58 protein-coding genes and 5 pseudogenes (1 of these 63 cut by a window edge) are annotated in these 54,805 nt (G+C 70.2%); 27 read left to right on the top strand and 36 right to left on the bottom strand.

Going from position 1 to position 54,805, the window contains the following annotated elements; genetic code table 11:
• Positions 1-288 carry the 3' portion of a VOC family protein gene (locus AB0F91_RS34435; RefSeq protein ID WP_360604411.1) on the top strand. The gene continues 120 nt to the left of window position 1, outside the view, so the window shows 288 of its 408 coding nt (coding positions 121-408); its start codon lies off the left edge, out of view; it ends in the stop codon at positions 286-288.
• A 203-nt stretch (positions 289-491) separates the two neighbouring features.
• On the opposite strand, the gene AB0F91_RS34430 is transcribed toward AB0F91_RS34435, so the two are convergent.
• Positions 492-935 carry a nitroreductase family deazaflavin-dependent oxidoreductase gene (locus AB0F91_RS34430; protein ID WP_360604409.1) on the bottom strand — a complete coding sequence of 148 codons (444 nt, stop codon included), beginning with the start codon at positions 933-935 and terminating at the stop codon, positions 492-494.
• A 126-nt stretch (positions 936-1,061) separates the two neighbouring features.
• Here AB0F91_RS34430 and AB0F91_RS34425 point away from each other — a divergent pair, with 126 nt between their 5' ends.
• Positions 1,062-1,547, top strand: coding sequence for a MarR family transcriptional regulator (locus AB0F91_RS34425; RefSeq protein WP_360604407.1), 486 nt, complete (start codon positions 1,062-1,064; stop codon positions 1,545-1,547).
• Positions 1,548-1,780: 233 nt separating this feature from the next.
• Here AB0F91_RS34425 and AB0F91_RS34420 read toward each other — a convergent pair whose 3' ends face one another.
• Positions 1,781-2,914, bottom strand: a complete 1,134-nt coding sequence (locus AB0F91_RS34420) for a permease (protein WP_360604405.1) — start codon at positions 2,912-2,914, stop codon at positions 1,781-1,783.
• A gap of 86 nt (positions 2,915-3,000) precedes the next feature.
• Between AB0F91_RS34420 and AB0F91_RS34415 the strand changes: the two are divergent.
• Both AB0F91_RS34415 and rox read left to right on the top strand, forming a co-directional pair.
• A pseudogene (locus AB0F91_RS34415) lies at positions 3,001-3,164 on the top strand (DNA-binding response regulator); the annotation flags it as partial.
• Between the two features lie 224 nt (positions 3,165-3,388).
• Positions 3,389-4,804, top strand: coding sequence for a rifampin monooxygenase (gene rox, locus AB0F91_RS34410; RefSeq protein WP_360604403.1), 1,416 nt, complete (start codon positions 3,389-3,391; stop codon positions 4,802-4,804).
• Positions 4,805-4,863: 59 nt separating this feature from the next.
• Here rox and AB0F91_RS34405 read toward each other — a convergent pair whose 3' ends face one another.
• From AB0F91_RS34405 to AB0F91_RS34390, 4 genes and pseudogenes are all read right to left on the bottom strand, one after another.
• Positions 4,864-5,583 carry a hypothetical protein gene (locus tag AB0F91_RS34405; RefSeq protein ID WP_360604401.1) on the bottom strand — a complete coding sequence of 240 codons (720 nt, stop codon included), beginning with the start codon at positions 5,581-5,583 and terminating at the stop codon, positions 4,864-4,866.
• Between the two features lie 327 nt (positions 5,584-5,910).
• Positions 5,911-6,210, bottom strand: a pseudogene (locus AB0F91_RS34400) (SDR family oxidoreductase); the annotation flags it as partial.
• 202 nt (positions 6,211-6,412) lie between these two features.
• A complete protein-coding gene (locus tag AB0F91_RS34395; protein WP_360604399.1) occupies positions 6,413-6,676 on the bottom strand; it encodes a hypothetical protein in 264 nt (87 codons plus the stop codon).
• Between the two features lie 76 nt (positions 6,677-6,752).
• Positions 6,753-7,109: a hypothetical protein gene (locus AB0F91_RS34390; protein ID WP_360604397.1), complete on the bottom strand. Its 357-nt coding sequence runs from the start codon at positions 7,107-7,109 to the stop codon at positions 6,753-6,755.
• A 263-nt stretch (positions 7,110-7,372) separates the two neighbouring features.
• Between AB0F91_RS34390 and AB0F91_RS34385 the strand changes: the two genes are divergently transcribed.
• Together AB0F91_RS34385 and AB0F91_RS34380 are read left to right on the top strand one after the other, a co-directional pair.
• Complete coding sequence (locus AB0F91_RS34385; RefSeq protein WP_360604395.1) at positions 7,373-8,236, top strand: LysR family transcriptional regulator; 864 nt, start codon at positions 7,373-7,375, stop codon at positions 8,234-8,236.
• Positions 8,237-8,542: 306 nt separating this feature from the next.
• Positions 8,543-9,124: a dihydrofolate reductase family protein gene (locus AB0F91_RS34380; protein WP_360604393.1), complete on the top strand. Its 582-nt coding sequence runs from the start codon at positions 8,543-8,545 to the stop codon at positions 9,122-9,124.
• A gap of 30 nt (positions 9,125-9,154) precedes the next feature.
• Here the strand turns inward: AB0F91_RS34380 and AB0F91_RS34375 are convergent, their stop codons facing one another.
• Positions 9,155-10,303 (bottom strand): hypothetical protein, encoded by a 1,149-nt coding sequence (locus AB0F91_RS34375; protein ID WP_360604391.1) that lies wholly within the window; start codon positions 10,301-10,303, stop codon positions 9,155-9,157.
• Between the two features lie 309 nt (positions 10,304-10,612).
• On the opposite strand from AB0F91_RS34375, the gene AB0F91_RS34370 reads away from it, so the two are divergent.
• The gene (locus tag AB0F91_RS34370; RefSeq protein WP_360604472.1) at positions 10,613-10,915 is read left to right on the top strand and encodes a TetR/AcrR family transcriptional regulator C-terminal domain-containing protein; all 303 of its coding nucleotides are present in this window, start codon (positions 10,613-10,615) and stop codon (positions 10,913-10,915) included.
• 68 nt (positions 10,916-10,983) lie between these two features.
• Here AB0F91_RS34370 and AB0F91_RS34365 read toward each other — a convergent pair whose 3' ends face one another.
• Positions 10,984-11,349 carry a glyoxalase gene (locus tag AB0F91_RS34365; RefSeq protein WP_360604389.1) on the bottom strand — a complete coding sequence of 122 codons (366 nt, stop codon included), beginning with the start codon at positions 11,347-11,349 and terminating at the stop codon, positions 10,984-10,986.
• Between the two features lie 49 nt (positions 11,350-11,398).
• Here AB0F91_RS34365 and AB0F91_RS34360 point away from each other — a divergent pair, with 49 nt between their 5' ends.
• Entirely contained in the window at positions 11,399-12,469 is a 1,071-nt protein-coding gene (locus AB0F91_RS34360; RefSeq protein ID WP_360604387.1) for a YdcF family protein, read from the top strand.
• Positions 12,470-12,536: 67 nt separating this feature from the next.
• On the opposite strand, the gene AB0F91_RS34355 is transcribed toward AB0F91_RS34360, so the two are convergent.
• Both AB0F91_RS34355 and AB0F91_RS34350 read right to left on the bottom strand, forming a co-directional pair.
• On the bottom strand, positions 12,537-13,163 hold the full coding sequence (locus AB0F91_RS34355) for a 3-oxoacid CoA-transferase subunit B (protein ID WP_360604385.1): 627 nt from the start codon (positions 13,161-13,163) through the stop codon (positions 12,537-12,539).
• Entirely contained in the window at positions 13,160-13,870 is a 711-nt protein-coding gene (locus tag AB0F91_RS34350) for a CoA transferase subunit A (protein ID WP_360604383.1), read from the bottom strand. The genes AB0F91_RS34355 and AB0F91_RS34350 overlap by 4 nt, the downstream gene beginning before the upstream one ends.
• Positions 13,871-14,012: 142 nt before the next feature.
• Here AB0F91_RS34350 and AB0F91_RS34345 point away from each other — a divergent pair, with 142 nt between their 5' ends.
• The 3 genes and pseudogenes from AB0F91_RS34345 to AB0F91_RS34335 all read left to right on the top strand — a co-directional run.
• A complete protein-coding gene (locus AB0F91_RS34345) occupies positions 14,013-14,771 on the top strand; it encodes an IclR family transcriptional regulator (protein WP_360604381.1) in 759 nt (252 codons plus the stop codon).
• A 54-nt stretch (positions 14,772-14,825) separates the two neighbouring features.
• Positions 14,826-15,875, top strand: a complete 1,050-nt coding sequence (locus AB0F91_RS34340) for a class I SAM-dependent methyltransferase (protein WP_360604379.1) — start codon at positions 14,826-14,828, stop codon at positions 15,873-15,875.
• A gap of 107 nt (positions 15,876-15,982) precedes the next feature.
• A pseudogene (locus AB0F91_RS34335) lies at positions 15,983-16,564 on the top strand (MFS transporter); the annotation flags it as partial.
• A 16-nt stretch (positions 16,565-16,580) separates the two neighbouring features.
• Here the strand turns inward: AB0F91_RS34335 and wrbA are convergent.
• Complete coding sequence (gene wrbA, locus AB0F91_RS34330) at positions 16,581-17,231, bottom strand: NAD(P)H:quinone oxidoreductase (RefSeq protein ID WP_360604377.1); 651 nt, start codon at positions 17,229-17,231, stop codon at positions 16,581-16,583.
• Positions 17,232-17,446: 215 nt separating this feature from the next.
• On the opposite strand from wrbA, the gene AB0F91_RS34325 reads away from it, so the two are divergent.
• Complete coding sequence (locus tag AB0F91_RS34325) at positions 17,447-17,860, top strand: hypothetical protein (protein ID WP_360604468.1); 414 nt, start codon at positions 17,447-17,449, stop codon at positions 17,858-17,860.
• On the opposite strand, the gene AB0F91_RS34320 is transcribed toward AB0F91_RS34325, so the two are convergent.
• Positions 17,852-18,325 (bottom strand): nuclear transport factor 2 family protein, encoded by a 474-nt coding sequence (locus AB0F91_RS34320; protein WP_360604375.1) that lies wholly within the window; start codon positions 18,323-18,325, stop codon positions 17,852-17,854. The two genes, AB0F91_RS34325 and AB0F91_RS34320, sit on opposite strands and share 9 nt — an antisense overlap.
• A 64-nt stretch (positions 18,326-18,389) precedes the next feature.
• Here AB0F91_RS34320 and AB0F91_RS34315 point away from each other — a divergent pair, with 64 nt between their 5' ends.
• The gene (locus AB0F91_RS34315) at positions 18,390-19,247 is read left to right on the top strand and encodes a sigma-70 family RNA polymerase sigma factor (protein WP_360604466.1); all 858 of its coding nucleotides are present in this window, start codon (positions 18,390-18,392) and stop codon (positions 19,245-19,247) included.
• A 168-nt stretch (positions 19,248-19,415) separates the two neighbouring features.
• Here the strand turns inward: AB0F91_RS34315 and AB0F91_RS34310 are convergent.
• Both AB0F91_RS34310 and AB0F91_RS34305 read right to left on the bottom strand, forming a co-directional pair.
• Positions 19,416-19,670, bottom strand: a pseudogene (locus tag AB0F91_RS34310) (hypothetical protein); the annotation flags it as partial.
• A gap of 121 nt (positions 19,671-19,791) precedes the next feature.
• Positions 19,792-21,102 carry a Bcr/CflA family multidrug efflux MFS transporter gene (locus tag AB0F91_RS34305; protein ID WP_360604373.1) on the bottom strand — a complete coding sequence of 437 codons (1,311 nt, stop codon included), beginning with the start codon at positions 21,100-21,102 and terminating at the stop codon, positions 19,792-19,794.
• 393 nt (positions 21,103-21,495) lie between these two features.
• Between AB0F91_RS34305 and AB0F91_RS34300 the strand changes: the two genes are divergently transcribed.
• The 5 genes from AB0F91_RS34300 (at position 21,496) to AB0F91_RS34280 (ending at position 25,596) form a co-directional block, all read left to right on the top strand.
• Positions 21,496-22,413, top strand: coding sequence for a hypothetical protein (locus tag AB0F91_RS34300; protein ID WP_360604371.1), 918 nt, complete (start codon positions 21,496-21,498; stop codon positions 22,411-22,413).
• A gap of 253 nt (positions 22,414-22,666) precedes the next feature.
• On the top strand, positions 22,667-23,104 hold the full coding sequence (locus tag AB0F91_RS34295) for a VOC family protein (protein ID WP_360604369.1): 438 nt from the start codon (positions 22,667-22,669) through the stop codon (positions 23,102-23,104).
• Between the two features lie 113 nt (positions 23,105-23,217).
• The gene (locus AB0F91_RS34290) at positions 23,218-24,270 is read left to right on the top strand and encodes a zinc-binding dehydrogenase (protein WP_360604367.1); all 1,053 of its coding nucleotides are present in this window, start codon (positions 23,218-23,220) and stop codon (positions 24,268-24,270) included.
• Between the two features lie 34 nt (positions 24,271-24,304).
• Positions 24,305-24,793, top strand: a complete 489-nt coding sequence (locus AB0F91_RS34285; RefSeq protein ID WP_360604365.1) for a VOC family protein — start codon at positions 24,305-24,307, stop codon at positions 24,791-24,793.
• Positions 24,794-24,807: 14 nt separating this feature from the next.
• The gene (locus AB0F91_RS34280) at positions 24,808-25,596 is read left to right on the top strand and encodes a MerR family transcriptional regulator (RefSeq protein WP_360604363.1); all 789 of its coding nucleotides are present in this window, start codon (positions 24,808-24,810) and stop codon (positions 25,594-25,596) included.
• 57 nt (positions 25,597-25,653) lie between these two features.
• Here AB0F91_RS34280 and AB0F91_RS34275 read toward each other — a convergent pair whose 3' ends face one another.
• From AB0F91_RS34275 to AB0F91_RS34250, 6 genes are all read right to left on the bottom strand, one after another.
• A complete protein-coding gene (locus AB0F91_RS34275) occupies positions 25,654-26,628 on the bottom strand; it encodes an NmrA/HSCARG family protein (RefSeq protein WP_360604361.1) in 975 nt (324 codons plus the stop codon).
• Positions 26,629-26,732: 104 nt separating this feature from the next.
• A complete protein-coding gene (locus tag AB0F91_RS34270) occupies positions 26,733-27,341 on the bottom strand; it encodes a response regulator transcription factor (RefSeq protein ID WP_360604359.1) in 609 nt (202 codons plus the stop codon).
• Positions 27,338-28,444, bottom strand: a complete 1,107-nt coding sequence (locus AB0F91_RS34265; protein ID WP_360604357.1) for a histidine kinase — start codon at positions 28,442-28,444, stop codon at positions 27,338-27,340. The genes AB0F91_RS34270 and AB0F91_RS34265 overlap by 4 nt, the downstream gene beginning before the upstream one ends.
• Positions 28,445-28,469: 25 nt before the next feature.
• Positions 28,470-28,904, bottom strand: coding sequence for a hypothetical protein (locus AB0F91_RS34260; protein ID WP_360604355.1), 435 nt, complete (start codon positions 28,902-28,904; stop codon positions 28,470-28,472).
• A 108-nt stretch (positions 28,905-29,012) separates the two neighbouring features.
• Positions 29,013-30,632: an ABC-F family ATP-binding cassette domain-containing protein gene (locus tag AB0F91_RS34255; protein ID WP_360604353.1), complete on the bottom strand. Its 1,620-nt coding sequence runs from the start codon at positions 30,630-30,632 to the stop codon at positions 29,013-29,015.
• Positions 30,633-30,916: 284 nt separating this feature from the next.
• Positions 30,917-32,404 (bottom strand): alkaline phosphatase family protein, encoded by a 1,488-nt coding sequence (locus AB0F91_RS34250; protein WP_360604351.1) that lies wholly within the window; start codon positions 32,402-32,404, stop codon positions 30,917-30,919.
• A gap of 225 nt (positions 32,405-32,629) precedes the next feature.
• On the opposite strand from AB0F91_RS34250, the gene AB0F91_RS34245 reads away from it, so the two are divergent.
• A complete protein-coding gene (locus AB0F91_RS34245; RefSeq protein ID WP_360604349.1) occupies positions 32,630-32,986 on the top strand; it encodes a hypothetical protein in 357 nt (118 codons plus the stop codon).
• A 179-nt stretch (positions 32,987-33,165) separates the two neighbouring features.
• Here AB0F91_RS34245 and AB0F91_RS34240 read toward each other — a convergent pair.
• Positions 33,166-33,291 (bottom strand): annotated as a pseudogene (locus AB0F91_RS34240) (IclR family transcriptional regulator C-terminal domain-containing protein); the annotation flags it as partial.
• Between AB0F91_RS34240 and AB0F91_RS34235 the strand changes: the two are divergent.
• A complete protein-coding gene (locus AB0F91_RS34235; RefSeq protein ID WP_360604464.1) occupies positions 33,247-33,543 on the top strand; it encodes a DAK2 domain-containing protein in 297 nt (98 codons plus the stop codon). The pseudogene AB0F91_RS34240 and the gene AB0F91_RS34235 sit on opposite strands and share 45 nt — an antisense overlap.
• Before the next feature lie 21 nt (positions 33,544-33,564).
• On the opposite strand, the gene AB0F91_RS34230 is transcribed toward AB0F91_RS34235, so the two are convergent.
• Genes AB0F91_RS34230 through AB0F91_RS34215 form a run of 4 tightly spaced genes read right to left on the bottom strand, consistent with a single transcriptional unit; the run spans position 33,565 to position 37,414 of the window.
• Positions 33,565-34,413, bottom strand: a complete 849-nt coding sequence (locus AB0F91_RS34230; RefSeq protein ID WP_360604347.1) for a hypothetical protein — start codon at positions 34,411-34,413, stop codon at positions 33,565-33,567.
• 42 nt (positions 34,414-34,455) lie between these two features.
• On the bottom strand, positions 34,456-35,754 hold the full coding sequence (locus AB0F91_RS34225) for an aldehyde dehydrogenase family protein (RefSeq protein ID WP_360604345.1): 1,299 nt from the start codon (positions 35,752-35,754) through the stop codon (positions 34,456-34,458).
• Positions 35,755-35,756: 2 nt separating this feature from the next.
• Positions 35,757-37,262, bottom strand: a complete 1,506-nt coding sequence (locus AB0F91_RS34220; protein ID WP_360604343.1) for a CoA transferase — start codon at positions 37,260-37,262, stop codon at positions 35,757-35,759.
• Complete coding sequence (locus AB0F91_RS34215) at positions 37,259-37,414, bottom strand: hypothetical protein (RefSeq protein ID WP_360604341.1); 156 nt, start codon at positions 37,412-37,414, stop codon at positions 37,259-37,261. The genes AB0F91_RS34220 and AB0F91_RS34215 overlap by 4 nt, the downstream gene beginning before the upstream one ends.
• 83 nt (positions 37,415-37,497) lie before the next feature.
• Here AB0F91_RS34215 and AB0F91_RS34210 point away from each other — a divergent pair, with 83 nt between their 5' ends.
• Positions 37,498-38,262 carry a methyltransferase domain-containing protein gene (locus AB0F91_RS34210; protein WP_360604339.1) on the top strand — a complete coding sequence of 255 codons (765 nt, stop codon included), beginning with the start codon at positions 37,498-37,500 and terminating at the stop codon, positions 38,260-38,262.
• Here AB0F91_RS34210 and AB0F91_RS34205 read toward each other — a convergent pair.
• From AB0F91_RS34205 to AB0F91_RS34185, 5 genes are all read right to left on the bottom strand, one after another.
• A complete protein-coding gene (locus AB0F91_RS34205; protein WP_360604337.1) occupies positions 38,237-38,983 on the bottom strand; it encodes an alpha/beta hydrolase in 747 nt (248 codons plus the stop codon). The two genes, AB0F91_RS34210 and AB0F91_RS34205, sit on opposite strands and share 26 nt — an antisense overlap.
• Positions 38,984-39,000: 17 nt before the next feature.
• On the bottom strand, positions 39,001-39,297 hold the full coding sequence (locus AB0F91_RS34200; protein WP_360604335.1) for a hypothetical protein: 297 nt from the start codon (positions 39,295-39,297) through the stop codon (positions 39,001-39,003).
• 185 nt (positions 39,298-39,482) lie between these two features.
• Positions 39,483-40,937 (bottom strand): NAD(P)/FAD-dependent oxidoreductase, encoded by a 1,455-nt coding sequence (locus AB0F91_RS34195; RefSeq protein WP_360604333.1) that lies wholly within the window; start codon positions 40,935-40,937, stop codon positions 39,483-39,485.
• On the bottom strand, positions 40,927-42,393 hold the full coding sequence (locus AB0F91_RS34190; RefSeq protein WP_360604331.1) for an AMP-binding protein: 1,467 nt from the start codon (positions 42,391-42,393) through the stop codon (positions 40,927-40,929). Before AB0F91_RS34190 ends, AB0F91_RS34195 begins: the two co-directional genes overlap by 11 nt.
• 34 nt (positions 42,394-42,427) lie before the next feature.
• On the bottom strand, positions 42,428-43,171 hold the full coding sequence (locus tag AB0F91_RS34185; protein ID WP_360604329.1) for an SDR family NAD(P)-dependent oxidoreductase: 744 nt from the start codon (positions 43,169-43,171) through the stop codon (positions 42,428-42,430).
• A gap of 125 nt (positions 43,172-43,296) precedes the next feature.
• Between AB0F91_RS34185 and AB0F91_RS34180 the strand changes: the two genes are divergently transcribed.
• A complete protein-coding gene (locus AB0F91_RS34180; protein ID WP_360604327.1) occupies positions 43,297-43,893 on the top strand; it encodes a TetR/AcrR family transcriptional regulator in 597 nt (198 codons plus the stop codon).
• Positions 43,894-43,938: 45 nt separating this feature from the next.
• Here AB0F91_RS34180 and AB0F91_RS34175 read toward each other — a convergent pair whose 3' ends face one another.
• From AB0F91_RS34175 to AB0F91_RS34150, 6 genes are all read right to left on the bottom strand, one after another.
• A complete protein-coding gene (locus tag AB0F91_RS34175; RefSeq protein WP_360604325.1) occupies positions 43,939-44,769 on the bottom strand; it encodes an alpha/beta hydrolase in 831 nt (276 codons plus the stop codon).
• A gap of 264 nt (positions 44,770-45,033) precedes the next feature.
• Entirely contained in the window at positions 45,034-45,222 is a 189-nt protein-coding gene (locus tag AB0F91_RS34170; protein ID WP_360604323.1) for a hypothetical protein, read from the bottom strand.
• Positions 45,223-45,266: 44 nt separating this feature from the next.
• A complete protein-coding gene (locus tag AB0F91_RS34165) occupies positions 45,267-45,935 on the bottom strand; it encodes a response regulator transcription factor (RefSeq protein ID WP_360604321.1) in 669 nt (222 codons plus the stop codon).
• The gene (locus tag AB0F91_RS34160) at positions 45,932-46,564 is read right to left on the bottom strand and encodes a HAMP domain-containing sensor histidine kinase (protein WP_360604319.1); all 633 of its coding nucleotides are present in this window, start codon (positions 46,562-46,564) and stop codon (positions 45,932-45,934) included. The genes AB0F91_RS34165 and AB0F91_RS34160 overlap by 4 nt, the downstream gene beginning before the upstream one ends.
• Positions 46,565-46,668: 104 nt before the next feature.
• A complete protein-coding gene (locus AB0F91_RS34155; protein ID WP_360604317.1) occupies positions 46,669-47,511 on the bottom strand; it encodes a hypothetical protein in 843 nt (280 codons plus the stop codon).
• A complete protein-coding gene (locus AB0F91_RS34150) occupies positions 47,504-49,021 on the bottom strand; it encodes a polysaccharide deacetylase family protein (RefSeq protein ID WP_360604315.1) in 1,518 nt (505 codons plus the stop codon). The genes AB0F91_RS34155 and AB0F91_RS34150 overlap by 8 nt, the downstream gene beginning before the upstream one ends.
• Positions 49,022-49,201: 180 nt before the next feature.
• Here AB0F91_RS34150 and AB0F91_RS34145 point away from each other — a divergent pair, with 180 nt between their 5' ends.
• The 5 genes from AB0F91_RS34145 to AB0F91_RS34125 all read left to right on the top strand — a co-directional run.
• Positions 49,202-49,894 carry a response regulator transcription factor gene (locus tag AB0F91_RS34145; protein ID WP_360604313.1) on the top strand — a complete coding sequence of 231 codons (693 nt, stop codon included), beginning with the start codon at positions 49,202-49,204 and terminating at the stop codon, positions 49,892-49,894.
• A 5-nt stretch (positions 49,895-49,899) separates the two neighbouring features.
• A complete protein-coding gene (locus tag AB0F91_RS34140) occupies positions 49,900-51,183 on the top strand; it encodes a nucleotide sugar dehydrogenase (protein WP_360604311.1) in 1,284 nt (427 codons plus the stop codon).
• A 28-nt stretch (positions 51,184-51,211) separates the two neighbouring features.
• A complete protein-coding gene (locus AB0F91_RS34135) occupies positions 51,212-52,195 on the top strand; it encodes an NAD-dependent epimerase/dehydratase family protein (RefSeq protein WP_360604309.1) in 984 nt (327 codons plus the stop codon).
• Positions 52,196-52,302: 107 nt separating this feature from the next.
• A complete protein-coding gene (locus tag AB0F91_RS34130) occupies positions 52,303-53,268 on the top strand; it encodes a glycosyl hydrolase family 18 protein (RefSeq protein ID WP_360604307.1) in 966 nt (321 codons plus the stop codon).
• Positions 53,265-54,805 (top strand): glycosyltransferase (locus AB0F91_RS34125; RefSeq protein ID WP_360604305.1); only part of this gene is annotated, 1,541 nt, incomplete at its 3' end. The genes AB0F91_RS34130 and AB0F91_RS34125, both read left to right, overlap by 4 nt.

Genomic DNA, 54,805 nt, shown 5'->3' with positions numbered 1-54,805 from the left:
CCGTCGTGCACGTTGGCGATCGGGAGTACGCGCACGGTCGGGTTGTTCGGGGCCGGGTCGGCGGAGGCCGGGGTGAACCGGTCGGTGATCGTCGAGTTCATCGTGGGCGATGTGGACGCGCGCTACGCCGAGCTGAGCGAGTGGCTGGAGGAAGTGGTGACCCCGCCGACGACGATGCCGTGGGGGAATCGCGCCTTGCTGTTCCGCGATCCCGACGGGAATCTCGTCAACATTTTCACACCGGTCACTGAGGAGGCCCTCGCGAAGTTCGCTGCCGTGTCACGGTAGGCGCCGGCCACCTGACCGAGCGGAGCCGGCGGCGAGCTGCCCGGCCCGGTGAAGCGTACGAAAGCAACAAGGCGGTGAAGGCCGGATGCAGCGGTTCAGCGCACAGCGGCCGGTGCGGCAGTCGTCGACGCGTGAAACGAGCCGAGTGGTCCGTCCTTTCCAGACTGACCGCCGGCTCGGTCAACCTCGGCGCAAAGAAACGTTCAGGCGGGTTCGACGCGGAACACCGCGATCCGGTCGGCCGACTCGGCGACGGCGTCCGGTGAGGCGGCCCCGGCCAGCCCGGTCGTCACGAAGCGTTTGCCGACACTCACGGGACTTGTTGCGACCAATTGGCGCAGCAGCGGACGCCGGTCCTCCACCGGGACCTCGACCAGGCGTGCCGTCGAGGTTTTTCGGCCTCTGGTGAGCGTGACGGTGTCGGCGGCGCGCGCGTTGGCCACCCACGCGGCTTTCGGGAAGGCCTGGAAGATGTAGCGGCCGCCGCTGAGTTCATTGACGGCGATGGGGAACGTGCGCGGCTGCCCGGTGCGCCGGCCCTTCACGGTGAGCAGCTGCATCGGCCCGAACGCGATCCCCCCTCGCTGCAGTCCGACGATGATCTTGTTGATGGTGTTGATCATCCGGCGATGGCTGTCCGTGTTCATACTGTCGACAGTACCTCAAGTTCTACGATAAGGATATAATATTGAACGCATACTTCACTGGAACGCCGGAGCCACCTCGGCCGCGATACCTTACGGATTCCATACGAACCACGAGGGGACGGCGGCATGAGCCCAGACCGGGCCACGGCGCGGCGGCGAAGGCAGCTGACAACGTCGGTCAAGGACGCCGTGCGCGACCTGAACATCCAGCTGTCGCTGCTCAACCGGCGCTTCGGCAGCCGCGTGGAGCTGCGCGACGTCGACTGGACCTGCCTCGACTTCATCAACCGCCACGGCCCGCTGTCACCGACCGAGCTCGCGCGCCGCTCCGGGCTGCACCCCGCGACGCTGACCGGCATCCTGGACCGCCTGCAGAAGGGCGGGTGGATCGTCCGCGAGCGCGACCCCGAGTCGGCCGACCGGCGCGCCGTGACGCTGCGCGGTGTGCGCGAGCGCAACGCCGAGCTGTTCCAGGTCTTCTCCGGCATGAACACCCGCATGGACGCCCTCTGCGACCGCTACACCGACGCCGAGCTCGAAGTGATCGCCGACTTCCTCCGCCGGACTTCGACGGCGGGCGAGGACTCGGCGGAGGAACTTGCACAAGGCTGACGCCCAGAGCGTTTCCTTACGCACCAACAGGTTCGCGAGCTTGACGCGCGAGTGGCCGGCGTGCGCCACCGCCGAAGAACTCGTGGCCCGGCACAAACGAAAGTGCCGGCGGAATCGCGTTCCGCCGGCACTCCCTCCTTGCGCGTGGCCTTCAGGTCCCCCCGGCACCCGAGAGATCAGCTACCCGGGGGCCGGAAGATCGAAACGGCACCGTGTCCTGCGCCACACCCGGCTCAAGCCGGAGCGCCGCCCATCATCCGCAGCATCGGGCGGCCGCCAGTCCGGACGAACCGGACGAGCAGCAGGCCCGCGAGCAGCAGGAAGAAGATGTTCAGCCACGTCGTGTAGTTCCACGAAATACCGTCCTGCCCGACGGTGGCCGTGCGCTCTGTCGGGGTGAGGCCGGTGACGCCGAAGAGGAGCTCGATGACGTAGCCGGCCACCACCATGGCCGCGTAGAAGGTGCCGAGCAGGACCAGGGCCATGCGCAGGCCGTAGTACTTCCGGTAGATGTTGAGGATCGGGAGGATCAGCAGGTCGGCGAAGACGAACGACAGCACGCCGCCGAAGCTGATGCCGCCGTTCCAGAGCACGGCGGCCAGCGGGACGTTGCCGATCGAGCAGACGAACGACAGGATCGCCACCAGCGGGCCGACGAGCGGACCCCACAGCGCCGAGACGAGCGGGTCGTCGACGAAGAAGAACGCGTGCCAGAACGAGTCGGGGACCCAGGCGCCGATGGCACCCGCGATGAGCAGGCCGACGACCAGGTCCCGCAGGATCGCGGCCCACTCCATAACGAACACGTGCGCCACGGCGGTGAACCCGGCACCGGACGCCAAGCGGTGCAGGAACGAACCCTCGTCCGCCACGGACATGTCCATCGCGGCGTGGCCTTCCATGGACCCGGCCACGCCCTTGTCGGCCTGCGCACGCGCCGCGCGGATCAGGCGTTGCCGCACGAACAGCCGGAACAGCACCGCCACCAGCACGATCATGATCGGCCCGCCGACGAACTCTGCGACGGTGAACTGCCAGCCCAGCAGCGACGCCATGATGATGCCGAGCTCCACCACCAGGTTCGTCGACCCGATCTCGAACGCCATCGCCGCCGTGAAGCCCGCGCCCTTGCGAAACAGGGACCTCGCCAGCGCCACGGCCGCGTAGGAGCACGACGACGAAGCCGCGCCCAGCAGCGAAGACACCGCAAGCGTCCGCGGCCGGTCGTCACCCATCAGCCGCACGATCGTCGACTTGCGCACCACCGCCTGCACCACGGCGGACAGCACGAAGCCGAGGATCAGGGCCCAGAGGATCTGCCACGCCATCGACCCCGCCAACGCCAGCGCGTGCCCGATCGCTGCCACCTGACCTCCGTATACGGTGTGGGGGTATTACGCCGGAGACTCTAACCCGAGCGGCGGATCCGGGCCAGGCGAACTCGTGACCTCAGCGGCCGGGCGCGCTGCGCAAGGCGCTGAAACCGGGCGTGCAGGGGTTCGTGAGCAAGTCGGCCGAGCTGGCGCACATCACCTCGGTGATCAAGACGCTGGACGAGGGCAAACGCTGGGTCGACCCGGACGTCTCCGCGTGGTGGACGACAACCCGCTGACCGACCATGGGCACGACTGGCGCTAGTACGTCCGTCCACTGCGGCCATCACAGCGCGGACATCACAGCGCGGACACAAAGAAGGGCAGGAAATACTTCTCCTGCCACTTCCAACCTATAGCGCACCCCGGGGCTTGCGGCAAGACCCTGGTGACGGCGCACAATCGTGCACCGTGGCCGGAACCCGGGGTGTCCGGCGCGGAGTCGAACGTGAAGCGGGGGAAGTTTTCGTGATCGATGTGCTCATCGCCGGTGGCGGGCCGACCGGCGTGATGCTGGCATCCGAGCTGCGACTGCAGGGCCTGCACGTGGTCGTGCTGGAGCGCGATGCCGAGCCGAGCAAGATCGTGCGCGGGCTGGGCCTGCACACGCGCAGCCTGGAGGTGCTGGACCAGCGCGGGCTGCTGGAGCGGTTCCTGGACGTCGGCACGACCTACCCGATCGGGGGATTCGCGGGCATCGCCAAGCCGATCCCGCCGGACCTGGACACCTCGTTCCCGCACACGCTCGGCGTGGCGCAAACCGTCGTCGAGCGGCTGCTGAGGGAGCACGCCCTCGAGGTCGGCGCCGAGCTGCGGTACGGCTGCGAAGTCGTCGGGCTGAGCCAGGACGACGAAGGTGTGACGGCAGAGCTGGCCGACGGTTCGCAACTGCGTTCGCGCTACCTCGTCGGGTGCGACGGCGGCCGCAGCACCGTGCGCAAGCGGCTCGGGATCGAGTTCCGCGGCGACCCGTCGCGGCAGGAGTGGCTGCTGGGCGAGGTGGAGCTGACAGCTCCCGCCGACGAGGTGCTCGCCGTGATGACGGAGGTCCGCAAGACCCAGCTCGGGTTCGGCGCCGGCCCGCTGGAGAGCGGGGGCTACCGGCTCGTCACGCCCGCGCTCGAGGTGGCCGGGGACCGCACGCGCCCGCCGACGCTGGAGGAGCTTCGGGAGGCCACGCGCGCGACCGCCGGAACCGACTTCGGCATGCACTCGCCGCACTGGCTGTCGCGCTTCGGCGACGCCACCCGCCTGGCCGAGCGCTACCGCTGCGGCCGCGTGCTGCTGGCCGGCGACGCGGCGCACATCCACCCGCCGATGGGCGGGCAGGGGCTCAACCTCGGCATCCAGGACGCGTTCAACCTCGGCTGGAAGCTCGCGGCCGCGGTCCACGGCTGGGCGCCGGACGGCCTGCTGGACACCTACGAGACCGAACGGCACCCGGTGGCCGCGTCCGTGCTGAACAACACGCGCGCACAGGCGGAGCTGATGTCGCTGGAGCCGGGTCCGCAGGCCGTGCGCCGGCTCGTGTCGGAGCTGATGGACTTCGAAGACGTGCGGCGGTTCCTGATCGAGAAGGTCACCGCGATCGGCATCCGCTACGACTTCGGCGACGGCCCCGACCTGCTCGGCCGGCGGCTGCGCAACGTCAACCTGAAGCGCGGCCCGCTCTACGGGCTGATGCACACCGGGCGCGGGCTGCTGCTCGACCAGACCGGCGCACTTTCCGTCGCGGGCTGGGCGGATCGCGTGGACCACGTCGTCGATGTCAGCGAGGAGCTGGACGCGCCCGCCGTGCTGCTGCGTCCCGACGGGCACGTGGTGTGGCTCGGTGACGACCAGCAGGAGCTGGAGGTCCGGCTTTCGCGGTGGTTCGGCGCCTGATTTCGGGGGTTCGACGCGACCGGCCGGCGTGCTCGGCCGCGCCGGCCGCGTCGCCGCGGTCAGGCCTCGCTGCCCCAGCCACGCTGGAAGCCGTCCGAGGTGAGGCCCTCGCGTTCGCCCGGGGCGTGGAAGATCGGCAGGTAGCGCTGCGCTTCGAACCCGCCGAGCTCCTTGAGCGCGGCGACGCCGGGGGAGGCGAGCCAAGCGTCGAGCTCCGCAGGTGAGTCCCAGTGCGTCAGCAGGAGGTAGCGCACGGGCGCGAGCTCGGGGAACTCCTGCAGCGGGCCGACGAGCTGGAACGGCTGCGCCTCGAACTCGCCGACCACGGTTTCGAACGGCCGCACGCCGAACGCGGGCAGGCTTTCGGTCAGCTCCGCCAGCACCCGCGCGGCTTCGGCTTCCGGCAGCGGGGTCTGGCGCGCGAGGGCGATCTCGGAGAACACGCGGCCCTGGACCTCCTCGCCTTCCGCGGGAAGCCGCCACTTGCGCAGGTACACCGACTTGAACCACGTCCGGTGCGCCTTGTTCTGCACGGCCGTGTGCGCGCGGTCGTGGTACCAGTCGTCCATCGCCGCCGGCGTCGACCACTTGCCGCAGAAGTACAACCACGGCGAGTTGGCGATGGGCCCGCCGATCACCGCGCGGAACCCCGGCGACGCCGCCGCCACGGGACCGAACTTGTCCTGCGCTGCCCAGAATTGCTCGTCGACACCGGGATTGAGCGTGAAACACGCCTCCATCACGGTGAGGGTCTGCGGGATCGTCGTCGAAGAGGTCATGCGTCGTCCCTGTCGGTGTGTGGTGGTTGCCGCTGACAACAGCACGGAACTCCGTGCCACCTCGGGCGTTCAGTGCCGCACACCATATGCCTCGCCCGCGACGGTCGTCAACGACAAGCAATACAAGAGGGGCCGACCGGGTGAACTGTCCACAGTGGCCGCTAGTTTGAGAACACAAATGTGTGCAGTGATATTGACCCGAAGTTGCACCGAAGGCTACGGTGCGATTCCGTTGCACACCCTCGTGCGGCGAAATGTGTCCTGCCTCCGGAACGCGAACCCGCCCACCCGAGCAGTGCCGGACGGGCGAGCTTCCCGGGAAACGGCTCAGGCGCGCAGGCCACCGTCGACGCGCAGGGTGGCGCCGGAGACGTAGCCCGCTTCGGGAGTCGCGAGGTGGGCCACGGCGGCGCCGATGTCTTCCGGCTTGCCGACGCGGCACAGGGAGACCATCTGCTCGACGGTGGGGTGGTCCAGGATCAGCATGTCGGTGTCGATCGGGTCGAGCCGGACGGTGTTGACGGTCCTGCCGCGCGGGCCGAACTCGTGCGTCCAGGACCGGGCGTGGGACTCGATGGCCGCCTTCGTGGCGGCATAGTCGCCGAAGCCGGGAGTCGTCGCGGTCGGGGTCGTCGAGGCGGCCGGTGACGAAGATCGGCGGCGTTGTGCAGCAGCGGGTTGAGGTTGCTGAACGCGACGTCGGCGCCCTCACGTGCGAGCCGCAGAACGACGCCCCGGCTGACGCCGCAGGATCCCCCGGTGACCAGAGCGACCTTGTCCTGCCGTTGCTCGCCATGCCTCCACCGTGGCAACGACGGCGGTGGGCCGATCACATCCCAACGGGGGAACCTTCAGTGTTGCGCGGGCGGCGCCTTCCGCAGTCGGCCGAGCGCGGCGGGGTCCCGCAGTTCCAGCCATTGACCACTTCGCTGTAGGTGGCGCGGACCGTTTCCGGCTTGATGCAGACCTCGCCCATGGAGTCTTCGGCCGCCTTCGCGAACGCGCCGCCGGCCCAGTCGTTGAGGTGGTTGGCCACGACCAGCGGCGCGCGGTTCCCGGTGAACGCGGCCTGGTACGCACCGCGGTAGGTCACCAGCGTGTCCGCGCGGAACTCGGCGGTGCGCGTGGCGTCGTCGCGGGCGTGGTTGAACTGGAACCACAGGGCACTTTCACGTACGGCAACCAGAACTCCCAGATGCCGTCGAGCTGCTCGGGCCGGCGCACGCCCCTCCGACGACTGGTTGGGCCACGGCGGTGTTGAGGTCGGCGACGAGCGTGCGAATGTCCGCGTCCGACCCGCCGAAACCGATGGTCGCCTTGCCGGGGCGGTGGCCGGGGTCCCGGTACTGGTCGCGTTGGTCGTTGGTCAACAGGTAGCTGCCGGAGAGGAAACCGCTGAAGTGGGCGTTCACGGACTTGACCGGCGAAAGGACACGCTGCCAGTGCTCGTGGGATCCGGCGCCGTCGAAGGAAAAGAGCACGAACTGCGGGGGTTTTTCTCCCGCGGTCTCAGCTTGTGCAGCCATTGTGCTCGCTGCGCTTGGCGGGGGGCTCGGGCCGCCGCCTTCCTGGGCGGGCGTCGTCGAAGACCAGCGCTGCCAGCAGAGTCAGGGCGCCACGCTCAGCGCGAGCACCGCTCTTCTCCGTCTGATCACTCCACTGCTGGGCCGCGCCATACCGCTTGCCCAAAACCGGGAGTGACGGAGCGGTGCGCGGCCCGGGATTTTGTTCTTCTGGCGTGGGGATAGTTGGTGATCGTTGCTCGGTGATTGAGCACTAGGATCGCTGAATGGAGCTGAGGCAGGTCGAGCACTTCCTCGCGGTGGTGCGGTGCGGGAGTTTCACCGCGGCCGCTCACGAGGTGCACGTGGTGCAGTCGGCGCTGAGCGCGTCGATCCGCAAGCTCGAGGGCGAGCTGGGCACGCCGCTGTTCGAGCGGACCACGCGGCGGGTCGAGCTGACCGAGGCGGGGCGCGCGCTGGTGCCGGCTGCGCACCGGATCGTCGCCGACGTGGTTGCCGCGCGGGGCGAGGTGGCGGCCGTCGCAGGCCTGGCGAGCGGGCGCGTGTCGATCGGGACCATCCAGACGCTGACGGTCGTGGACCTGCCGGCCAAACTCGGCGTGTTCCGCACGCGGTACCCGGGCGTGCGCATCCACGTGCGCGAGGGTTTGGTGCCCGATCTGGCGGCCGCGGTCGCCAGCGGTGAGCTGGACCTGTCGTTCCTCGCGGGCGAGGAACCGCTGACCGACGAGCTGAGCAGTTTCGCGCAGTGGAGCCAGCAGCTGGTGCTGCTGTGCCACCCGGGCCACCGCCTCCGCCGGCGCCGCCGCGTCCGCCTCGCGGAGCTCGACGACGAGCCGTTCCTGGACTTCAGCGGCAGCGGGATCCAGACCATGGTCGCGCGCCGCTTCGCCGACGCGGGGCTACGGCAGAACCGCGTCTGCGAGGCCACGCACATGCCGCTGCTGGTGGAGCTCATCGCCGCCGGGCTGGGTGTCAGCATCGTGCCCGAGCCGGTGGCCGAGCGGTCCGGCCTGCCGTTCGCGCGGATCGAGCAGCCCACCTTCAGCCGCGCGATCCACCTGGCGGGCCGGGGTCCGGCTCCGGCGAACCCGGCCGCGCGGGCCCTTCTGGCGCATCTGCTTTCCTGACGTTCGGGCGTGCGAACAGCAGCCCGCAACCGACGAGCGCGAGCGCCATCGCCGCCGTCGTGTAGCCCACGAGCGCCGCGACCGCCGCCAACGCCAGCGCGCGCACGCCGAAGCGCCGCAGCAGGCGGACGAGGTCCGTGGTCTCGGTGTCCATGCCGTCGAGTATTCGCCGGGCCGGGTCAGCGAGTCCAACGCAGAATTTTGCTGGAATTCAGCTGTGCGGGAGCTGAATCACGCCGCGTGTCGATTTCGGGGAACACCATTCGACGTACTCGTGACCACACCCGGCGACACGAGGAGAGACGCATGACGCACGACGAGAACGGTCCCATCAGGCTGTACATGTCGATGTCGCTCGACGGGTTCATCACCGGGCCCGACGACCGGCCCGGGCAGGAGCTCGGGGAGGGCGGCGGGAGGCTGTTCAACTGGCTCGACGACCGCCACGGCGAAGGCCCCAGCGGCCGGATCTTCCAGGAAGCCATGGCGACCGGAGCGGTGATCTCGGGCCGGCGGACGTTCGAGCTGGCCGGGCGCTGGCAGGGCGACCACCACGACGGCGTGGCGATCAACGTCCTCACGCACCACTTCGATCCGGACGACCGGCCGCCCGGCAGCGCGCGGTTCTTCACCGACGTCGGCGCGTGCGTGGCCGAGGCGCGGGCCGCGGCCGGTGGGCGCGCGGTGCTGGTGCACGGGGCGGGTGCGGCGCAGGCGTTGCTGCGCGCGGGTTTGCTGGACGAGCTGGAGATCCACCTCGTCCCGGTGTTGCTGGGCGGTGGGCGGCGGCTGTTCGACGACACGCACGTCGAGCTGCGGCAGGTTCGGCAGCTGACCGATCGGGACGTCACGCACCTGCGTTATGCCGTCGCGGGCCGCCCCCAGTGAACGGAGGCGGCCCGCTGGGGTCTCACGAACTCAGCTGTGCGCCGCGGCCAGCTGGAGCTGGTCGGTGGCCGGCGGGACGAGCTTGGGGTATTCCTTCTGGAACTTGGTGATCATCGTCGCGGAGGGGACGATCTTGTTCGGGTTGCCCTGGGTCGTGGCCTGCTTCTCGCCCCACGCGCCGGCGGCCTTGCGCTGGTCGGGGGTGCCGTGGCTGTGCTGGCAGTCGCCGATGGAGGCGTTGAGGTAGGTCACTTCCTGCTGGGTGCGGGCGTCCCACGCCTCACCCTTGGCGTGCGCGACGAAGTAGCCGCCGTACGCGTCGGGGCCCATCTCGCCGGACTCGTTGTGCGGGAAGTTGTCGTGGGCGAAGTCGACCTGGTGGCCGTATTCGTGGCCCAGCACGGCTTCCACCGCGACGTCGTCGAAGCCGAGCAAATTGGTGGTGTCGAGGATGCCGTCGCCGAGCATCACGCGCTTGCCGCCGAAGCTGTCGGCGGGCGCGGAGAACGCGTTGAGCGTCAGCAGCGGGTTGCGGCCGCCCTGCAGCACCGGGAGCTCGAAGAGCACCTTGTTGGCGAGCGCGGCCGCGTCCTTCACGCGCGCCGGGGCGAGGCCCAGGCCGAAGGTCTGCGCCATCTTCGTCGGGCTGCCGAGGTCGGTGCCCTTCCAGGCGACAAGCTGCACGTTCCAGCTCTCGATGTCCCAGAACCCACGCAGCTTCGAAATGGCCGAGGTGGCGCGCGCGGTGTACTGCCCGTCGGTGCCGAACACCTGCGGCTGCTTGTCGGTGGCGACGCCCTGGGCGTAGAGCTGGCCGAGCGCCGAAAGCGCGTCGAAGGCCTGCCCCTCGACCGGTGTGAGCTGCGAGGCGAGCTGGTTCGCATACGTGAGCAGCGCGCCCTCGGTGCAGTCCGCGGCCGGCGTCTGCTTTGCGTGGCCCTGCTTCTGGCCGATGTGGTCGATCGGCGAGTCGATCAACGAGTCGACGTCGGCCCGCGCGCTCGCGGGAATGCCGCTGTACAGGTCCACGACGTTCTGCCACAGCTGCGTCACGTCCTGCTCGACCGTCGACGGCGCCGGCTCGGCCGCGAACGCCGGCACGGCCGTGGCCACCGTGAGCGCGCACAGCGTGCCCGCCGCGGCCAGAGTTCTGCTGAGCGTGCGTGGAAGTTTGGGCACGGGTGTTCCCCTCCTGAGAAAAGACCGGGATCAAGATCGAGAATCAAGATCACCTTAGGACGGACTCAGGCCCCCAAACGCGCATCACCCGAAGACCCCCGAGATGGCCTACACCATTCGACGGGTCCGCCCAGCCGAAAGTCGTACGTCCCCGACCGATCGGCAACAACGACCGACGAAAGTTCTGAGCCGGGCAGGGGAAATCGGGGCTGTGACACAACCTTTCGGCCCGCTTCGTCCGCTACGGCACGGCTTCCGCGTTGCTCTTCCCGAAACCTTGTTCTTCCCGTCGCCCAGCTCGCTCAACGATTGTCGTTCACCACGTTCGCCACCGGGTTCGTCGCCCGGCCACTCGGCGGGGCGATCTTCGGGCACGTCGGTGACCGCATCGAGCTGTCGTCCTGTGAGTTCGATCTGTGCGAGCTGCGCGAAGCGTGCGTCGACGTGCTGACGTCACCCGCGACGGTCAACCTGCACTCCGTGCTGGAGGCGGAGGCGAAGCGGTTCCCCGAGGACACTGCGACGTGGCTCGGCCGGGTGCCGGCGGAGTTGCGCCGGGTCCTCGAAACCGCGGTGCACGCGTTGCCGGGGATCCGGGTGCGATGTTCCTGAAGTTCCACGAAACGGCAAGCGCCGAGCCCAGCGATGCGTAATCGCCGGCGCCGAGGGCCGGCGCTGCGTCAGCCTTGCAGGAACTCGATGCGGTTGCCCACCGCGTCGAATGTGTGGAACCGGCGCCGTCCGGGGATCTCCGCCGGATCCGCCCACACCACCCGGTGCTCGGCGGCCGCCACCGCCTCCGCCGTGGCGTCCACGTCGACCGCGAACCCCGGGTGGGCCTTGGCCGCGGGCCGGAAGTCTTCTTCGACGCCGACGTGCAGCTCCCCGTCCGGCCCGCCGACGCCGGGCACGCGGAACCAGCACCCGCCGCGCTGGGCGAGCAGCAGCGGTTTCGGCAGCTCGGGCCAGCCGAGCACCCCGGTGTAGAAGGCGCGCTGCGCGTCTTCCGCTCCGGCCGGGCAGGCCACTTGCACGTGATGGATCACACCGCCGAGATTACCCGGCGGCGTCCCTCGCCGGAGGTGACCGGGACCGGTGCGGTTCACTCGAACGGGAAGCCGCTCGGGCCGCCTGCCGGCCGTGATCGTCTATCTTCTGAGCGTGGCCTACCTGCTCACGTCGATCCCGTTCTTCGCCGGCTTCGCGATCAGCTTCCGCTTCGAGCGACGGCGGTTGCTGAACGGCGTGCTGTTGCTGGCGGGGCTGCTGCTCCTCGCGATCGGCGTGATCTTCGCGTTGATGGATATCCCCGCGGTGCACGACGTGGTCGACGGCAGCATGCTGGCGATCGCGTTCCTCCTCGTGATCGCGGTGCTGCTGCCGGCGTTCCTGGTGCTCAACGGGCTGCAGATGGTGCGCCGCGAGGGGCGGCGGCTGGGGAACCTGCTGTCGCTGCTCGCGGGGCTGGCGATGTTCGCCTTCGCGCCCGCGTTGCTGGTGCTGGGGAAGAACGCGGTGCCGCGCGCGGTGGAGGTGGTGATCATCAGTGTGTCCATTGTGCTCGGTTACCTCAGCCTCGCGTTCGCCGCGTTCGTGTTGTGTTCCGTGGGATACGGGCTGCTGCGGCCCCCGAAGGGCGTCGACTTCATCGTGGTGCACGGGTCACGGCTGATCCGCGGCGCGGTGCCGCCACTGCTGGCCAGCCGGCTCGACCGGGGGCTGGCGTTGTACGACGCGGGGCTCGCGCGCGGCGCCGCGCCCACGCTCGTGACGTCCGGCGGTCAGGGTGCCGACGAGACGCAGCCGGAGGCCGAGGCCATGGCCGATTACCTGGTGGCCCGTGGCATTCCGCGCGAAGAGATCGTGCTGGAGGACCGCTCCACGACCACACGCGAGAACCTGCTCTACTGCCGTGAGCTGATGACCGAGCGCAAACCCGGCTACCGCTGCCTGCTCGTCACCAACAACTTCCACGCCTTCCGCACCGCGATGCTGGCGCGGCGGCTCAAGGTCAACGGCCAGGTCGTCGGCTCCCACACCGCCTGGTACTACGTGCCCAGCGCCACGATTCGCGAGTTCATCGGCATCCTGCGCGACTACCGGATCCTCAACGGCGTGGTGATCGTGCTGCTCGCGGCGGCGTACCCGGTGTCGCTGACCTTCTGACCGGAGCCATTCCGGGGCCGCCGCCGGGGAATCGGCCGCGATGGACCTGCCAAAGGCGCCTCACGCCTCACGCCACCGGGGCACCGGTCCGCGCCCGGACGCCGGCCGCGTCCTCTCCCGGTGCGACCTCGACCAACCGCAGGCCGTCCGGGGTGACATCGAGGACGGCGAGGTCGGTGATGACGCGGTCGACCACGCCGGTGCCGGTCAGCGGTAGCGTGCAGCGCGACACCAGCTTCGGCTCGCCGTTCTTCGTGACGTGATCGGTCAGCACGACCACGCGTTTCGTGCCTGCGACCAGGTCCATCGCGCCGCCCATGCCCTTGACCAGCGCGCCGGGCACGCTCCAGTTCGCAAGGTCCCCGTTGGCCGCGACCTGCAACGCGCCCAGCAGCGCCAGGTCGATGTGGCCGCCGCGGATCATGGCGAACGACGTGGCCGAGTCGAAGAAGCTCGCGCCCAGCGCCACGGTGACGGTCTGCTTGCCGGCGTTGATGAGGTCGGCGTCCTCCTCGCCGTCGACCGGGAACGGGCCGAGACCGAGGATGCCGTTTTCGCTCTGCAGCGTGACGTGGACGCCGTTGGGCACGTGGTTGGCGACCAGTGTCGGGATGCCGATACCGAGGTTCACGTAGTCGCCGTCGCGCAGTTCGCGGGCGGCGATGGCGGCCATTTCGTCGCGGGTCCAGCTCATGCGCGAGCCACCTCCTTCGGACGGACGGTGCGTTTCTCGATGGCCTTTTCCCGTTGCCTCGCGAGGACGAGCCGCTGGACGAACACGCCCGGCGTCATCACGTTCTCCGGGTCGACGAAGCCGTCCAGGAGGATCTCCGCCTCGGTGAGGCAGACGCGTCCGCAGGCCGCGACGAGCGGGTTGAAGTTGCGGGCTGCCAGGCGGTATGTGAGGTTGCCGGCGCGGTCGGCCGTGTGGGCGTGGACCAGCGACACATCGGCGACGATGCCGCGTTCGAGCACGTAGGTCCGGCCGTCGAACTCGGCGTGGGGCTTGCCGTCGGCCACCGGGGTCCCGACACCCGTCGGCGTGTAGAACGCGGGAATGCCCGAACCGCCGGCGCGCAGGCGTTCGGCGAGGGTGCCCTGCGGGACGAGCTCCACGTCGAGCTCACCGTCGAGGAACTGGCGGGCGAAAAGCTTGTTCTCGCCGACGTAGGAAGCGACCACTTTGGACACCTGGTGGTTCTCGAGCAGGAGCCCGAGGCCCTGGCCGTCGACACCCATGTTGTTGGACACCACGGTCAAGTCGCGCACGCCGGAATCGCGCACCGCCTCGATGAGGTCTGTCGGGTTGCCGCTCAGGCCGAAGCCGCCCGCGGCGAGGGTGGCGCCGTCGGTGAGCACTTCCGCCACTGCTTCGGCGGCGCTGGGGTAGATCGTCGGCAAGGTGTTCCTTCCGTCCACTGAATGATCGGCCGCGGTCACTCAAGGGCACACACTCGTGCCCGGTCAACGCCGTCGCGTGGACCTCTCGCTCGGCAGTCACCCGGCGATAGCGGCGTTCACTCAGTGAACGTAAGCTGCGCCCATGGCCACCGCCCCGGACCATCTCGTCGGCCGCGCTGCCGCGGTGTTGCGCGCGCTGTCCCACGGGCAGGGCTCGACGACCACCGAGGTCGCCCGCGCCGCCGGCCTGGCCCGCCCGACCACGCACCGCCTGCTCACCGCGCTGGGCGACGAGGGGTTCGTGGACCGCGACCAGCGCACCGGACAGTGGCACCTGGGCCCGGAGCTGTACCTGCTCGGCGAGGTCGCCGCCCAGCGCTACGACGTGACCGAGCACGCCCGCGCGAGCGTCCACCGCCTGGCCGAGGCCACGGGTGAGAGCGCGTTCTTCTCCGCTCGCCGGGGCGACGAAACCGTGTGCCTGCTCCGCGAGGACGGCAGCTTCCCGATCCGCTCGTTCGTCTTGTACGAGGGGGCACGCTTCCCCCTCGGCGTCGTCTCGGCGGGGCTCGTCGTGCTGTCCTTCCTGCCCGACCGCGACATCGACGAGTACCTCGGCCGGGTCGACCTGACGGAGAAATGGGGCGCGGGGCACAGTGCCGACGAGCTCCGTGCCCGCATCGCCCGCACCCGCGAGACGGGCTTTTCGCTCAACCCGGGCCTGGTCGTCGAGGGCAGCTGGGGCCTGGCCGCCGCGGTGTTCGGCCGCTCGGGCGCGCCCGCGTGGGCGCTTTCGCTGACAGGCGTGGAGTTCCGCTTCCCGCCGGACCGGCTCACCGAGCTGGGCGCGCTGCTGCTGCGTGAAGCCCATGCGCTGACCCGGAAACTCTCCTCGGCGTAGGCTCACCACGACACATCATCGTCCACAGTGGACCACGACAAGAGGAGCGCAGCAGTGACCGAGACACCGGCCTTCGCCGAGCGCATGAAGACGATGCTCAACGAGGCGTGCCTCGCCCTGCAGGTGAGCGTCGGGCACCAGACCGGCCTGTTCGACGTGCTGGCCGGCCTGGCCCCGTCGACGAGCGAGCAGATCGCCGGCGCCGCCGCCCTGAACGAGCGCTACGTGCGCGAATGGCTCGCCGCGATGACGGTCGGCGGCATCGTCGCCTACGACCCCGAGACCCGCCGCTACACGCTGCCGGCGGAGCACGCCGCGTCGCTCACGCGCGCCGCGGGCCTGGGCAACCAGGCCTCGATGCTGCAGTACCTCGCGATGATGGGCGATGTCGAGCAGCAGGTGGTGGCCGCGTTCAAGGACGGCAGCGGCGTGCCGTACTCGGCGTACCCGCGGTTCCAGAAGCTGCAGGGCGAAGAGTCCGCGCGCACCTTCGACGCCGAGCTGCTCACCACCGTCCTGCCGCTCGCGCCCGGCCTGGAAGAGCGGCTGACCCGCGGCATCGCGGCGCTCGACGTCGGCACCGGCCAGGGCCACGCCGTCAACCTCCTGGCCCGCGCGTTCCCCGCCAGCACCTTCACCGGCGTGGACGTCTCCGAAGCCGGCATCGCCGCCGCCCGGGAAGAAGCGCGGGCCTGGGGCCTGACGAACGCGTCGTTCGCCGTCTCCGACGCGACCGGCCTCGAAGGCGAGTACGACCTCGTCACCACCTTCGACGTGATCCACGACTCCGCGGCGCCCGACGACGTCCTCGCGGCCGTCCACCGCGTCCTGCGCCCCGGCGGCACCTACCTCATGCAGGACACCGCGTGCTCGACGCGGCTGGAGGACAACATCGCGCACCCGCTCGCGCCCGCGCTGTACACGTTCTCCGTCTTCTACTGCATGAGCGTCTCCCTCGCCCAAGGCGGCGTGGGCCTCGGCACGATGTGGGGCGAGCAGGACGCGCTGGCCCGCCTCGCAAAGGCGGGCTTCACCGACGTGACCACGGGCAAGCGTCCCGACGACGTGATGGACCTCTACTACGTCGCGCGCAAACCCGCGTAACGCTCAGCTCTCGCTCACGAGCGGCCAGCGGCGGCCGATCGCGACGTCGGCCAGCCCCAGGAGCGCGACGTGCAGCATCGCGGCGAGCGCGAGCGTCGGCAGCACGGACACGGTTCGTTCGAGGCAGGCGCAACACGGCGTTCGGCACGATCTTCTACAACGCCCCGGTGGTGCCCTACCTCGCCATCTACACGTTCCTGCCGCTGGTGCTGCTGAAGATGGGCGTCGGCGAGGAGGACCCGACCAGCGACGGCCTGCTGAACCTGTTCCTGCTCGCCGGCAGCCTCGGCGGACTGTGGCTGGTGGCGAAGATGTCGCGGCGTGGCCTCACGATCTGGTCGTTCGTGGTCCTCATCGCAACCATGGCGCCGATAGCGATCTGGCCCGACGCACCCACCGCGTTGCTCTTCCCGCTGTTCCTGGTGTTCACGTTCACCATGTCGGCCGCCGTGAACCTCGACCAGGTCTACCCGCCGGAACTGTTCCCCACCGACCTGCGCAGCTCCGGCGTCGGCCTGCTCAACGGCCTCAGCCGCGTCGACTCGGCCATCGGCACCTTCCTGCTGCCGCTGGCCCTCGACGGCATCGGTTTCTCCCCCACCATGCTGATCCTCACGCTGGTGCTGGTGGGCGGCCTGGTGGTTTCGCTGCGGTGGGCACCGGAGACGAAGAACGCGACGATGGACTGACCCGCCGCGGACCGACCTAGCGCGCAGCCTCGGCCGCGAGCCGGGGCTGCGCGAGGCCGGTTTTCAACGCCGCGGCCATGGTCGCCACGCGGTGGCCCTGCGCGCGGGCCGCGGCCAGCGCCGGCTCGTCCACCGCGATCGAGCCGTCCTCGCCCGTGATGTGGCTTGCGCCGTAAGGGTTTCCACCCGAGTCGTTGGCGTGGCCCTTGAAGCCGGGCGGCACGAGCACGCCGCCGAAGTGGTAAACGGAGTTGTACAGCGCGAGCAGCGTCGTCTCCTGCCCACCGTGAGCCGAGGCACTCGAGGTGAACCCGCTGTAGACCTTGTCCACGAGCTGGTCCCGCGCCCACAGCCCGGTCAACGTGTCGAAGAACTGCTTGAGCTGGCTCGCGACGTTGCCGAACCGCGCGGGCGTGCCGAACACGATCCCGTCGGCCCAGAGCAGATCTTCGTGTGTGGCAACGGAAACGTGCCCGGTCGCGGCCAAGTGCTCACGCCAGTCGTGGTTGCGGGCGATCGCGCTCGCCGGCGCGATCTCCTCGACGCGCCGCAGCCGCACCTGGGCCCCGGCCGCCAAAGCACCTTCGCGCACGGCCTCGGCCAGCGTGAACACCGTCCCGGTCGCGGAGTAGTAGACGACGGCGATCCGGCAGCACTCTTCGGACATGACCCATTCCCCTCGCTGTTCCGGTCTACCTGACCGTATCACTCGATACAGTCTCAAATGAAACATTGACCGAAACTAACCAACGCGCCGCCCACCTCATCCCGCACGGGCGAGGACTCCCGCGAGCGGCCGGTCCACCGTGGGGCGACGGGAAACCGACGAGAGGCACGGCTATGTCTGACTACATCCGAATGCAGGGAACGGACCCGCGGGCGATGGACTCGGCGAGGCCGGGCTTCGCCGAACCGCGTGCGGCGAACGGCTGGACCGCGTTCGCGGCCACGATCGCGATGCTCGCCGGTTTCTTCAACATCATCATCGGGCTCGTGGCGCTGTTCAAGAACGACTACTACGTGGCCGCACCCGGTGGCTACCTCGTGCTGAACCTCACCGGCTGGGGCTGGCTGCACCTCATCGTCGGCGCGCTCGCGGCCGCCGCCGGCGCCGCCCTGTTCAGCGGCGCCGGCTGGGCCAAGATCGTCGTGGTGATCCTGGCCGGGTTCAACGCGCTGGCGATGCTCGCGTTCCTCTCGGCCGCCCCGGCGTGGGGACTGATCGTGATCGCGCTCGACGTGCTCGTGATCTGGGCCGTGATCGCCCACTCCTCGGAACCCGAACGCTCAGTCTGAGAGCTTCGCGGACAAGACCTCACCCAGCACGGGTGAGGCCTTGCCCGTGAGCGGGGTGCTGTCGACGTAGTGCATCTCGTACACGCGCTCGGTGAACTTCCAGCCGTCGGCCGTGCGCCGGTAGCGGTCGTGGTACACGGAGTGGTTGAGGTGCGAGCTGCCGTCGCGCAGCCGCCCGAACTCCACGATGTAGGCCCGTCCGGTGGCGGTGTCGCCGTCGAGGCGGATCGAGCCCGGGTGCACGGTCTGCAGGAAGTACTCCCACAGGTCCCGGGCCCGTTCGATGCCGCGGCGGATCTCGGCTCGGCTCGCCAGCTCGATGCCGCCATCGGGGATGCGCAGCAGGCCGTCTTCGGTGAAGAGCGAGGCGAGACGGTCGTAGTCGTGCGTCATCCCGGCGTCGGTGAACTCCGCGCACAGCGCGCCGAGTTCGACACGGTCGGCGATGGCCTGGAAGTCGGTCATGGTTCTCCTGTCACATTCTTCGTCGGTGATCCGTCAACGCTCTGACGGACCACGACGGAGGAACCTGACAGTGGACGCAGTTCTGGTGGAGCAGTTCGAGGCGCATCGCGACCACCTGCGCGGGGTCGCCTACCGGATGCTGGGCTCGGTGACCGAGGCCGAGGACGCCGTGCAGGAGGCCTGGCTGCGGCTTTCCCGCGCCGACACGGGCGACGTGGCGAACCTCGGCGGCTGGCTGACCACGGTCGTCAGCCGCGTGTGCCTCGACGTGCTGCGCTCCCGCAAGTCCCGGCGCGAGGAGCCGCTGGAGACGCACGTGCCGGACACGATCGTCGCCGCGGCGGACCCGGATCCGGCCGAGCAGGCCGTGCTCGCCGATTCCGTCGGGCTCGCGCTGCTCGTGGTGCTGGAGACGCTGTCGCCGGCCGAGCGGCTCGCGTTCGTGCTGCACGACCTGTTCGGCGTGCCCTTCGCCGAGATCGCACCGATCGTCGGCCGCACTCCCGCCACCGCGGCGCAGCTGGCCAGCCGGGCGCGCCGCCGCGTGCGGGGCGCCGCGCTGCCGGACACCGACGTCGCCGCGCAACGCGAGGTGATCGACGCGTTCCTGGCCGCCTCCCGCTCGGGCGACTTCGACGCGTTGCTCGCGGTCCTCGACCCGGACGTCGTGCTCCGCGCCGACACCGGCGTCGCGGGCGGCTCGCGGCTCGTTCGCGGCGCCGCCGCCGTGGCCGGCCAGGCCGTGCTCTTCGAGCAGCTCGGCGCCGAAAGCCGGCCCGTGCTCGTCAACGGCGCGGCCGGTCTGGTCGCGCTCGTGGACGGCAAGCCGATGTCGGTGTTCTGCCCGACCGTGCGCGCCGGGCGGATCGTCGAGATCAACATCCTCGCCGACCCGCAACGGCTCGCGCAGCTGAACCTGTGACGCTGAAGGTGTGCCGGGTCAGCCGTCGGCCAGACTGGCTCCCGGCACCTGCACCTTGAGCACGCTGCCCGGGTTGAGCAACAGGACCCGGGTCGCCAGCTCGGCCGCGAGCTCGCGCACCGGCACCGGCCGGAACTCCTGGCCCGGCTGCGGTTCGGGCAGGTTGTCGGTCAACCCGTTGAGCGCATCCTTGAGCGGACCGACGTGCTCCATCAACCACGACACCCCGGCCGCGAGGATCGCGCCGAACGGGTCCATCGCCATCGACAGCGCGTCCAGCCCCGTCCCGACCGCCCCCATCGCCACCGACGCCCAGTCGCCCGACTCGATGGCCGTCGACAGGTCATTCGCGGATTCCAACAGCGAAATACCCGAATACGCCTTCGTCGAGTCCTGCGTTTGCGCGATCAGAGGATTACTCACCGGATCAAGCTAGCAGCGCCCCACGGGCCGATCGCTCCCGCGATGGGGGATTGACTCGTTGGCGCCCCTTCGGTAAGGACCACTTGGTCGAGTGGGAAGAATACGCGGCAGCCCGAGCCGGTCAGACGGCGTCGGCGCAGGCCACAGCTGCTGTGGGTGCGGGCTCCGGCCCGGTCACTCGCTCGTCGCCGGCCGGGTCGCCCGGAACGGCGAGCTGCCACGGTCGGGCGACAACCCACAGGACCACACCCGCCAACAGGATGCCGCTGAACATCACGGTCGCCATGGCGGCCGCGTTGTTGCCGATCAGGCCCACGACCGGCGACACGGCCGCGCCGATGCCGAACTGCACCGCACCCAGCAGCGACGCCGCGGTGCCGGCGTTGTCACCGTGGGAGTTCAGGGCGACCGCAGGCGCGTTGGGCAGAATCAGGCCGGCGAAGAACAGCACCGCCCACACCGGCACCGCGACGCCGAACATCCCGCCGAAGCCGGTGAGCGCCGTGACCAACAGGACCGCCGCGGCCACGACGGCCGCCACGCTCGCGACGAGCAGCACCTGGGCCGGCTCGTAGCGGTTCATCAGCCGCGCGTTGACCTGCGTCGCGGCGATCAGCCAGATCGCGCTGGCGCCGAAGAGCAGGCCGAACTGCTGCTGGTCGAGACCGAACTCCTGCTGGAACACGAACGAGCCGCCGCTGATGAACGCGAACAGCCCGGCCATCGCGAGACCGGCCACGATCACCAGGCCGATGAACGAGCGGTCGGTGAGCAGCCCGCGGTACGAGCGGACCGTCGCCTTGAACTCCCACGGCTGGCGGCGCTGCTTCGGCAGCGTCTCCGGCAGGGCCAGCGCCGCGGCGATCGCGCTCGCGAGCCCGATCACGGCGAGCACCACGAACACGCCACGCCACTCGGTCCAGCTCAACAGGGCACTGCCGAGCGTCGGCGCGAGCACCGGCGACACACCCATCACGAGGATCAGGCGCGAGAGCAGCTTCGCGGCGTTGCGGTCGGTGTAGAGGTCACGCACCACAGCCAGCGCCAGCACCGCGCCCGCGGAGGCGCCGAGGCCCTGCAGGATGCGCGCGCCGGTGAGCAGCTCCACGTTCGGCGCCACCAGGCACAGCAACGAGGCACCGACGTGGATCAGGCTGCCGGTGATGAGGGGGATCCGCCGGCCGAACGCGTCGGAAAGCGGCCCGACCAGCAGCTGCCCGAGCGCAAGCCCGAGCACCGTACCGGTCAGCGTCAGCTGGATCGTGGACTCGGAGGTCAACAGGTCCTGCGCGATGGTCGGCAGCGCGGGCAGGTACATGTCGATGGACAGCGGGCCGAGCGCCACAAGGACACCCAGGATCAGCACCAGCTTGAGCTGTCCGCCCCCAGCGGACACTCCTGCGCCGGGTGCGGCTTCCAGTCTGTTCGTCACAGCATCTCCCTCAGTCGGTCGCCACCTCACTCCTACGACGAACGGGACTCGCGTATTCCGACATCCTGCCCGGATCACACCGCGCCTTTCTTCAGGTGACGCCTTGTGGTTGCGCCGCTACGACAAGGCAATCCGGAGTTCACCCGCCAGAAATGTCCACAATAGACAGTTCGCATACGACAGATCGCCCGTCCGGAGAGCCATCGTCGTGGCAAGGCGGTGGTGGATTCACCGCACCCCGGATCCGGGAATGTCGGTGCGGCAGATCCGCGGAAACGCTGGTGGTCGTAGGCTCCTGGGACCGTTCGCGGCGTTCGGGTGGAGCACCACGCCCGCGTTGGACGCGTTGTCGGTGCTGCGTTCGTTTAGTCTGTACGTGCTGCTGGAGCTCGTGTGCTCGTCGCGGCGCCGGTCGCCGCGGTCGTGGCGTACGGGTGCGCTCGCCTCGCGCAGCTCGTGCTCGACCGGCCGCTCGGGCGCGACCTCGCCGGAGCCCGCACGGAGGTGGTGGTGCGCCTGACCGACGGCCGGCTGCTCGTCCGGTGGGACCGGCTCGTGCACGGCAGCACCGACAAGCTCGGCAACGCGCGCGGCCGTGGACCCGGCCTGTTCGACAGCGAGCTCGCCTCTGCGCAGATCGGCCGCGTCGGTGACCAGACCGTGCTTCGCGTGGCCGGTGAAGGACGGCAGGGGCTGCTGCACCTGGAGCACGCGCACCCGCAGCTGGTGCTCGACCTCGTCGTCGCGCGGGCCGAGAAGGCGCGGAAGGACCCGAAGCTCGACAGAGAGAACAACGCCGTCCGGGCGGTGGCCGTGCCGTGCCACGGCGAGGCCCTCGCCGACGTCCGCGCCGGCGCCACCGCGATGGCCGGCGACAGCCCGGGGTCCAAAGCACCGGTGTTCGTGCTCGTGGTCGCCATCGCGGGCCTGACGATCGCGGTGATGGCGTTCTTCCCCGCGCTGCCCGACCTCGCGTTCTCCGGTCCTCCGTCGCACCCCGGCATCGCGGGCGGGATCGTGTTCGGGCTCGTCGGGCTGATCGCCGCGCGCACCTGCCGCCGCTACCGCCGGGGCGTGCGGTTGCGGCGGAATCACTCGGGCGAAGGGCTCGCGCAGCACCTCTCCCCGCAGGTCGCGCTGGTGCCGGGGGCTCTCAGCCCGGCCGTGATGATGCCGGTCAGTCCGGCGACGGTGCCGGCAGCGCAGCAGTGCGCCGGTGCTCAGCAGTTCGGGGCCTTGGGCCAAGACGGTTTTTCACGGGTTTCCCCGGAATCAAGCAGCCGTGGGCCCAGCGGACGGCAGCGCCGTTGAACACCCGGCGGAGCCGAACGGACGCAACGGATCCGGCAGGTCGGCGCCCAGTCCGATGGCCGTCCGGAGCACTTCCAGCACCGCGATGAGGCCGAAACCGGCCACGCCGTCGACCACGAACGCCGCGACGTCCGGGTCGGGACCGGTGCCGAGCTCGTCGGCACCGACACTTCCGACGCCACCACTGTGGACCTAGCGTTCGAACCAGGCACCGTCGCCGAGGGGCGGCGGGCCGAATCGGAAGGCGGCCACCATGCCGATCCTCAGCGCCTTGGGCGGCGTCCACCACCTGCGGCTCACCGTGACCGACCTCGACCGTTCGCGCGCCTTCTACACCGAGGTGCTCGGATTCGGCGTCGCGGCCGAATCGCCGGGCAGTCCGGACGACCCGGCCATCCGGGCCGACCGCGACGCGCTCTACGGCGGAGTCGTGCTCGCGAACGAGAACCTCATCCTCGGCCTGCGGCCGGTGGCCGAGAAGGCCGACCGGTTCGAGTCCGAACGCGTCGGCCTCGACCACCTGAGCTTCCGGCTCGGCTCGATGGCCCAGCTGCGTGAAGCGCAGGAGCGCCTCGACGCGACGGACGTCGTGCACGGCACGATCCGCGAGCTGCCGGCGTTCGGCATCGCGATCCTGTCGGTCAATGACCCCGACGGCATCCACCTGGAGCTCACCGCGGCGCTCGAATAGTCCACTCAGGACAGTCGGGTACACGGATGCCGGCACGGACGGCCAGCGGTCGTTGATCTTGGCGCCCGCTGATCATTAGTGTCGGCGCATAAGCCGACCGAAGAGGAGTTCCCATGAGCGGCCTGCCGGCCACGATGCGAGCGGCGCGGTTCGACGCGGCGTCGAAGAAGCTGAGCGTGGAGACGGTGCCCGCGCCGAAACCGGGCCGCGGTGAGGTCGTGGTCAAGGTCGCGGCCTGCGGGATCTGCCACTCGGACCTCTCGCAGCTCGACGGGTACTTCACGCCGCGGCAGCCGGTGATCACGCCGGGCCACGAGACGGCAGGTACCGTCGCCGCGGTCGGCGAAGAGGCCGGCTTCTGGTCGCCGGGCGACCGGGTGGTCGTGGCCGCCGGCCGGCCGTGCGGCTCGTGCCGGGAATGCCGCCACGGCGGCGGGATCGACGCTTGCGAAAAGCTCGAGATCATGGCCTTCGACTACGACGGGGCGTGGGCCGAGTACGTCGTCACGCCCGCGACGACGCTGGTCGGCGTGCCGGAGCACGTGCCGCTGGAGCAGGCCGCCGTGCTGGCCGACGCGGTGTCGACCCCGTACGGCGCCGTCGACACCGCCGCGCTGCGCCCCGCGGAGGCCGTGGGGATCTGGGGCCTCGGCGGGCTGGGCACGCACCTGGTGCAGCTCGCGCGCATCTGCGGCGCGTCGCCGATCGTGGCGCTCGACCCGCTGCCGGCGGCCCGCGAACGCGCGCTCGGCCTCGGCGCCGACTTCGCGCTCGACCCGCGCGACGAAGCGACTCCCGACAAGCTCTCGGAGATCACCGGTGGCCAGGGGCTCGACGTCGCGTTCGACTGCGTCGGCCGGGGTGCCAGCGTCAAGCAGGCTGACCGCGCGCTCGGCCACCGCGGCCGGCTGGTGCTCGTCGGGATGTCTCCCGATCAGCTGGAGCTGGGGCCCGAGCTGAACTTCGTGCGGCGGCGCCACACCGTCGTCGGGCACCTCGGTTACCGCATGAAGCACCTGTCCGACCTGGTGGAGCTGGTCGCCCGCGGGCGGCTGGACGTGTCGGGTTCCGTGAGCGCGATCCTGCCGCTGGAGGAAGCCGCCGAGGGTGTGCGGCGCCTGCGCGAGCACGACGGCGACCCGATCCGGATCTTGCTTCGGCCTTGACCCTGACGTCGCAGGAGGGTCGAGCATCGAAGGCGTGAACGAATACACCAGCCCCGTCCCGATGCCGGCCCTCGACGCGATCGCACCGGAGCCCTACCGCGGCATCTACGGCATGCCCATGTTCCCGATCATCCCGACGGCCGACCTCGAGGAGTCCAGGGACTTCTGGTTGCGCGGCCTCGGGTTCATCGACCTGTTCTCCATTCCCGGCCGGATCACCCACCTGCGGCGGTGGGCGTTCCAAGACGTGCTGCTCGTGCCGGGCGAAGTCAGGCCCGGCTCCGGGTTGGCCATCAGCTTCTCGTGCGTCCTCTCCCAGATCGACGAGGTCGCCGCGCGGTGCGAGGAGCTGCGGCCGGGGTGCACGAGCGCGCCGGAGGAGAAGCCGTGGAACTCCGTCGAGCTCACCGTCGAGTCCCCCGAACGGGTGCGGATCGTGCTCACCGCCGCCCGGCCGATCGACCCGGACAGCGCCCAGGCCGAGGAGCTGCGCGCCGTCGGGATCGACGTTCCGCGCGGGTGAGTCACACTGGTCTGATGAGCGAAGGCCTCACCGTCGGCCGAGCAGCGGCACTCGTCGGGGTCAGCGTGAAGACGCTGCACCACTGGGACGCGATCGGCCTCGTGCGCCCGAGCGAGCGCACGTATGCGGGATACCGGGTGTATTCGGGCGACGACATCGCGCGGGTGCACCGGGTCCTCGTGTACCGCGAGCTGGGTTTCCCGCTCGCGGAGATCGGGCGTCTCCTCGACGACCCGGCCGTCGACGCCCGCGAGCACCTGCGGCGCCAGCGCACCGAGCTCGTCGACCGGATCTCCCACCTGCAGACGATGGTGTCGGCCGTTGACCGCATGCTGGCGGCCGCGAAGACCGGCATCCAGCTCACGCCAGAACAGCAGGTGGAGATCTTCGGCTCCGACTGGCGCCCGGAATGGGTCGGCGAAGCCGAAACGCGCTGGGGTGACAGTCCTCAGTGGACCCAGTACGCCGAACGCGCCGCCGCGCTGAGCCCGTCCGACTGGCAGGAAGTCGCGGCCCGGGTGGAGAAGCTGAACGCGGACCTGGCGACCGCGCACCAGACCGGCGTCACCCCGAGCTCCCCCGAGGCCAACGCCCTGGCCGAACGCCACCGCGCTTCCATGACCACGTACTTCGACTGCCCTCACGCCCGCCACGTCTGCCTCGGGCGACTGCTGGCGGAGGACGAGGGTTTCGCGGGCTACTACAGCGGGTTCTCGCCGGACCTGGCGCCGTGGCTGCGCGAGGTGATCAACGCGAACGCCGAGGCCCACGGCGTCGACCCGGAAACCGCCACCTGGGACTAGAAACCCGGGCCACCGTGCGCCATCCCGACGACGTCGCACGGTGGCCCGGAACCCGCGTCAGTCGCTCACCAGCTCCGACTTGTGTTCCCGCAGCCACTCCTCCAGCGACTTCAGCCGCGGGTTGATGCGGCGCACGCGCTCGAGGTCGCGGGACTCGACGAACGAGTCTGCGGCGTCGGCGTAGAACTGGTACATGTTGCCGATCTCGACGGCGCCCGGGTAACCACCGGCGCGGGCCTCGTCGTGGGTCTGCGGCCGGTAGACGACCTCCTCGCCCAGCACCTTCGTGAACAGCTCCGCCAGCTGGACGCCCGTGTAGTGCGCGCCGGCGAGGCCGACGGTGCGGCCGATGTACCTCGGGCCGGCGAGGAAGATGCCGTAGGCGGTGCGGCCGATGTCCTCCGACGCGACCAGCGCCATTACGGAGTCGCCCATCGGGTTCGTGAGGGCGAGCTTGCCGTCGGCGCCGCGGTGCACGCCTTGCCCCTTCAGGAACGACTCGTAGTAGAACGTCGTCTCCAGGAACGTCGTGGGCACGCCCTGCTCGGTGAAGAACCGGTTGGCCTCGCCCTTCGCGTCGAAATGGGGCACCGTGTACTTCTCGAGCAGCGTCGGCAGCTCGAGACCCTGGTGCTCGAAGTGCGGGCGGGTGTCCTCCAGCGTGGACCAGACCACGTGCTTCAAGCCGGTCTTCTTCGCGGCACGCGCGGCGATCTCCGCCTGGTCGAGCTCCATCTGCGCCCGCGTGCGCGCCGCCTCCTCCTCGGGGGTGCGCTGGACCCAGAAGTTCGTGACCACGTACGCGCCATAAGCGCCTTCGAACGCGCGCAGCACGCTGGCCTCGTCGTCGAGATCGGTCGCCACGACCTCCGCACCGCGCGCCGCCAGCTCCTTGGCCGCCGGGAATTCGACGTCGCGGGTCAGCGCGCGAAGGCTGAACGGTCCCTGCGGGTCGTCGAGGATCGCACGGGCCAGACCACCGCCCTGCGAACCGGTCGCCCCCACCACGGCAATGATCTTCTTGTCGGTCATCGGGTTCCTGCCTCTCTCGTCGGATGTTTCCCGGACGAGTTCCAGGTTGTCCCGCTTCTCCGGACGGCACCTCGCCACACCGTGGGTACCCACGGCGGGGGACGTCAGAGCCAGCCGCGCTCGTCGGCGACCCGCAGCGCCTCCATCCGGTTGCGTGTCCCCGTTTTGGCGATCACCGCCGACAGGTAGTTGCGCACCGTGCCCTCCGACAGGTACAGCGTGGCGGCGATCTCGGCCACCGACGCCCCGGACCGGGCGGCGATCAGCACGTCGCGCTCGCGCGCCGTGAGCGGCGACTCCCCCGCCGCCAGCGTCGCGACGGCCAGCGCCGGATCGACCACGCGCTCACCGGCGACCACGCGGCGGATCGCATCGGCCAGCGTCTCGGCCGGCGCGTCCTTCACCACGAACCCGACGGCACCCGCCTCCATCGCGCGCCGCAGGTAGCCCGCGCGCCCGAACGTGGTCAGGATGACCACGCGACAGCCTGGCAATTTCTTGGTGAGCACGGCCGCCGCGGCCAGTCCGTCGAGGCCGGGCATCTCGATGTCCAGCAAGGCGACGTCCGGCTGCTCCGCCAGCGCCGCGTCCACGACCTGGTCACCGCGGCCGACCGACGCGACGACCGCGAAGTCGTCCTCCAGCTCCAGCAGGGCGCACAACGCCTGGCGCACCAAGGCCTGGTCGTCGGCGAGCAGCAGGCGGATCGTCATGCCGGCGCTCCGTTCTTCGGACGCGGAGCACGCACCGACACGCACAGCCGCCACCCCCGCGGCTGCACCGGCCCGGCTTCCATCCGGCCGCCGGCCTCGGCGACGCGCGAGCGCAACCCGTCCAGGCCGTTGCCAGGAGAAGCCACCGCACCCACCCCGTCGTCGCGCACTTCCACCTCCGAAGCCGAAATCCTGACGGTGCAGCTCGTGGCGCGGGCGTGGCGCGCGACGTTGGTCAGCCCCTCCCGCACGACCCAGCCGAACAGCTCCTGGTGGGCACCGTCGACCACGTCCGACGCGGTGGGCAGGTCGGCCGTGACGCCCGCGGCGCGCAGCAGTTCCCGTCCCCGGGCCAGCTCCCCGGCGAGCGTCACCTCGGTGCTGCCCGACACGGCCGCGCGCACATCCGTGAGCGCCTGCCGGGAGAGGCGTTCGACCTCGCCGATCTCCTCGAACGCGCGTTCCACGTCGGTCTCTCCGAGCCGGCGGGCGAGATTGCTCTTCACCGTGATCGCGGTGAGCGAGTGGCCGAGCAGGTCGTGCAGGTCGCGGGCGATGCGGGCGCGCTCGGCTTCGGCCGCGAGCCGCTCGACTTCCGCGCGAGCCTCGACCAGCGCGCGATTGGTACGGACTGCCTCGGAGAAGGCGTAGACCATCAGCGCGGTGAACACGAGCGCGATGGCCTGTGCCCACGCCGGCCCGGAGTGCCACGGCCGCACGGCCGGCGGCACCACGATCGCCGCCAGCCCGGCCCCCAGGAGCACCACCACCGCCACTCTGCCGCGCAGCAGCCGCATCAGAAACGCCACGACGACCGCGGCCAGGAAAAACGCGTCGGCCTGCGCGAAGGGCACCACGGCGAGGAACAGCACCGCCTGCGCGCCCAGTGACCACCAGAACGCCCGCGGGGCCACGCGGTCCGCCGCGATCGTGGCCGCCACGTAGCAGCAGCTGAACAACCCCACGAGCACGCAGCCCACCACCGCGGTGGTGCCGCCGCGCGGCACCAGGCCGGCCACGGTCACCGCCGGGTACACGAGCATGCCGGCGTCGAGAACGAACCGGCGCCGCCCGAGCACCCAGCGATCGGCGTTGTCGTCCACGTCGGGCACGCTACCGGGATCCGGCTCAGGCCCGCGCGAACAACGAGCGGACGTGCCGCCCGTTGACGATCAGCACCACGCCCAGCAGGAGCAGCGCGCACACGCTTTGCTCGGCTCGCAGCCACACCGGGAACGCGCCGGGCAGCGCCGCGATGACGATCAGCGCCACCAGCATGATCGCGGTGACCAACCGCAGCCGCAAGTAGGCGCGGCGCGAGCCCTTGCTCGTGCGGAGGGTGAAGGACAACGTGAGCAGGGCGCTGGCCACGACGATCACCGTCCGCACCCACACGGCGTCGGTGACCATCGCGGAGTTGTTCCGCAGCAGGATCACTGCTCCGACGGTGAGCACGCTGAGCGTGAGGTAGACGATGACGAGCAGTCTCATGGCGCGGAAGGCCGAGAGGCTCCGCGGGTGGTTGAGGTTTTCGTGCGACACGGCGGCGGATCCGGCGTTCATGACTGTCCTTTCCGGACTGAGCGGAGTCTCCCCTCGTTCTCCACCCATGCTGGGCGAGCGCGCCGGCTCGCAGCAGTGAGCCGGCGCATCAACCGCCCATGACATTTGTCAGAAATCCGGCGGCGGCCCCGTTTCCGTCAGCTTGCCCTCGGCCAGCGTGAGCCAGCGGCCGATGCCCAGCTCGGCGAGGAAGCGGTCGTCGTGGCTCACGACCACGAACGCGCCCTGGTACGCGTTGAGCGCGCCGGTGAGCTGCTCCACGCTCGCGAGGTCAAGGTTGTTCGTGGGCTCGTCGAGCAGGAGCAGCTGCGGCGCCGGCTCCGCGCACAGCACGCACACCAGCGTCGCCCGCAGCCGTTCGCCACCGGAGAGCACGCCGACCGGCAGGTGCGCCCGCGGCCCGCGGAAGAGGAAGCGTGCGAGCAGGTTCATCAGGTCGGCCTCGGGCAGCTGCGGCGCGGCCGCGCGCAGGTTCTCCGCGACGGTGCCGTCGTCGTCGAGCAGGTCGAGGCGCTGCGAGAGGTACGCGACGCGGCCGTCGGCCCTGGTCAGGAGCCCACTGTCGGGTTCGCGCAGGCCCGCGACAAGGCGCAGCAATGTCGACTTGCCGACCCCGTTGGCGCCGATCAACGCGATCCGCTCCGGTCCGCGGATCGCCAGCGTCGCACCCTCGCCGGCGAAGAGCTCGCGCACGCGCAGGCGCTCGCCGTGGCACACCGTGCGCCCGGCCGGCACAGCGGTGTCAGGCAGCTCCAGCACGATCGTGTCGTCCTCGCGGGCGGCGCGGTCGGCCTCGTCGAGGCGGGCCTTGGCGGCACCGAGCCGCTGCGCGTGCATGTCGTTGGCCTTGCCGGCCGACGATTCCGCGCGCCGCTTGATGTTGCCGAGCGCGATGCGCGGAATGTCGGAGCCGGTGCGGGCGCCGGCGGAAGCCCGCCGCGCCGCGCGGTCGCGCGCCTGCTGAAGCTCGCGTTTCTCGCGCTTGACCTCTTGCTCGGCCGCGCGCACGTTCTTCTCCGCGACCTCACGCGCGGCCTTCTTCGCGGCCTCGTACTCCGTGAAGCTGCCGCCGAACATCCGCAGCGAACCGTGGTCCAGCTCCGCGATCCGGTCCATGCGGTCGAGCAGGTCCCGGTCGTGGCTGACCAGCACCAGCGTGCCCTTCCAGTCGCCGAGCACGGAGTGCAGACGGCGTCGCGAGGCGCGGTCGAGGTTGTTGGTGGGCTCGTCGAGCAGCAGCACGTCGGGCTGTTTCAGCAGCTGCGCGGCGAGACCGAGCGACACGATCTGGCCGCCACTGAGGGTGCCGAGCCGGCGGTCGAGCGCGACGTCGCCGAGCCCGAGCCGGTCGAGCACCGCGCGGGCGCGCTCTTCGATGTCCCAGTCGCTGCCGACTGTCGCGAAGTGCTCTTCGCTCGCGTCACCGCCTTCGATGGCCGCGAGCGCGCGCACGGTCGGCGCGATCTCCAGCACCTCGGCCACGGTCGGCTCACCGGTCAGCGGCAGCGTCTGCGGCAGGTAGCCGAGCACGCCGTCGGCGGTCACCGAACCGGCGAGCGGGTGGAGCTCCCCGGCGATGAGCTTGAGCAGGGTGCTCTTGCCGGCGCCGTTGGGCGCGACGAGACCGGTGCGACCCGGGCCGAGCGTGAAGGACAGTTCTTCGAAGACGGGGGTGCCGTCGGTCCAGGAAAAGGACAGGCCGGAACAGACGACGGAGGTTTTGGACATCGCAGAACTCTCAGCGTGGAGCGGGCGTGCGTGAGCCGCCCGGAGAACGACAGGGCAGGGTTTCAGGAGGAGACGACAAGGTGCGGTGTCGCTGTGGTTTCGAAACCCACCGAGCGCACCGCTGTCGTCGCCGGATCACCCGGAGATGTCGTCCTCAGCCACCATCGCGGTGGTCAGCTCCCTGGAAACTCGTCCTGCACGTTCCCCGCGATCCTATCAGCCGAGAGCCGCGTGCGCCGTCACCCGTCCGTCGCGAATGGACGGACGGGTGACGAACGCCGAGGTCAGGAGGTCTTCGGCCGGTGGCCGGGCTCCTGGTGGGGGAAGCTCTGCTGCGTGGTCGGGATGGGCGGCAGCTTGAACTGGCTGACCTCGTACTGCGCGAGGTTGTACTGGCCCGTGGTGTCGGGCAGCGTCGGCGCGCGCCTGGTGGCGTCGTGGAAGCGGAACGCCGAGGTGAGGTCGCCCACGGTGCGACGGCGCCAGTCGGTGATGTTGGTTTCGCGCACGCCGGTCACGTGCTCCAGCAGCCGCAGCTGCGAGGTGTGGTCGGACAGCTCCGAGCACACCCAGCCACCGACGGTCCACGGCGACACGATGATGCACGGCACGCGAAAGCCGAGGCCGGTGGGCAGGCCGGCGCCGTCGACACCGGTCACCGACTTCGTGAACACGAATTCACCCGGGGTGCCGGGCTTCGGGGTCGGCGGCACGACGTGGTCGAACAGGCCGTCGTTCTCGTCGTAGGACAGGATGAACGCCGTCTTGGCCCACACGTCGGGGTTGGCCGCGATGGCGTCGATCTTGCCGGCGACGAAGGTCGCACCTGCGGCCGGCAGGTTGGCCGGGTGCTCGTCGTAGGCGCTGGGCGGCAGGATCCAGCTCACGGTGGGCAGCTGGTCGTGGGCCGCGTCGTACTCGAACTGGCCGAGCGGCTGCGGGTTCATCGCCTTCTCGAACAGGTCGTCGCCTGGCTTCGCGTTGAAGTACTGGGCGATGTGCGCGATCGAGGCGAGCCCGGTCGTCGAACCCGGAGCGTGGTAGATCTTCCAGCTCACGCCGGCCTCGGTGAGGCGCTCGGGGTAGGTCTTGAACGAGTACTGGCCGTTGGGCGCGCTCGTGGTGAGCGACGGGCCACCGAACTCGCCCTCGGCGTCGATCGTGCCGGCCATCCACATGTGGCGGTTCGGGCCCGTGGGGCCGAGCACCGAGCAGTGGTAGGAGTCGAGGATCGTGAACGCGTCGGCCAGCGCGTACTGGAACGGGATGTCCTCACGCGTGAAGTAGCCCATGGTGTACTGGCCGTTGGTCTCGCCGTCGGCGGCGCGGTGGGCGGGCAGCCACTGGTCGTTCTTGCCGCCGTTCCAGGCCTGGTGCTGCACGGCCCACTCGTGACTCGTCGACGGGATCGCCTGCGCGGCGGTCGACTTCGTGTCCAGGTGGTACGGCAGCAGGTAACCCTTGGGGTTCTTCGCATCCTTCTGGTAGAAGACCGAACGGCCGTCCGACTGGCGCGCGGCGTGGGGGTCGCCGAAGCCGCGGACGCCGGACAGCGTGCCGTAGTAGTGGTCGAAGCTGCGGTTCTCCTGCATCAGCATGACGACGTGCTTGAGGTCGGAGATCCGGCCGTTCTTCGGCGCGGGGGACGCGATCGCCTTGCGGACGTTGGCCGGCAGCGCCAGCGCGGCGGCGGCGAGACCGCCCGCGGCGGCCGCGGAACCCAGGAGGCGTCTGCGCGTGAAACCGTTGCCCTGGTCGGTGTTCTCGGTCATCGAGGTCCTTTCGGGGTGGGAGCCACGGGGAACACTCGTCCGTCGCGGTGAGCCGTTCGCCCAGGAGTTGATGAGCAGTGGCTGAACTTCGGCCGAACTCGCCGTGACGCAGTGACGTGCGCAACTCGATTTCCGGACGAAGCGGTGGAACCAGACGTAGGATGCGTCCACAGTGGAGCGTTTTTTCCCGTCAGCGGAACGGCCGGTGGTTGCTAGGCTGCCGGTGTGAATCGCACGATCGCGGTGAACTACCCCGCGCCGATCCCGGTCGGCCACGTCGTCGAGGTGACGGAGTTCGCGGATGCGCGCCCGGAGAAGAAGCGCCGCGGGTTCGACCTGAGGGAGGCCTTCCGGCACCCGGTGCTGCTCGACCGCACCACCGGGATCCGGTACATGAACCACGTCCACGCGTCCACGGGCGGCAACGGCGGGAACACGTTCACCCCGGTGCTCTACCCGGTGGTCCCCCGGCCGGACCTCGCCGTGTCGGCCGTCTGGCTGGGCACCGTGGTGGCGTGTGCCCTCGTGATGAACGAGGGCCTCAACGGGCAGCACACCACCCTGGTGCTGGCGCCGGGCTGACGGCTCAGTTCGCCGGGCCGACCGGCACCGGCCAGCGGCTCGCGCCCAGCTCGCGGGAGATCGTGCGGGCGGTTTCCGCCACGGCGGTGCGCACGGCGTCGGCCACCGGCCAGTCCGGCCACCGGCACCACCACGCCGATCGCGCCGATCGCGGCGTCGGCCGCGTCGGCCGCGTCGAAGATCGGAGCGGCCAGGCCGCATTCGCCGAACACGGCTTCCTCCTGCTCGCCGTCCACGGCGTCGCGGCGGACCTCGTCGAGCTGCGCGCGCAGCGTTTCGCTGTCGGTGACCGTCGCGTCGGTCATGCTGCGCAGGCAAGGCCGAAGCCGGCCACAAACCGTGGTCGACGCGATGGCCCGGGCCGCCTCGGCTCTGCGCGACGCGAAACGCTCCGAGCCCCTGCCCGCTGCGCCGCCGACGCCGCGCACGCGGGCACCGCGTCGGCTTCTCACCTCCTGGCCAAGCGTGGCCGCGCCGGCTACGGCGGCGAAAATGCCCGCGGTGGCACGGACCCGGGGGCTCGCATGGTCGCCTTGTTCTTCGAAGCGGCCGCTTAGTCCGCGGTCCGCGGTGGAGGGTCAGGGCATGGCCGGGGCCTGGCGTGGGCCCATGACCGCGCCGGCGACGACCAGGAGGGCGCCCACGAGGAGGAGGATCGGGCCGAGGCCCAGTGAGGAGAAGTTGCCCCAGTAGAGGGTGGCGATGCCGGCCGCGTGGAAGATCAGCATGACGGCCGCGCGGCCGCTGAAGACCGTGCGATACCACCAGAAGTCGGCACGCGTGAGTTCACGGCTGCGGATGCCGCTCAGCAGGAACGCCGAGCGCTTGGCCCGGATTGCGCCGAGGGTCCAGGGCAGCACCGACGCGGCGGTGGCGGCGGTGATGATGAAGGCGAGGAACCGCACGTAGGTCGCCGCGAAGCCGGAGGCGGCCGCGTTGTCGCCGGCCGCCTTGACGAGGTCGAGGAAGGACATCGTCACCGACTGGGTGCCGTTGGTGAAGGTGACCCACGAGACGCCGAAGAGGGCGACGAGTTCCAGCACCACACCCAGCCCGGCCGGGATCGCGCCGAGGCCGGGCTGGGTCAGCGGGCCGGCTGCCGGGCCCGGCTGCTGGGAAAAGCCCTGCGGCTGCGGGGAGAACTGCTGCTGCGGCGCGCCCCACTGTTGCGGCCGGCCGTGCTGCGGGAGGGCTTGCGGGTAGCCGGGCTGCGGGTACCCGGCCTGACCCGGCTGACCCTGGTGCGGAACTCCCGGCTGACCCGGTTGCCCTTGCGGCTGCGCGTAACCCGGCTGCACCTGCTGCTGCGGGTAACCCGGCTGCGGCTGGCCAGGCTGCCCGAAAGCCTGCTGCGGCTGGCCCGGCGCCGGATACCCCTGCTGACCTTGCGGATAACCCTGCGGTTGCTGACCCCCTGGGTGGCTCATGATCCAGGATCGTAGCCGCCCTCGGCGGGTTCCACCGAGGGCTCAGGACAGTGGCTTGTCGAGCACCGCCTTGAGGTTGCTGAACGTGTCGATGGAGTACTTCCCGTGGTAGCGCCCCATGCCGCTCTCGCCGACGCCGCCGAACGGGAGTTCCGGCGCGACGAGGTGCAGCACCGGCATGCCGAACGTCACCGCGCCCGAGGAGGTTTCGGTGAGGATGCGTTGTTTGACCTCTTCGGACTCCGTGAACGCATACAGCGCCAGCGGTTTGTCGCGGCCCGTGATGAAAGCGATGGCGTCGTCCAGAGACGGAACAGCCAGCACCGGCAGGATCGGCCCGAAGATCTCCTCGCCCATCACGGGCGCGTCCGGCGCGACCTCGGCGAGCACGGTCGGCGCGATGAACTTGGTGTCGCGGTCGGTCTGCCCACCCGTGACCACCCGCCCACTGGCGAGCAGCTTCGACAGTCGGTCGAAGTGGCGGGTGTTCACGATCCGCCCGTAGTCCGGGCTCGCAGCCGGGTCGTCGCCGAACTTCGCCCGCAGCACCTCCGTCAGCAGTGGTTCGAGGCGCGCCGCCGTGTCGCCGATCGCGAGCACGTAGTCGGGCGCGACGCAGGTCTGGCCGGCGTTCATGAACTTCGTGTCCACGATCCGCTGCGCCACCACCAACAGGTCGACGTCGGTGTCCACGATCACCGGGCTCTTGCCGCCCAGCTCCAGCGCGACGGGCGTGAGGTGCTTCGCCGCGGCCGTCATCACGATCCGCCCGACGACGCCGTTGCCCGTGTAGAAGATGTGGTCGAAGTGCTGTTCCAGCAGCTCCGTCGTCTCGGGGATCGCGCCCTCCACCACGGCCACGGCCTCGGGGTCGAGGTACGCCGGCACGTGGCGCGCGATGGCGGCCGACACCGTCGGCGAAAGCTCACTCGGCTTCACCACGGCGGCGTTGCCCGCGGCCAGCACCCCCACCAGCGGCGCCAGCGCGAGGTGCAGCGGGTAGTTCCACGGCCCGATGATCAGCGCGACACCCAGCGGCTCCCGCACCACGTGGCCCTCGGCCGGCAGCAGGCGCTCCGGCAGCCCGGCGGGCTGCGGCGCGAGCCACTCGTCAAGGTGCTCCAGGGTATCTTCGACCTCGTTGACGACGAACACCAGCTCGGTGCGCCGGGCCTCGGTGGCGTTCTTCGCGAGGTCGGCGTGCAGGGCGGCGAGGAAGTCGTCCTCCTGCTCCAGCAGCATCCGCTTCAACGCGCCGAGCTGCTCGCGCCGCCACGACAGCGGCTTGGTACGGCCGGCAGCGAACGACTTGCGCAGGCGGGAAACGAGGTCCGGGATCATGATCACGACCCTAACCGCGGCAGCCACTCGGCGCGTCCGGACCCGAGCGGCACGAGGATCGTCGAGAACTGACCCGGCGTCTGCGACATCCGCACCTGGTCGGTCACACCCTGGTAGAGCCCCAGCGGCGTCTCGGCCGTGAACGTCTCCGGGTCGACGTACGCATGCAGCTCACCGGTGCCGGCGACCGTGCGCGCGTATTCCTTGTCGAACACGCCCAGGCTGATGATCCACAACGCGATGCGCGTCAGCGAGATGTGCACGCGGTAGCTGCCGCCTTCGGTTGCCCGGCGCATCAACGCCGCGCAGATCCCGGTGGTGGCGAGCCACGGCACCAGATAGTCGTTGACCACACCGATGTGCGGCAGCACAGGCTGGTCCGGCGAGCCCTCCAGCGTCATCATCCCGGCGACGCACCCCGCCGTCTGGTCGAAACCCACGCGCTGCGCCCACGGCCCACGTTCGCCGTGCAGCGACACCGTCGTGTGGATGATCCCGGGCCGCAGCTCCGCGGCGCGCTGGGCGGACAACCCGAGCCCGGCGACCAGCCCCGGCCGGCGGTTGGCGTAGAACACATCAGCGCCCCGCACCAGCTCGTGTACCTTCGCCAGCGCCGTCTTGTCACGCAGGTAGTCCACTGTGGACGAGCGAACGCCGACGTTCGCCGTCGAGTACGTCACCGGGTTTTCCCACTCGGTGGGGCGCCACAGGTTGAGCGCGTCGGCTCCGTGCTGCGCCAGCGCACGGCCGATGGCGGCGCCGGCGATCACGTGCCCCATCCCGAGTGCGCGAACGCCGTCGAGGGGCTGGCGAGCGCCCCCGGGCAGCGGTTCGGGATCGGAGTCGCCGATCTTCTCGATCTCGATCAACGGCAAGCCGGCCAGCACGTCGCGGTACTGGCGCGTCTCGAGGAACTCCTCCGTGCTGCGCACCATCGGCATCACGAGCCCCGCGTCGGCGCCGGCCTCCTCCAGGTCGCGGGCGTTCCAGCGGGCGACGGCGTTGGCCACGGCGGGCTCGTCGTCGTAGGTGCGCAGGAGCTTGAGCCCGGCGGACTTCAGCTTGGGGTAGATGTTGAGCGGCATCACCCAGCGGCCGTCCCCGGCGCGGTAGAACTTGAGCGTGAACGGGCTGCCCGGGTCGGCTGTGTTCGTCGGCGGCAGGCCGTTGATGAGCTCCCACTTCTTGTCGTAGAACGGGCACAGCCGGTGCGGCGCCGTGCGCACGTCCATGCTGATGTCCTGGCCCGGCCCACCGCGGTGGCGCCACAACGCGGCCAGCGCCACGGACTTCGCGACGAGCCCGATCGCCGGCGCCGCGCCCAGCCGTACCGCACTCGGCACGATCGGGTCCGCGCCGAGGAACTCGACGCTGCCACCGCAGTCCTTTTCGGACAGACCGGCGTCGGCGAGCACTTCGGCCAGCGCGGCGTGGATGTCGAACCGGTCGCCGGCCTCGGAACGGATGGGGTTGGCGAGCGCTTCGCGGATCCGGTCGGTGACGGTCATCGCTGCTCCTGTTCCGGCGTGGTTCCCAGCGCCCTCATCACGGCGATCTGCTTCTCGTCACGGGCCTTGGCCAGCTCGTCGATCGTGCCGCCCGGAAAAGCCGGCGCGGCCAGGGGTGTGGTGAGCTGGGCGAGGACTTCGTCCTCACGCATGAGCAACTTCCCGCAAGATCACGAACCGCAATCTACCTGCGACTTTCCCCTGCCGCATGTCGGTGACAGGCATGATGGGCGCCATGCCTGCGCCCGCTTTCCACTACGACGCCGAGTTGCGCCGCTACCAGCCTTGGCTGCGCGAGGCCATCGCCGTGGGCCCGGACGACACCGTGCTCGACATCGGGTGCGGCGTCGGCACGACGACGTGCGAAGCCGCCCGGCTGGCGATCCGGGGAAGCGCCCTGGGCATCGACGTCTCCGCGGCCCGGCTGGAGGCGGCGCGCCGGCTCGCCGCAGACGTCGCCAATGTGCGGTTCGAGCAGGCCGACGCGCAGGTGCACGACTTTCCGCCCGCTGAGTTCACCCTGGCGTTCAGCCGCTTCGGCACGATGTTCTTCGCCGATCCGGTGGCCGCGTTCACCCATCTCGGCCGCGCGCTGCGGCCCGGCGCGCGCCTGGTGCAGCTCGTGTGGCAGAGCGGCAACCAGCAGGAGTGGCTGTCCGAAATCAGCCGGGCCGTCGGAAATCCGGCGGTGCCGGACGACAGTCCGTTCTCGCTCGGCGAGCCCGCCGTGGTCAGCGAGGTGCTGGCCACGGCGGGGTTCACCGACCTGCGCTTCACCGACGTCGCCGAACCGCTGTGGTACGGCCCGGACGCCGGTACCGCCGTCGACGCGGTGCGGCCGTTGCGCCTGGTCAGTGACGCGCTGGCTCAGCTCGGCGACGTCGAGACCGAGCGCGCACTCGACCGGTTGCGCGAGGTCATGGCCACCCACCAGAGTGCCGACGGTGTGTGGCTTGGCTCCCGCGCTTGGCTCGTCACGGCGTGCCGAGGTGCCGGCTGAAGAAGCGGACCGCGCTGGCCGCCTCGAACCGCGGGAGCTGCTTGTGTTTGCCCGCGTTGGCGTGCAACGTCTTCTCCGGTGAGGCGAAGGCGTCGAACAATGCGAGCGCGTCTTCGCGCGGGATGTGCTCGTCGTCCCACTGCACGGCGAACTCGATCGGGATGGTGATCCGCTTCGCCAGGTCGACCAGTGTCGACGGCCAGAACTGACCGAGCGCCGCGGCCTTGATGCGGGGTTCGACCGCGATCAGCGGAACGCCGATCGCCGTGCCCATGTTGATGCCCCAGTAACCGACGGGGCCCGGCACCTCGTCCTGCAACGCGTCGAGCGCCGCCTGCCATTCGGGCACAGCACGCGCGGCGAGGTCGCCGTTGTAGCGCTCGACGATCGGGCCCACGGGCTCGCCCGTCGCCATCGCCTCCTGCATCACGGCGATCTCGCGGTCGTCGTCCGCCGAGCGGGGCCGGTCGCCGTGGCCGGGTGCGTCGAGCACGGCCACGGAGAACCCGGCGGCGACGAGCAGCCCGCCCCGGCCGGTCATGGCCGGGTGCTTCTTGTGATTGCCACCGCCGTGCCCGAGGAGCACGAGCGGGCCCGGGCCCGCGAACGGTGTCCACAGGACGCCGGGGACCTCGCCGACGGTGAATTCGCGTTCGACGAGACCGTCGGCCGAGGTTTCGGAAGTGAAGTACATGGCATGCCGCCTTTCGGAAGTGCTCATGGCGCTCCCGGCGACACCTACCGCCCGACCACGAAACTGAGGGGGAGCACCCACATCGATCCACTGAACACGGGTACCACCTCCTCGAGCCGAATCGCAGTCGAGCGGACACTACCGACCCTCGCGTCCGCCGGGCAAATCGTTTTCGCGCTCCAGACCGGCGAGCCCGTCCGGCGTGCCGACGCGTACAGGGTGGCGGCCGTCGTGGTACCCGCGTGCCCGGCCCGCGCGATCAGACCGGCGACGAACGGTGCCGAGGCGCTCGTGCCGTTCGCCGCCGCCCAGCCACCCGCATCGATGAAGTAGATCGACAACTGCTCGGCGAGCGCCGAGACATCGGCGACCGTCCGGTCGCAACAGTGCGAATCCCGCTGCCGCGCCGGTCTCGCGACGTGCAGCCGCTGCCTCCGGAGAGCGACGCCGACTCCGCGAAGGAGCTACGTGGAGGGCCCGGCAGAGGTTCCACCGCCGTTTTGTGTTGGTCCGTTCGGCGCAACGCTCAGGTCACCACGTAGTCCGACGTCCGGAAGTGGCGGGTCCGCCGCCAGAACTCCACGGTGCCCGCCGGCCACAGCACGGTGTTGCGGCCCGACTTCGGGTCCTGGTACCAGCTGCGGCACCCGCCGGTCTGCCAGACGGTGGCGGCCATCCGCGAGTCGAGCCAGTCGTTGAACGCGTTCTGCACCTCGGCCCGCACCTCGAACGCCTTGGCGCGCCGGAGGCGGCGCAGCGCGGCGACCACATAGGACGCTTGCGCCTCGATCATGAACACCTGGGAGTTGTGGCCCAGCCCGGTATTCGGGCCGACCATGAGGAACAGGTTGGGGAACCCGGCGACGGTCGTGCCGAGGTAGGCCTCGTTGCGTTTGCTCCACGCGTCGGCGAGCGTGCGGCCGTCGCGGCCTTCGACCTCGAACCGGATGGTCTGCTGCGTGTCGAAGCCGGTGCCGTAGACGATCACGTCGGTGGGTACGGCCACCCCGTCGGCGCCCACGACGGCGTCGGGACGAACCGACGAAACCCCGCCGGAGCGGACGTCGACGTGCGGCTTCGTCAGCGCGGGATACCACGTGCTGGAGATGAGCAGGCGTTTGCAGCCGATGGTGTAGTCGGGCGTGAGCCGCGCACGCAGTTCCTCGTCGGGCACCTGCTTGCGCAGCAGCCGTTTCGCGAGGCCGGCCGTCTGTTCCATCGCGGCCGGGTCGGCGACGAACCCGACCGCGCGGCGTTCGTGGATCCAGTACAGCCGGTCGCGCACGTACCACCGGAATGGCGGGAACCAGCGCGCCCAGAACTTGTGCCGGGCGTCGAACGCGCGGTCGGCCTTCGGCACGATCCACGGCGGCGTCCGCTGGAACACCGTGAGCGCCGCGACCCGGTCGACGATCGCCGGCACGAACTGGATCGCGCTCGCCCCCGTGCCGATCACGGCCACGCGTTTGCCGGTCAGGTCCACGTCGTGGCGCCACCGCGCGGAGTGGAACACCTCGCCGCGGAACGACTCCACGCCAGGCAGTTCCGGGTACGACGGGTGGTGCAGCGGACCGACGGCCGATACGACGAACCGCGCGCGGTAGGTCTCCCCCGTCGCCGTGGTCACCTCCCAGCGCCCGGCGTCCTCGTCCCAGGCGGCGCGCGTGACGCGTTGCCCGAAGCGCAGCCGGTCGAGCAACCCGCGCCGGCGCGCGACATCGTGCAGGTACTCCAGGATCTCCGGCTGGCCGGCGAACAGCCGGCTCCAGTCGGGTTTCTGCGCGAAGGAATACGAGTACAGCGGCGACGGGATGTCGCAACCGCAACCGGGATAGGTGTTGTCGCGCCAGGTGCCGCCGAGGTCTTCGGCCGCTTCGAGGACGCGGAACGACCGGAAGCCGGACTTGTCCAGCCGCGCCGCGACACCCAGACCGCTGAAGCCCGCGCCGATCACGACGACGTCGACGTGGTCAGCGGGCATCGGAGAGCTCCCGCTTGAGGACCTTGCCCGACGGGTTGCGCGGCAGCTCCGTCACGAACCGCCACTCCACCGGCACCTTGAAGTCGGCCAGCAGCTTCACCGTGTGCTCGCGCAGGCTTTCCTCGCTCGGCGTCCGCCCTGGCCGCGGCACGACCACCGCGCGCACACGCTCGTCGAAGATCGGGTCGGGCACGCCCACCACGGCGACTTCCGCCACGTCAGGGTGCTGCGCGAGCGCGCTCTCCACCTCGAGGCTGTAGATGTTCTCGCCGCCGCGGATGATCATGTCCTTGAGCCGGTCGAGCACGCGGACGAAGCCCTCGCCGTCGATCGAGCCGACGTCACCCGTGTGCAGCCAACCGTCCACAAAGGTCGACGCGGTGGCCTCCGGGTTACCCCAGTACCCCGCGGCCACCACGGGTCCGCGCACGCACAGCTCGCCGACGGTGTCGCGCAGGTCGCGCGGCGGCTCGCCGGACAGGGCGATCGCGACCTCCACGCCGTCGACGACCGGGCCGACACTCCACGCGTGGCTCAGGTACTCGGCGCCGGCGGTGAAGGTGACGATCGACGTGCCTTCCGTGAGGCCCCAGACGTTGCCCAGCACCAGATCCGGCAGCTGCGCCTTCACCTGCGCGGGGAACGACTCCGGCACCGGCGAGCCGCCCATCACGAATAGCCGCAGCGACGACAGGTCCGCGCCCGCGTCCTCGGCCTTCAGCAGGATCAGCCGCAGCATCGCCGCGACGCCCGCGAAGAACGTGATGCGCTCCGACGCCATGAGCGCCACCGTGGTCTCCGCCTTGAACGCGGGCGTGAACACGCAGCACGCGCCGTTGGCGAGGAAGCCGATGAACTGCGACACGATCGCGGTGGCGTGGAACATCGGCGCGGCCACGAGCGTGCGCTCGCCAGGGGCGGCGCCGAGGCGTTCGCGGACGGTGCCGGCGTTGAACATCAGGTTGGCGTGCGTCTGCATCGCGCCCTTGGGGCGGCCGGTGGTGCCGGACGTGTAGAGCAGGTGCGCGACATCGCCGGGCTCACTCCGCTGACCCGGTTGCGCGGCGGGGTCGGCGGCTTCGCCGGAGTCGGCCGTGAGCACGGCGGCGTCGACGGCACCGGGCAGGTCGCGGTCGGTGATCACGAGCTTCGCGCCGGAATCTGTGAGCACGTGCTCGATCTCGGGCTGGGCGAAGCGCGTGTTCACCAGCACGCCGATGGCGCCGGCGAGCTGCACGCCGAAGTAGCTCACGGCGTACTGCCAGCCATTGGGCAACAGGATCGCCACGCGGTCGCCCGGCGCCACGCCGAGCTCGCGTAGCCGCGTGGCGACCACGGCGGAGCGGCGCACCATGTCGGCGTGGGAGATGCGGGTCTCGCCGTCGACGAGAGCTTCGCCCGGGCCGTGTCTTCCGGCGACGTCGAGCAGCATGGCGGGCAGGGTTCTGGCGGGCACGGGGATCTCCTGGGTGCTCAGCGGTGCTGGGTGCTCAGCGGTAGAAGCCGCCGCGAGTGAGCCCGGAGCCGCCGTCGAGGCGCAGCGCCTGGCCCGTGGTGTAACCCGCGGCCGGGGAAAGCAGGTAGAGGACCGAGCCGACGACCTCGCCCAGCGACGCGACGCGGCCCATCGGCACGCCGGCGAGCAGGCGCTCGCGGGCCGATTCGGGCATCGCGAGCACCTTGGGTGTCGCGAAGAGACCGGGCTCGACGGCGTTCACGCGCACGCCGTCGCCGCCCCACTCCGCGGCGAGCGAGCGCGTCAAGCCGAGTACGCCGGCCTTCGCCGCCGCGTACGCCGTCTGTCCGGGCAGGCCGTCTTCGGCCGCGACGGAGGAGAGGAACACGATCGAGCCGGTGGATTCCTTCAACGCCGGGTAGGCCGCGCGGGCGAGGACGAACTGCGCGACGAGGTTGGCGTCCACATCGGACCGGAACGCGTCGAGCGGGAAGGTGCTCGCGCGGTGGACGGTGTCGACGATCCCCGCGGCGCCGATCACGGCGTCGAGCCCTCCGAGCCGTTCGACGGCGTCGGTGACGGCCTGCGCGGCGGCGGTTTCGTCGGTCAGGTCGGCGACAAGGTGCCCGGAGTCGGCCGCAACGCGGTCTATCCCGATCACGCGGGCGTCGACCTGCGTCAACGCAGCGACGAGCGCCCGGCCGAGACCGCCGGCGGCTCCGGTGACCACCACGCGGCTGCCCGGCCGCGGCAGGGGCGACCAGTCGTGTTCGGTCATGAGATCCTTGTCCGTGTCGATCGATTGATCGACAGCAAGGCTAACCAGGTGGAGTTCACCTCGTCAACGTGTCGATCGTACGATCGGCACGTTCGTACCCCCACCTCTTCACCGGACGGAGGGCCGTGGCCAGGAAGAAGTCGCTCGACGAGGGGCCCGATCTCCGCGCCTTGATCCTCGAACGCGCGAGTGAGCTGTTCCACGAGCGCGGCTACAGCGCCACGTCGATTCGCGACCTGGCCGACGCGGTGGGCATCTCGTCCTCGACGATGTACCACCACTTCACGAACAAGCAGGAAGTGCTGCACGCGATCGTCTCGCGGTTCATGACCGACTTCGTGGCCGCGACCGTGCCCGTGCTGCGCGACGAGTCCCTGTCGCCCGGCGAACGCGTGCGGCGGGTCGTGCGGCTGCACCTCGAACTGAGCGACGACCGGCGTCCGGAGCTGCTGGTCGGCAACCCCATCCGCTACGCGCTCGACCCCGCCCAGCAGGCCGAGGCGATCAAGCTGCAGACCGCGTACCACGACGCTTTCCGCGATGTCCTCGCCGAGGGCGTCGCCGCCGGCGAGTTCCGGATCGACGACGTCGCCGTGACCACGATGGCCGCGCTCGACATGCTCAACGGCGTGCGCGAGTGGTTCGCCCCGTCCGGCCGCCTGACGCGCAACGAGATCGTGGCGCAGTACACCGCGCTGATCGAGCGGCTGATCGGACGGTGAGAACAGCCCCGGCCGAGGTGGCCGGGGCTGTGTTTCGGACGCGGGTTACTTGGTGGTCGCGTTGGCCGCGCTCACGATGATGTCCGTGACCTTGTCGGGGCGTGAGACCAGCACGGCGTGCGAGGCTCCCGGCACGACGACGGTGTGGGCGTGGGCGCGCTCGGCCATCCACTCCTGCGCGGCCGGCGGGATGTTCTTGTCACCGGTCGGGATCAGGTCCCACACTGGGATGTTCTTCCACGCGGGCGCTCCCGAGAGCTCGCTCAGCGCCGACGCGGTGACCGGGCGCTGGCCGGCGGCCATCTGACGGGCCTGCGGCAGCGGGACGTCGGCCGCGAACTGCTTCGGGAAGAGGTCCTGCTTCACGTAGAGGTCGGTCTCGCCGCCCGGGAGGGTGACCTGCTGCAGCGTGTCGCCGAGTGTGCTGCCCGGGAACTTGTTCGTCAGGCCGAGCGCCGACTCGCCCTGGTCCGGGATGAAGCCCGCGATGTAGACGAGCGCCTGCACCTTGGGGTCGTTCAGCGCGGCGCTGGTGATCACGGAGCCGCCGTAAGAGTGCCCGACCAGCACGACCGGCCCGTCGACGCTGTCGACCAGGGCCTTGATGTAGGCGCCGTCGGACGCGACCCCGCGCAGCGGGTTGGCGGCGGCGATCACCTGGTAGCCGCGCTGCTCGAGCCGCGTGACCTCGCCGTTCCAGCTCGACGTGTCGGCGAACGCCCCGTGCACGAGCACGATCGTCGGCTTCGCCTTCGCCGGCGCGTGGTGGTCGGCCTGCTGCGGGGCCGCCGACGACGGCACCGCCACGAACACGGCGGCCGCGGCCAACGCGGCGGTCGCGGCGGCGATCCGGGCCAGGCGAGTACGTGTGCGCATCTCTTGCTCCTCGGGACGTTCGGACTTCGCTTGTCCCGAACACTACAACTTAATTGCGTGCAATCAAATTGTGCAAGGTGCGTGAAAGATCATCCTCAGGTCCGGAATAGATGGCCCCTCGGCCGCAGATGGGGGGACGACTCGGCCCCCGGCCCAACCGGAGTGCGCCGGCTCGGCATCGATCAGCAGCGATGACCACTGACCTCGCTCGGCGATCATCCGGCCGCCGCCGCGACTGGCCGGGCACCCCTCGTCGACTGGACCTCACTCCTTCTGCGAGAACAGGAACACCGCCAGCACCGGCGAAACCGCGACCACGATCGCCAACGCCGGCTCCGGGCTGGTGATGTCGAGACCGGCCCCGGCGACCGGATCGGACCACGGCGGTGATGCTGCGAGCGCGCAGGTGCGTCGCGGCCATTGAGACCGCGACGCACCTGCAGCACCCCGCAATCAGCCGCACCTGCCGGACACGCGCCGGCGTGGCGGCAAAGGACTTACCCGAGCCGGGCCTCGAACCCCGAAATCGCCGACGACGCCGGCACCAGCGCGTGCCGCACCGCCAGCGCGGCGGCCTCCAGCCGCGAGTGGACCCCGAGTTTCACCAGCACCCCCTGCACATGGCTGCGCACCGTCGCCGTGGACACGCCCAGGCGGCGCGCCATCGTCTCCGTCGTGTCGCCGTCGATGAGCATCGCGAGGCACTGGCGTTCGCGGCTGGTGAGGAAGCGTTCGCGCAGGTCGATCTCGCGCGAGCGGTCGGCGGCGGGCGCCGAGGTGCGCACGGGGACGTCCACGAGGGTTTCGCCGGCGATCACGCGGTCGATGGCGTTGATGAGGTGCTCCACGCCGCACGTCTTGTGCACGTAGCCGGCCGCGCCGGAGCGCAGGGCGTCGGCGACCGCGCCGTTGCCGGGGCTTGCCGTGAGCATGATGACCTTGGTGCCCGGGCTCGCGGCGAGCGTCGCGGCGACGCCGTCTTCCACGGGGCCCGCGCCGAAGTTGCGGTCGAGCAGGCAGACGTCCGGGCGCGTTTCGCGCACCGTGTCCACCACTTCCGCGAGCGTGCGGGCGGTGCCGACCACCCGCATTCCGTGCCGCTCCAGCAGCCCGGCCAATGCTTCGAGAAAAACCTTGTGGTCGTCACCCAGGACGATGCTCGTCATTCATGCTCCCCTTCACTCAGGTGGCGGGGGAAGACGATCCGCACGCACGTGCCCTCCGGCTCACCCGGACCGACCAGCGCCTGCGCACCCGACGCCTCGGCGAGGTGCGCGACCGTGACCAGGCCGAGCGACGCCGTCCCCGGCGGGATCCGCCCGAACCCGGGCCCGTCGTCCGTGATCGACACGGTGACCGGCGAGTTCGCCGTGAGCTCCACACGTACGTGACCGTCGGGCCCCGCGGCGCGCACCGCGTTGCCCAGCACGTTGGCCAGGATCCGCCACAGCACCGTGCCGTCCGCGCGGACGGCAGCGGCCGCTCCGTCCACGAGCACTACCGAAGGCTCACTGACCCGATCGGCCAGCTTCACCAGCTGCGCCAGCAACGGCCGCAGCGGCACGATCTCCTCGTGCGTCTCGGCCGCCAGCGCGTGGGAAACCAGCGTGCGCAGCCGCGAAACCTGCTCACCGATCAGCTCCACGCCGGCCACGTCCTTGAGCTCCGACTCGACCAGGTAGGCCAACGTCGTGATCTCGTGGCCGAGATCGTGCAACACTCCCCACAGAGCTTGAACGGTCCGATCCTCGCTGCGGCGCCCGGTGGCCGCCCGGCGTTCCGGCACGGTTTCCATGGCTTTTTCCCTCGCCTTTACCTTTCCCCGACCGAAGGGAGTCGTCCGCGATCTTGGGGACGTTACCGGCGCATAACCCAGGCGTCGGCGAATAGGCGGGAATCTCAGCTCTCGTGTGTGACACCTCTCGTGGTGACGATGATCTTCCAGGGCCCCGGCGGCACCTCCGAGTCGTCGACGAACTGCCAGTCGACCCGATCGTTCTCCCCGTTGAGCTCGGCGAATCCGAGGCATCCGTTCAGCGCAGGTGAGACGTCCGTTCCGGCACCGTTGAAACGATCATTCGCCGGCCGGGCGTCGTCGGTGCCGAACACGTACTTCGCGTCGTCGTAGCGGCCGGGGCCCGCGTCCTGGATCTGTCCGTAACAGACCTTGCCCGCGTGGCGGATGCGTACCCAGCGATTTTTCAAGAGGCTGAAGCCGGGGTCGGAAACCCGCGCGGAATAGCGATCGTCAGATGCCCACGGCACCACGGCGGCGCGTTGGCGATGTGCCACCTCGTCTCCCACATCGTCGAAAGGAAGGTCGAGATAGAACGGATTCTCCCGCGGCGTCATGCGCGTGGGAAAGAATCCGTTGGCCGCCGTGCGCGGTTCGGTGTCGCAGGTTTCGGCGGTGACCACGCCGTCGCAGCCGCCGTAGTGGTCGAGCCACCGGTCGTCGTAGGCGGACTCGACCTGGCTGCCGTCCTCGGCGTTCGGGTCGAAGATCTCGCCGACCCAGAATGTGGTCGCCACGATCCCCGTGTGCCAGGGGAAGGACGAGGGCACCGAAGGCGGGGCGAGCGAGGGCGGGCCCGCCGGCGCGCCCGCCCCAGGGGAGTGGACGGGCGCGCCGGTGCAGCACGCGGTGGTCAGCACGGCCGCCAGACCCCACACCGCGTGCCTGATCCGGATCGCTGCCCGGCGGCGAGCGCCAGGCAGCGACGGGGAACGGGCGTCAGTCACCGGGCTCCACAGGAGCGATGACCTGCCCGGGCTGCGCGCCCACCAGCGGCTTCGCGTTGCGGCCGAACGTGCCGGCCTTCAGCGAGTTGCGGCTGGTCACGCTGTACCGCTGCGGACTCGTGGTGGACGCCTTGATGGCGGCCGCCGCTGCCGCACCGGAACCCGTGGCGAACGAGTAGTCGTCCGTCGTCACCGAACCGTTGGCGATGAGCGCGAGGCCGAAGCTCATCCCGACCGCACCCGCGGGCGCCGCCGGAGTGGTGAGCGTCGCCTGCGTCCAGTTCGACGCCGCCGCGAGCCATGGTCCGGACGTCCAGTACTGCCAGAAGCCCTGGGTGTTGCGGTAGTACAGCGAGAACTGGGTGATCGCCGTGGACTTGTACCAAACGCCGACGGTGTACGTACTGCCCGCGCTCACCTTGGGCGTACAGGCCCCCAGGTCGAACGTCGGCAGCAGCTTCGCATCACCGTCGGTGTAGTTGGTGACGTCGAGCTTCTGCGCGTAGGTACCCGTGTGCTTGTCGGTGGTGCGGGTCCACGTCGGCGTGTTGGCGCCGTAGCCGCCCGGCATGTAGCAATCGGGGAAGCCGGTGCCGCTGGTCGAGCTTTCCAGCGACGTGTTCGTGAGCGTGGTGTTCGTCGACGCCGGTGCCGTGACGATCGGCTTCACCGTGCCGCCGATGGCCTGGTTCATTGTTTTCACGGTCGTACCGACGCTCTTTCGTGCGTTCAGCCACGAGAGGAACTGGTCGAGCCGCGTTGTGTCGATCGACAGCTCGTCGCACCCCGTGCCGTTGCAGACGTGGTGGAAGGTGAAGGTGAGCAGGCCGCCGTTGCGCTCGGCCGCCGTGACCACGCTCTGCATCTGCGCCAGTGTCCAGGTGTTGTCGTCCTGGTCGAGGGCCCGCAGCTGGTAGGGGTCGGCTGGTCTGGTCGTCTCGGCGGCGGGACAGCCGGCACAACCGTGCGCCGACGCCAGGTCACCGAGACCGCGAGCGCTGTTGTAGCCGCAGGTCTTGGCGGTGTTCGCCACTGCCGTGTTCACCGACGCGTACGGGTACGCGAAGCTCGTGACGGAGAATCCCATGCCGGCCAGTGCGGCGCGGTCGTTGCAGATCTGCCGTTTCGCCTCGTCGGCGGGCACCGTCGTGAGGTCGGGGTGCGACACGGTGTGTCCGCCGATTTCGTGCCCGGCGCCCTTGATCGTCTGCAGGTTCGCCTGCGTCAGATAGTTGGGCGCGCCGACCGAACCGCTGATGATGTAGAACGTGCCCTTCATGTTGTACTTCTGCAGAATCGGCAGCGCGCTCATCTGATCCGCATTGCCGTCGTCGAAGGTGAGAACGACGCCCAGCGGCCGCGCCAACGACGCACCCGCTGTGGAACTGCCCACCACCAACGCGGGCAGCACCCACAGCAGCGCGGCCGCGCAGACCGCGAGCCGCGTGCGTGCCCGCCGGAAATCAAGTCCCTTGCGGGCCTTGCGGTGTTTCCGCGTTCTTCTTTGCATGGGTGGCCACCAAAATGATCGGGGATACCTCAGCTGACCGTATGGTCCACGCCCGGCACCCGGATCCCCATAAGGGACGAGCCCGCCTACCGCAGATGCCGGATCTCCGTCATCTGTATGAGCCGTCTTTCGCACACCTGACTGAGGACAACCGGTTCCGGGGCCTGTTTGCTGTGCGGGGTGGACATCACCCGCCTGTTCTTGATCGAGGATCACCGCATGGTGGCCGACGTGCTGACGTCAAGCCTCGCCGCGGTGCCCTGGATCAGGGTGGTCGGCACGCGCGCCACCTCCGATCCGACGCTGCGCTCCGCGCTCATCACGCAGCAGCCGGACGTGGTGACCGTGGAGCTGGAGTCGCTCACCGACGTGCGTGAGCGGATCCGCACCTGGCGCGAAGCGGCGCCCACGGCCCGCTTCGTCGCCCTCACCGCGAGCCGGGACCGAGATCTCGCGGTGTGCGCTGCCTACGCGGGGATCGACACCTGGATCCCCAAGGAAAGCTCGCTCGAAGACCTGCTGGACCGCGTGCGCGGCGCTCGCGCCGGGCACGCGTGGTACCCGCCGGAGCTGCTGGCCGTGCTGTTCGACCGGCTGCGCCGCGACGGCGCCACCCCGCACCGGCCGGCTTCGAGCACTCTCGACGTGCTGAGCGAGCGTGAACGCGAAGTGCTGGTGGCGATGGTCGACGGCGACCGCAGCGACCAGATCGCGGCTCGGCTCCAGCTTTCCCGCAACACCGTGCGCACGCACACCCGCAACCTGTTCCGCAAACTGAAAGTCCATAGTGGACTGGAAGTTGTCAAGATCGCCCGAGCCGCCGGCATCGAGCCCCAAGTCGAGGCGCCGTTATGGAAAGGGGAAACCCCTTGACACTCATGGCCGAATCCCCCATCAGCGAGGCCGAGGACCTCATCTCCGTCGCCATCGTCGGCATGGGCTACGTGGGTCTGCCGACCGCGCTGGGCCTGCACGCCGACGGTGCGCGAGTGCTGGGTCTCGACTCCAGCGCCGACCGGCGCGAGTCGATTCTGGCCGGCGAGCCCGACCTCGTCGAGGCCGACCTCGCGCGCCTCGTCCTGGCCCGCCGGGACGGCCGGTTCGACCTCACCGGCGACCCCGCGCGGCTCGCCGAGGCCGACGCGGTGATCATCTGTGTCCCGACACCGCTGGACCGTTACCTGACACCGGATCTGGGTCCGCTGCGGGCGGCGTGCCGATCAGTGGTCGAGTACGCCCGACCCGGCCAGACACTCGTCCTCACCTCCACCAGCTACGTGGGAACCACGCGCGAGATGCTCGTCGAACCGTTGCGGGACCGGGGTCTTGTGATCGGCGAGGACGTGTTCGTGGCCTTCAGCCCCGAGCGGATCGACCCCGGCGTCGCCGAGCACACGCAGCAGAGCACGCCCCGCGTCGTCGGCGGCTACACGCCGGCGTGCACCCACCACGCCCGGCGCGTGCTGGCGAAGCTGACGCCGCTCGTGCACGAAGTCTCCTCGGCCGAAGCGGCGGAGCTGACGAAGCTGTACGAGAACTCGTTCCGCGCGGTGAACATCGCACTGGCCAACGAGTTCGCCGGCATTTGCTCGACGCTGGAGCTCGACCCGATCGAGGTGACGCGCGCGGCCGCCACGAAACCGTACGGGTTCATGAGTTTCTACCCCGGCCCTGGCGTCGGCGGGCACTGCATCCCGTGCGACCCGCATTACTTGCTGTGGCAGCTGCGCGAGGCCCACGGCGACGCGCCGTTGATCAGCCAGGCCATGACGTCGATCGCGCACCGGCCCGGCCAGGTCGCCGACCGCGTCACGGCCACGCTCTCCGCCGCCGGCCGCGGGGTCGCGGGCGCACGGATCGTCGTGGTGGGCGTAACCTACAAGCCGGGTGTGCGCGACCTGCGCGAGTCGTCCGCGCTGGAGATCATCGAGCGGCTGGCGGCCGGCGGGGCGAAGGTCGAGTACCACGATCCGCTCGTGCCGGAGCTGAAGCTGGGCGGGCGCTCGTTCCAGAGCAACTCCGATCCGCACGGCACGGACTTCGACCTCGTGCTGATCCACACCGTCCACCCCGGACAGTCCTACGACTGGATCGCGCACTGCCCCTTGGTGCTCGACGCCACCTACACGTTCGACGCGGCCACCCACCGCGAACTGGTCTGAATCTCTTGTCTACCGAAAGGGCGTACTGATGCGGTGCTTGGTGACCGGCGGGGCCGGATTCATCGGTTCCCACCTGACCGAGCGGCTGCTCGGCGAGAACCGCGAGGTGGTGGTGCTGGACGACTTCAGCACCGGCACCGAACAGAATCTCGCGGCCGTGGCCGGCGACGCGCGGTTGCGGATCGTGCGCGGTTCTGTCCGCGATCCGGCCGCCGTCGAGTCGTGCATGGAGGGGGTGGAGCAGATCTACCACCTGGCTGCGGCCGTCGGCGTGTTCACAATCATGCAGAAGACGCTCGACAGCCTGCGCACCAACCTGCTGGGCACCGAGGTCGTGCTCGACGCGGCGCTGCGTCACGACGCGCGCATCCTCGTGACCTCGACCAGCGAGGTGTACGGCAAGAACACCTCGATCGGGCTGAAGGAGGACGACGACCGCGTGGTGGGGTCGCCGTTGAAGAACCGCTGGTCCTACGCCGAGGCAAAGGCGCTCGACGAGACGTTCACCTACCTCTACGGCAGCGAGCTCGGCGTGCGGACGGTGCTGGTGCGGCTGTTCAACACCGTCGGCCCGCGCCAGCGCGGCCACTACGGGATGGTGGTGCCGCGGTTCGTGGACCAGGCGCTGACCGGGCAGCCGCTGACGGTGTTCGGCACGGGCCGGCAGACGCGGTGCTTCTGCCACGTGCTCGACGTGGTGCCCGCGCTCGTGGCGCTGCTCGACGACGAGTCGGCGCACGGCACCGTCTACAACCTCGGCAGCCCCGAGCAGGTGAGCATCGAGGAACTGGCGGAACTGGTGATCGCGGCCACCTCGTCCGAGAGCTCCATCGTGAAGGTGCCCTACCAGGAGGCGTACGGCGCGGGGTACGAAGACATGCAGCGGCGGGTGCCGAACTGCGCGCGGGCGGCGCAGCAAGTCGGGTTCCGCGCAGCGCACAGCCTGCGGGAGACCATTGCCGCGGTCATCGACGACCGGCGGACGCAGCTGCGGACCGCCGTCGCGGGTTGAGGACGCACCGGAGGCCCCGGTCGCGTCACCGCGGCCGGGTCGCCGTGCTTCTCCTGTGTGAGCTGCTGGTGCTGACGTTGTTGCGAGACGGAGGAGCGCGCGCGGCCGTGCAGCCGCACACGATCGCGTCGCTCCCCTACTGGAACCTCGCCGAGGGGACTTCGACAGTCCAGGCGCACGAGTCGCAGATCACGGAGGCGTCGCCGTGGCTCTACGGCCTCGACGCCCAGGGCCGGCTCGTGGCCCAGTCCCAGCGCAAGGACGATCTCGCGCGGCTGCGGGCCACCGGAGTGGAGCTCACGCCGACGATCGCGAACGTCACCGAGGGACGCTGGCACCCGCAGATCGTGCAGACCATCCTCCACGATCCAGCGGCGAGCGCGCGGCACGTCTCGGACATCGTGGCGCTGGCCGTGCGGGAGGACTTCTCGGGCGTGGACATCGACTACGAGGAGCTGCGCTCGACCGACCGCGCCGTGTTCACGGCGTTCGTCACGCGGCTGGCGGATGCGTTGCACGCCAACGGGAAACGCCTGTCGGTGGACGTGTTCGCGAAGACGACGAACGCCGGGTACGACGAGCGCAATCGAGCGCAGGACTACGCTGCGCTGGGCCGTGCGGTCGACCAGGTGCGGTTGATGGCGTACGACTACCACTGGCAGACGTCCGCGCCGGGCCCGATCGCGCCCGAGGGCTGGGTCCGTGACGTGCTGACGTATGCGACGTCGCAGATCCCGCGCTCGAAGATCGTGCTGGGCGTGCCGATGTACGGCTACGACTGGGTGGGCCACAACGCCGTGCCGGTCACGTGGGTGCAGGCCTACGGGCGGTCGCGGGAGTTCGGCGTGCCCGTCGAGTGGGACGGGTTCAGCGAGTCACCCCACTTTTCCTACACCGACGCCGCTGGGGAGCGCCACGACGTGTGGTTCGAAAACGCCTACAGCGCGTCGATCAAGTTCACCCATGCCCGGCAATTCGGGATCGGCGGGGTGTACCTCTGGCTCTTCGGCACGGAGGACGACCTCGTCTGGTCGAAACTCGACACTTACTGGACTACGGCGGAGGCACGATGATCCCCCTGTGGCTGCTGGCAATTTTCGTCTTCGGGGTGAACTTCACCCTGTGGGGCACCGCCGGTCTGGCACGCGCACTCGAAAACCGCGTGCGGCCACCACAGCCGCCGCGGCCGTCACCGGTGGCTCGCGCGCGGCCCGCCCGCGTGCACCGCTCGCGCGTCGCCGTGCTCATGGCCGCGCACAACGAGGAGGTGGTGCTCGGCGAGTCGCTGGCCGCCATCACTCGCCTCGTGCCGGCGTCGAACGTCCACGTCGTGTCCGACGGTTCCACCGACCGCACCGTCGAGCTCGCCCTCGCGTGCGGTGTCAACGTCACCGCGACGCCCAGCAACGTCGGCAAGGCAGGCGCGCTGGAGGAAGGCGTGCGCCACTTCGCCCTTGACACCCGCTACGACGCCGTGCTGCTGCTCGACGCCGACACCCGCCTCGACCCGGGCTACTTCGACGCCGCCCTCCCGCAGTTCGACGACCCCGACGTGGTCGCCGTCGCCGGCTGCGCCGCCACCGACTGGTCCGCGTCCCGCCGTGGCTTCCTGCCGTTCCTGTTCACCGCACACCGCGCACGCATTTACGCGCTGCTGCAACGCCTTCTCAAATTCGGCCAGACCTGGCGCCGGACCAACGCGACCCTCATCGTCCCCGGCTTCGCCAGCCTGTACCGCGCGGAAGCGTTGCCGCTCATCGACATCAACCCCCCGGGCCTGGTGATCGAGGACTTCAACATGACGTTCGAGGTCTACCGCAAACGCCTCGGCAAGGTGGGGTTCTCGTTGAAGGCCATCGCCGTCACCCAGGACCCGGACGCCTTCCGTGACTACGTCCACCAGACGCGCCGCTGGGCCCTCGGCTTCTGGCAAAGCGTCCGCCGCTACCGTCCGCGCGCCGACCTGTTCAGCTTCATGCTGGGCCTGTACGTGCTGGAACTCGTTTTCGCCAGCCTCTTCATGGCCTTGCTGCCGTTGATGGTCGTGCTTCTGCTGCTGGCCCTCATCCCCGGCTTCCTGTCCGTACCGGTCGCCGGCGACGTGACCTTGGCGATCGGCCACTACGTCAACCTCCCGACCATCGCCTTCGGCATCCTCGTGCCGGACCTCCTCCTCACCCTCGCCGTCGTACTGACGGAACGCCGCGCCCGCTACCTGCTCATGGCGCCGCTGTACCTCCCCCTTCGCTGCCTCGACGCATGCATCGCCCTCTGGACCCTGCCCCAGGCCTGGGGGGACGGCTCCGGCCGCTGGCAAAGCCCCACCCGCCGCAGCACCGACATCACCGCGACCCCGGACCTCGCCACAATCGGCGCCGGCGTGGGGGCGGGAGCCAGCGTGGGCTCCGGAGCCAGCGTGGGCGCGGGATCCGGCATGGGCTCAGCAGCCGGCATGGGCTCAGGAGCCAGCGTGGGTGCGGGAGCCAGCGTGGGCTCAGCAGCCGACATGGCTGCAGGAGCCAGCGTGGGCTCCGGAGCCAGCGTGGGCGCGGGATCCGGCATGGGCTCAGCAGCCGGCATGGGCTCAGGAGCCAGCGTGGGTGCGGGAGC

The sequence above is a fragment of the Amycolatopsis sp. NPDC023774 genome (genome assembly GCF_040639695.1).
Classification (GTDB): domain Bacteria; phylum Actinomycetota; class Actinomycetes; order Mycobacteriales; family Pseudonocardiaceae; genus Amycolatopsis.
Note: the sequence above shows the minus strand (reverse complement) of the source record. Positions and strands in the feature narration are given on the sequence as shown.

Excerpts from the sequence above, each read along its gene's own strand:
- AB0F91_RS34430 (WP_360604409.1), bottom strand. The coding sequence starts at position 935 with ATGAACACGGACAGCCATCGCCGGATGATCAACACCATCAACAAGATC.
- AB0F91_RS34425 (WP_360604407.1), top strand. The coding sequence starts at position 1,062 with ATGAGCCCAGACCGGGCCACGGCGCGGCGGCGAAGGCAGCTGACAACG.
- AB0F91_RS34405 (WP_360604401.1), bottom strand. The coding sequence starts at position 5,583 with ATGACCTCTTCGACGACGATCCCGCAGACCCTCACCGTGATGGAGGCG.
- AB0F91_RS34390 (WP_360604397.1), bottom strand. The coding sequence starts at position 7,109 with ATGGCTGCACAAGCTGAGACCGCGGGAGAAAAACCCCCGCAGTTCGTG.
- AB0F91_RS34385 (WP_360604395.1), top strand. The coding sequence starts at position 7,373 with ATGGAGCTGAGGCAGGTCGAGCACTTCCTCGCGGTGGTGCGGTGCGGG.
- AB0F91_RS34380 (WP_360604393.1), top strand. The coding sequence starts at position 8,543 with ATGACGCACGACGAGAACGGTCCCATCAGGCTGTACATGTCGATGTCG.
- AB0F91_RS34355 (WP_360604385.1), bottom strand. The coding sequence starts at position 13,163 with ATGAGCTGGACCCGCGACGAAATGGCCGCCATCGCCGCCCGCGAACTG.
- AB0F91_RS34345 (WP_360604381.1), top strand. The coding sequence starts at position 14,013 with ATGGCCACCGCCCCGGACCATCTCGTCGGCCGCGCTGCCGCGGTGTTG.
- wrbA (WP_360604377.1), bottom strand. The coding sequence starts at position 17,231 with ATGTCCGAAGAGTGCTGCCGGATCGCCGTCGTCTACTACTCCGCGACC.
- AB0F91_RS34325 (WP_360604468.1), top strand. The coding sequence starts at position 17,447 with ATGGACTCGGCGAGGCCGGGCTTCGCCGAACCGCGTGCGGCGAACGGC.
- AB0F91_RS34320 (WP_360604375.1), bottom strand. The coding sequence starts at position 18,325 with ATGACCGACTTCCAGGCCATCGCCGACCGTGTCGAACTCGGCGCGCTG.
- AB0F91_RS34295 (WP_360604369.1), top strand. The coding sequence starts at position 22,667 with ATGCCGATCCTCAGCGCCTTGGGCGGCGTCCACCACCTGCGGCTCACC.
- AB0F91_RS34290 (WP_360604367.1), top strand. The coding sequence starts at position 23,218 with ATGAGCGGCCTGCCGGCCACGATGCGAGCGGCGCGGTTCGACGCGGCG.
- AB0F91_RS34280 (WP_360604363.1), top strand. The coding sequence starts at position 24,808 with ATGAGCGAAGGCCTCACCGTCGGCCGAGCAGCGGCACTCGTCGGGGTC.
- AB0F91_RS34275 (WP_360604361.1), bottom strand. The coding sequence starts at position 26,628 with ATGACCGACAAGAAGATCATTGCCGTGGTGGGGGCGACCGGTTCGCAG.
- AB0F91_RS34270 (WP_360604359.1), bottom strand. The coding sequence starts at position 27,341 with ATGACGATCCGCCTGCTGCTCGCCGACGACCAGGCCTTGGTGCGCCAG.
- AB0F91_RS34260 (WP_360604355.1), bottom strand. The coding sequence starts at position 28,904 with ATGAACGCCGGATCCGCCGCCGTGTCGCACGAAAACCTCAACCACCCG.
- AB0F91_RS34255 (WP_360604353.1), bottom strand. The coding sequence starts at position 30,632 with ATGTCCAAAACCTCCGTCGTCTGTTCCGGCCTGTCCTTTTCCTGGACC.
- AB0F91_RS34250 (WP_360604351.1), bottom strand. The coding sequence starts at position 32,404 with ATGACCGAGAACACCGACCAGGGCAACGGTTTCACGCGCAGACGCCTC.
- AB0F91_RS34230 (WP_360604347.1), bottom strand. The coding sequence starts at position 34,413 with ATGAGCCACCCAGGGGGTCAGCAACCGCAGGGTTATCCGCAAGGTCAG.
- AB0F91_RS34225 (WP_360604345.1), bottom strand. The coding sequence starts at position 35,754 with ATGATCCCGGACCTCGTTTCCCGCCTGCGCAAGTCGTTCGCTGCCGGC.
- AB0F91_RS34220 (WP_360604343.1), bottom strand. The coding sequence starts at position 37,262 with ATGACCGTCACCGACCGGATCCGCGAAGCGCTCGCCAACCCCATCCGT.
- AB0F91_RS34215 (WP_360604341.1), bottom strand. The coding sequence starts at position 37,414 with ATGCGTGAGGACGAAGTCCTCGCCCAGCTCACCACACCCCTGGCCGCG.
- AB0F91_RS34210 (WP_360604339.1), top strand. The coding sequence starts at position 37,498 with ATGCCTGCGCCCGCTTTCCACTACGACGCCGAGTTGCGCCGCTACCAG.
- AB0F91_RS34205 (WP_360604337.1), bottom strand. The coding sequence starts at position 38,983 with ATGAGCACTTCCGAAAGGCGGCATGCCATGTACTTCACTTCCGAAACC.
- AB0F91_RS34195 (WP_360604333.1), bottom strand. The coding sequence starts at position 40,937 with ATGCCCGCTGACCACGTCGACGTCGTCGTGATCGGCGCGGGCTTCAGC.
- AB0F91_RS34185 (WP_360604329.1), bottom strand. The coding sequence starts at position 43,171 with ATGACCGAACACGACTGGTCGCCCCTGCCGCGGCCGGGCAGCCGCGTG.
- AB0F91_RS34175 (WP_360604325.1), bottom strand. The coding sequence starts at position 44,769 with ATGCGCACACGTACTCGCCTGGCCCGGATCGCCGCCGCGACCGCCGCG.
- AB0F91_RS34165 (WP_360604321.1), bottom strand. The coding sequence starts at position 45,935 with ATGACGAGCATCGTCCTGGGTGACGACCACAAGGTTTTTCTCGAAGCA.
- AB0F91_RS34160 (WP_360604319.1), bottom strand. The coding sequence starts at position 46,564 with ATGGAAACCGTGCCGGAACGCCGGGCGGCCACCGGGCGCCGCAGCGAG.
- AB0F91_RS34150 (WP_360604315.1), bottom strand. The coding sequence starts at position 49,021 with ATGCAAAGAAGAACGCGGAAACACCGCAAGGCCCGCAAGGGACTTGAT.
- AB0F91_RS34140 (WP_360604311.1), top strand. The coding sequence starts at position 49,900 with ATGGCCGAATCCCCCATCAGCGAGGCCGAGGACCTCATCTCCGTCGCC.
- AB0F91_RS34135 (WP_360604309.1), top strand. The coding sequence starts at position 51,212 with ATGCGGTGCTTGGTGACCGGCGGGGCCGGATTCATCGGTTCCCACCTG.